Origin of the sequence: Corynebacterium pelargi (assembly GCF_014635485.1) — a bacterium.
Taxonomy (GTDB): Bacteria; Actinomycetota; Actinomycetes; order Mycobacteriales; family Mycobacteriaceae; genus Corynebacterium; species Corynebacterium pelargi.
In genome coordinates this window covers 759,306-811,215 of sequence record NZ_BMCX01000001.1, presented here as the reverse complement: position 1 = coordinate 811,215, position 51,910 = coordinate 759,306, and the positions used below count along the sequence as shown (strand labels likewise).

The 51,910-nt window shown below is 58.3% G+C and carries 46 protein-coding genes, 2 tRNA genes and 1 rRNA gene (1 of these 49 running past the window's edge); 36 read left to right on the top strand and 13 right to left on the bottom strand.

The window, feature by feature from the left end; all coding sequences use genetic code 11:
- Positions 1-150 precede the first annotated feature (150 nt).
- The 3 genes from rrf to IEU99_RS03650 all read left to right on the top strand — a co-directional run bounded on the left by rrf (position 151) and on the right by IEU99_RS03650 (position 3,692).
- Positions 151-267, top strand: a 5S ribosomal RNA gene (gene rrf, locus IEU99_RS03660).
- Positions 268-389: 122 nt separating this feature from the next.
- Positions 390-1,130 carry an ABC transporter ATP-binding protein gene (locus IEU99_RS03655; protein ID WP_128889291.1) on the top strand — a complete coding sequence of 247 codons (741 nt, stop codon included), beginning with the start codon at positions 390-392 and terminating at the stop codon, positions 1,128-1,130.
- Positions 1,131-3,692, top strand: a complete 2,562-nt coding sequence (locus IEU99_RS03650; protein ID WP_229718362.1) for an ABC transporter permease — start codon at positions 1,131-1,133, stop codon at positions 3,690-3,692. It begins immediately after the preceding gene.
- On the opposite strand, the gene IEU99_RS03645 is transcribed toward IEU99_RS03650, so the two are convergent.
- Both IEU99_RS03645 and IEU99_RS03640 read right to left on the bottom strand, forming a co-directional pair.
- On the bottom strand, positions 3,689-4,036 hold the full coding sequence (locus IEU99_RS03645; protein WP_164931133.1) for a fluoride efflux transporter FluC: 348 nt from the start codon (positions 4,034-4,036) through the stop codon (positions 3,689-3,691). The two genes, IEU99_RS03650 and IEU99_RS03645, sit on opposite strands and share 4 nt — an antisense overlap.
- A complete protein-coding gene (locus IEU99_RS03640; RefSeq protein WP_128889293.1) occupies positions 4,033-4,356 on the bottom strand; it encodes a CrcB family protein in 324 nt (107 codons plus the stop codon). Before IEU99_RS03640 ends, IEU99_RS03645 begins: the two co-directional genes overlap by 4 nt.
- A gap of 165 nt (positions 4,357-4,521) precedes the next feature.
- Between IEU99_RS03640 and pgm the strand changes: the two genes are divergently transcribed.
- From pgm to IEU99_RS03600, 8 genes are all read left to right on the top strand, one after another.
- Entirely contained in the window at positions 4,522-6,183 is a 1,662-nt protein-coding gene (gene pgm / locus IEU99_RS03635; protein WP_128889294.1) for a phosphoglucomutase (alpha-D-glucose-1,6-bisphosphate-dependent), read from the top strand.
- A 192-nt stretch (positions 6,184-6,375) separates the two neighbouring features.
- Entirely contained in the window at positions 6,376-6,804 is a 429-nt protein-coding gene (locus IEU99_RS03630; protein ID WP_229718380.1) for a MauE/DoxX family redox-associated membrane protein, read from the top strand.
- Between the two features lie 73 nt (positions 6,805-6,877).
- A complete protein-coding gene (locus IEU99_RS03625) occupies positions 6,878-7,618 on the top strand; it encodes a DsbA family protein (RefSeq protein ID WP_229718361.1) in 741 nt (246 codons plus the stop codon).
- 75 nt (positions 7,619-7,693) lie between these two features.
- A tRNA-Ala gene (locus tag IEU99_RS03620) sits at positions 7,694-7,766 on the top strand.
- Positions 7,767-8,131: 365 nt separating this feature from the next.
- Positions 8,132-9,979 (top strand): ABC transporter ATP-binding protein, encoded by a 1,848-nt coding sequence (locus IEU99_RS03615; RefSeq protein ID WP_128889296.1) that lies wholly within the window; start codon positions 8,132-8,134, stop codon positions 9,977-9,979.
- Entirely contained in the window at positions 9,976-11,739 is a 1,764-nt protein-coding gene (locus tag IEU99_RS03610; protein WP_128889297.1) for an ABC transporter ATP-binding protein, read from the top strand. Before IEU99_RS03615 ends, IEU99_RS03610 begins: the two co-directional genes overlap by 4 nt.
- Positions 11,736-12,401, top strand: a complete 666-nt coding sequence (locus tag IEU99_RS03605; RefSeq protein ID WP_128889298.1) for a TetR/AcrR family transcriptional regulator — start codon at positions 11,736-11,738, stop codon at positions 12,399-12,401. The genes IEU99_RS03610 and IEU99_RS03605 overlap by 4 nt, the downstream gene beginning before the upstream one ends.
- A 66-nt stretch (positions 12,402-12,467) precedes the next feature.
- Positions 12,468-13,103, top strand: coding sequence for a hypothetical protein (locus IEU99_RS03600; protein WP_128889299.1), 636 nt, complete (start codon positions 12,468-12,470; stop codon positions 13,101-13,103).
- Between the two features lie 33 nt (positions 13,104-13,136).
- Here IEU99_RS03600 and IEU99_RS03595 read toward each other — a convergent pair whose 3' ends face one another.
- Complete coding sequence (locus tag IEU99_RS03595) at positions 13,137-14,399, bottom strand: YkvI family membrane protein (RefSeq protein ID WP_128889300.1); 1,263 nt, start codon at positions 14,397-14,399, stop codon at positions 13,137-13,139.
- Between the two features lie 171 nt (positions 14,400-14,570).
- Here IEU99_RS03595 and IEU99_RS11035 point away from each other — a divergent pair, with 171 nt between their 5' ends.
- The gene (locus tag IEU99_RS11035) at positions 14,571-16,094 is read left to right on the top strand and encodes a family 1 glycosylhydrolase (protein ID WP_268234356.1); all 1,524 of its coding nucleotides are present in this window, start codon (positions 14,571-14,573) and stop codon (positions 16,092-16,094) included.
- Between the two features lie 99 nt (positions 16,095-16,193).
- Here the strand turns inward: IEU99_RS11035 and IEU99_RS03585 are convergent, their stop codons facing one another.
- From IEU99_RS03585 to IEU99_RS03570, 4 genes are all read right to left on the bottom strand, one after another.
- Positions 16,194-17,903 carry an AMP-binding protein gene (locus IEU99_RS03585; protein WP_164931134.1) on the bottom strand — a complete coding sequence of 570 codons (1,710 nt, stop codon included), beginning with the start codon at positions 17,901-17,903 and terminating at the stop codon, positions 16,194-16,196.
- Positions 17,904-18,332: 429 nt separating this feature from the next.
- Positions 18,333-18,482, bottom strand: coding sequence for a hypothetical protein (locus IEU99_RS03580; protein ID WP_164931135.1), 150 nt, complete (start codon positions 18,480-18,482; stop codon positions 18,333-18,335).
- Between the two features lie 29 nt (positions 18,483-18,511).
- Positions 18,512-19,579: a GDSL-type esterase/lipase family protein gene (locus IEU99_RS03575; protein ID WP_128889302.1), complete on the bottom strand. Its 1,068-nt coding sequence runs from the start codon at positions 19,577-19,579 to the stop codon at positions 18,512-18,514.
- Positions 19,580-19,609: 30 nt separating this feature from the next.
- Entirely contained in the window at positions 19,610-21,307 is a 1,698-nt protein-coding gene (locus IEU99_RS03570) for an AMP-binding protein (protein WP_128889303.1), read from the bottom strand.
- Positions 21,308-21,725: 418 nt separating this feature from the next.
- Here IEU99_RS03570 and IEU99_RS03565 point away from each other — a divergent pair, with 418 nt between their 5' ends.
- The 3 genes from IEU99_RS03565 (at position 21,726) to IEU99_RS03555 (ending at position 24,861) form a co-directional block, all read left to right on the top strand.
- A complete protein-coding gene (locus IEU99_RS03565) occupies positions 21,726-23,525 on the top strand; it encodes an oleate hydratase (protein ID WP_128889304.1) in 1,800 nt (599 codons plus the stop codon).
- A gap of 139 nt (positions 23,526-23,664) precedes the next feature.
- Entirely contained in the window at positions 23,665-24,096 is a 432-nt protein-coding gene (locus IEU99_RS03560; RefSeq protein ID WP_128889305.1) for a pyridoxamine 5'-phosphate oxidase family protein, read from the top strand.
- Between the two features lie 12 nt (positions 24,097-24,108).
- A complete protein-coding gene (locus IEU99_RS03555; protein WP_128889306.1) occupies positions 24,109-24,861 on the top strand; it encodes a fructosamine kinase family protein in 753 nt (250 codons plus the stop codon).
- Between the two features lie 29 nt (positions 24,862-24,890).
- Here IEU99_RS03555 and nadE read toward each other — a convergent pair whose 3' ends face one another.
- Positions 24,891-25,721 carry an NAD(+) synthase gene (gene nadE / locus IEU99_RS03550; RefSeq protein WP_128889307.1) on the bottom strand — a complete coding sequence of 277 codons (831 nt, stop codon included), beginning with the start codon at positions 25,719-25,721 and terminating at the stop codon, positions 24,891-24,893.
- A gap of 174 nt (positions 25,722-25,895) precedes the next feature.
- On the opposite strand from nadE, the gene ykgO reads away from it, so the two are divergent.
- From ykgO to nrdE, 4 genes are all read left to right on the top strand, one after another.
- Positions 25,896-26,018: a type B 50S ribosomal protein L36 gene (ykgO, locus tag IEU99_RS03545; RefSeq protein WP_003852698.1), complete on the top strand. Its 123-nt coding sequence runs from the start codon at positions 25,896-25,898 to the stop codon at positions 26,016-26,018.
- A gap of 504 nt (positions 26,019-26,522) precedes the next feature.
- Positions 26,523-26,756, top strand: coding sequence for a glutaredoxin-like protein NrdH (nrdH, locus tag IEU99_RS03540; protein WP_123959620.1), 234 nt, complete (start codon positions 26,523-26,525; stop codon positions 26,754-26,756).
- An 80-nt stretch (positions 26,757-26,836) separates the two neighbouring features.
- Positions 26,837-27,277 (top strand): class Ib ribonucleoside-diphosphate reductase assembly flavoprotein NrdI, encoded by a 441-nt coding sequence (nrdI, locus tag IEU99_RS03535; RefSeq protein ID WP_128889308.1) that lies wholly within the window; start codon positions 26,837-26,839, stop codon positions 27,275-27,277.
- A 100-nt stretch (positions 27,278-27,377) separates the two neighbouring features.
- A complete protein-coding gene (gene nrdE, locus IEU99_RS03530; RefSeq protein WP_128889309.1) occupies positions 27,378-29,534 on the top strand; it encodes a class 1b ribonucleoside-diphosphate reductase subunit alpha in 2,157 nt (718 codons plus the stop codon).
- A gap of 87 nt (positions 29,535-29,621) precedes the next feature.
- Here nrdE and IEU99_RS03525 read toward each other — a convergent pair whose 3' ends face one another.
- Entirely contained in the window at positions 29,622-30,107 is a 486-nt protein-coding gene (locus IEU99_RS03525; protein WP_123959622.1) for a ferritin, read from the bottom strand.
- Between the two features lie 387 nt (positions 30,108-30,494).
- Between IEU99_RS03525 and nrdF the strand changes: the two genes are divergently transcribed.
- From nrdF to IEU99_RS03505, 4 genes are all read left to right on the top strand, one after another.
- Positions 30,495-31,481, top strand: a complete 987-nt coding sequence (gene nrdF, locus IEU99_RS03520; RefSeq protein WP_128889310.1) for a class 1b ribonucleoside-diphosphate reductase subunit beta — start codon at positions 30,495-30,497, stop codon at positions 31,479-31,481.
- A 394-nt stretch (positions 31,482-31,875) separates the two neighbouring features.
- On the top strand, positions 31,876-33,618 hold the full coding sequence (gene ctaD / locus IEU99_RS03515; protein WP_128889311.1) for an aa3-type cytochrome oxidase subunit I: 1,743 nt from the start codon (positions 31,876-31,878) through the stop codon (positions 33,616-33,618).
- A gap of 132 nt (positions 33,619-33,750) precedes the next feature.
- Positions 33,751-35,031 (top strand): phosphoserine phosphatase SerB, encoded by a 1,281-nt coding sequence (serB, locus tag IEU99_RS03510; RefSeq protein ID WP_128889312.1) that lies wholly within the window; start codon positions 33,751-33,753, stop codon positions 35,029-35,031.
- Positions 35,024-35,782: a peptidyl-tRNA hydrolase gene (locus tag IEU99_RS03505; protein ID WP_128889313.1), complete on the top strand. Its 759-nt coding sequence runs from the start codon at positions 35,024-35,026 to the stop codon at positions 35,780-35,782. Before serB ends, IEU99_RS03505 begins: the two co-directional genes overlap by 8 nt.
- 6 nt (positions 35,783-35,788) lie before the next feature.
- On the opposite strand, the gene IEU99_RS03500 is transcribed toward IEU99_RS03505, so the two are convergent.
- Both IEU99_RS03500 and IEU99_RS03495 read right to left on the bottom strand, forming a co-directional pair.
- Positions 35,789-37,735, bottom strand: coding sequence for an ATP-dependent DNA helicase (locus IEU99_RS03500; RefSeq protein ID WP_371869463.1), 1,947 nt, complete (start codon positions 37,733-37,735; stop codon positions 35,789-35,791).
- 9 nt (positions 37,736-37,744) lie between these two features.
- Positions 37,745-39,055: a nicotinate phosphoribosyltransferase gene (locus tag IEU99_RS03495; RefSeq protein WP_268234355.1), complete on the bottom strand. Its 1,311-nt coding sequence runs from the start codon at positions 39,053-39,055 to the stop codon at positions 37,745-37,747.
- A 52-nt stretch (positions 39,056-39,107) separates the two neighbouring features.
- Between IEU99_RS03495 and clpS the strand changes: the two genes are divergently transcribed.
- From clpS to rdgB, 8 genes are all read left to right on the top strand, one after another.
- On the top strand, positions 39,108-39,461 hold the full coding sequence (gene clpS / locus IEU99_RS03490; RefSeq protein WP_371869462.1) for an ATP-dependent Clp protease adapter ClpS: 354 nt from the start codon (positions 39,108-39,110) through the stop codon (positions 39,459-39,461).
- 3 nt (positions 39,462-39,464) lie between these two features.
- Complete coding sequence (locus IEU99_RS03485) at positions 39,465-40,010, top strand: DUF2017 domain-containing protein (RefSeq protein ID WP_128889316.1); 546 nt, start codon at positions 39,465-39,467, stop codon at positions 40,008-40,010.
- 3 nt (positions 40,011-40,013) lie between these two features.
- Positions 40,014-41,066 carry a P1 family peptidase gene (locus IEU99_RS03480; RefSeq protein ID WP_206731212.1) on the top strand — a complete coding sequence of 351 codons (1,053 nt, stop codon included), beginning with the start codon at positions 40,014-40,016 and terminating at the stop codon, positions 41,064-41,066.
- Positions 41,063-41,722 (top strand): rhomboid family intramembrane serine protease, encoded by a 660-nt coding sequence (locus IEU99_RS03475; RefSeq protein WP_128889317.1) that lies wholly within the window; start codon positions 41,063-41,065, stop codon positions 41,720-41,722. Before IEU99_RS03480 ends, IEU99_RS03475 begins: the two co-directional genes overlap by 4 nt.
- Before the next feature lie 69 nt (positions 41,723-41,791).
- On the top strand, positions 41,792-42,595 hold the full coding sequence (murI, locus tag IEU99_RS03470) for a glutamate racemase (protein WP_128889318.1): 804 nt from the start codon (positions 41,792-41,794) through the stop codon (positions 42,593-42,595).
- 64 nt (positions 42,596-42,659) lie between these two features.
- Entirely contained in the window at positions 42,660-43,427 is a 768-nt protein-coding gene (locus tag IEU99_RS03465) for an MBL fold metallo-hydrolase (protein ID WP_128889319.1), read from the top strand.
- Positions 43,428-43,483: 56 nt separating this feature from the next.
- Positions 43,484-44,224: a ribonuclease PH gene (gene rph / locus IEU99_RS03460; protein WP_128889320.1), complete on the top strand. Its 741-nt coding sequence runs from the start codon at positions 43,484-43,486 to the stop codon at positions 44,222-44,224.
- Positions 44,225-44,839 carry an RdgB/HAM1 family non-canonical purine NTP pyrophosphatase gene (gene rdgB / locus IEU99_RS03455; RefSeq protein ID WP_128889321.1) on the top strand — a complete coding sequence of 205 codons (615 nt, stop codon included), beginning with the start codon at positions 44,225-44,227 and terminating at the stop codon, positions 44,837-44,839.
- 53 nt (positions 44,840-44,892) lie between these two features.
- Here rdgB and IEU99_RS03450 read toward each other — a convergent pair whose 3' ends face one another.
- Complete coding sequence (locus IEU99_RS03450; RefSeq protein WP_128889322.1) at positions 44,893-45,246, bottom strand: DUF3817 domain-containing protein; 354 nt, start codon at positions 45,244-45,246, stop codon at positions 44,893-44,895.
- A 24-nt stretch (positions 45,247-45,270) separates the two neighbouring features.
- Positions 45,271-45,690 carry a hypothetical protein gene (locus IEU99_RS03445; protein ID WP_128889323.1) on the bottom strand — a complete coding sequence of 140 codons (420 nt, stop codon included), beginning with the start codon at positions 45,688-45,690 and terminating at the stop codon, positions 45,271-45,273.
- Between the two features lie 120 nt (positions 45,691-45,810).
- Between IEU99_RS03445 and IEU99_RS03440 the strand changes: the two genes are divergently transcribed.
- The 5 genes from IEU99_RS03440 to IEU99_RS03420 form a co-directional block, all read left to right on the top strand.
- Positions 45,811-45,895, top strand: a tRNA-Leu gene (locus tag IEU99_RS03440).
- 75 nt (positions 45,896-45,970) lie between these two features.
- On the top strand, positions 45,971-46,858 hold the full coding sequence (locus IEU99_RS03435; protein WP_128889324.1) for a hypothetical protein: 888 nt from the start codon (positions 45,971-45,973) through the stop codon (positions 46,856-46,858).
- A gap of 194 nt (positions 46,859-47,052) precedes the next feature.
- On the top strand, positions 47,053-48,252 hold the full coding sequence (locus IEU99_RS03430) for an aromatic amino acid transport family protein (protein WP_128889325.1): 1,200 nt from the start codon (positions 47,053-47,055) through the stop codon (positions 48,250-48,252).
- A 145-nt stretch (positions 48,253-48,397) separates the two neighbouring features.
- On the top strand, positions 48,398-48,667 hold the full coding sequence (locus IEU99_RS03425) for a hypothetical protein (protein ID WP_128889326.1): 270 nt from the start codon (positions 48,398-48,400) through the stop codon (positions 48,665-48,667).
- A gap of 134 nt (positions 48,668-48,801) precedes the next feature.
- Positions 48,802-51,910: the start of a type I polyketide synthase gene (locus IEU99_RS03420; RefSeq protein WP_128889327.1), read on the top strand. The gene runs 5,927 nt beyond the window's last position; only the first 3,109 of its 9,036 coding nucleotides appear in the window; its start codon is at positions 48,802-48,804; the stop codon falls past the right edge of the window.

Genomic DNA, 51,910 nt, shown 5'->3' with positions numbered 1-51,910 from the left:
ATGCAGGTGACTGGTACTAATCCACCGAACAACACACCAAAACACACCCACACAACACACACCAGTGTGCTACACATTTTCGCGTCCACTATGCAGTCCTGACACAACACCCCCAACAGGCAAACCAACACAACAACAAATAAAAATCGTGTCGGTGGTTATAGCATCGGGGTCACGCCCGGACCCATTCCGAACCCGGAAGCTAAGCCCGATAGCGCTGATGGTACTGCACCCGGGAGGGTGTGGGAGAGTAAGACACCGCCGACCAACAACTTCACAACACCAAAAACGCACCCCCACCAGGGTGCGTTTTTGCTATATCTAGGGTGCCTTTGAGCATCCAAACCCCGCCTCAGACAAAAGGATTCAGGTAGGGAATAATAACGGGTATGACCCACAACGTACCCGCCGCCCGCGCAGAAGGGCTCTACAAAGTCTATGGCTATGGAGACACCGCCGTCGCAGCCCTCAAAGGCATCGACGTAGCATTCAACCAAGGTGAATTCACCGCCATCATGGGCCCTTCCGGCTCAGGCAAATCCACCCTGATGCACTGCATGGCTGGGCTAGACGCCGCTACGGGCGGCAAAGTCTATCTCGGTGATACTGAGCTCTCCTCGCTCAAAGACCGAGACATGACCAACCTGCGGCGTGATCGACTCGGGTTCATCTTCCAGTCCTTTAACCTCGTTCCCACGCTCAATGCTAAGGAGAACATCACCCTGCCGCTCGATATTGCGGGCAAGAAGGTAGATCGGGAATGGTTCGAGCACATCACCCAGCGCCTAGGTCTGGATCAGCGTCTCAAGCACAACCCCTCCGAACTTTCGGGTGGCCAGCAACAGCGCGTCGCCTGTGCCAGGGCGCTCGTGGCACGTCCGGAAATTATCTTCGGTGATGAGCCAACCGGCAATCTCGATTCCAATTCCTCTTCCCAGGTGCTCTCCATTTTGCGCGCGGCGGTAGATGAATTCGATCAAACCGTGGTGATCGTGACCCACGACCCCAAGGCCGCCTCCTTTGCTGATCGCGTGATCTTCTTGGCCGATGGTCAAATCGTGCACGAGCTCCAGTCGCCTTCCACCGAGCAGGTCTATAGCACCATGGCTCGTTTAGAGGAGCTGATCTAAGTGGCCTCCCAATCAGCCATGTGGCGCGTTGGGTGGCGCTCAGTGATGGCCCACAAAGTGCGCTTCGGGCTCACCGTCATCGCGGTGGTGCTCGGTACCGCCTTCGTGGCCGGATCCCTGATGTTTACCAGTGCGCTCAGTGCCACCTTTGACCAGGCCCTGAACAAGGCTTTTTATAATATCGACGCCGTGGTCAAGGGCAATCAACAGCCCATTAGCCAAGAAGACCTCGACCGCACGCGAGCCCTGCCTGAGGTATCCACCGTCTTTGTGCACGACACCACCTCGGTGGTGATCGCCAAAGCCGGGGAAGATAGCCCACTTCCAACCGGAGGCATGCAAACCTCCGTGGGGGTGTGGTACGAAGCAGCCCCCGATAGTGATGAGGCTGTCGTGGATACGGTCACGCTCCAAAGTGGCGCGGCACCGGAAGGCGAAAACCAGGTCGCCATCCCCGAGTCCCAAAAAGCAATGCTCGGCTTAGACGTAGGCGATGAGCTCATCGCCGTTAGCGCGAATGGGCAATTTACCTACACCATCAGCGGCACCTATACCGACGAGGGCGTGGGCGAACCCGGCATTAAATTGCTCATGGCAGAACCGGCCTTCCTCGGCCGCTACGACGCAGGCGGTATCTCGACGTTGCTGGTACGAAGCGATGAGCTTTCCGATACTGCCACCGTGGATCTGTTGAAGCAGAATTTCCCTGCCCTTGAAGTGCGCACCGGTACGCAATTTGCAGACGACGTCACCGGCAGCTTCAAAGAATCCATGGCCTTTGTCACCTACTTCTTGGTGGCCTTCGGCCTTATCGCCCTGGTGGTTGGCACCTTCATCATCGCCAACACCTTCTCTATGCTCGTAGCGCAGCGCACTAAGGAGTTTGCGCTGCTGCGTGCCCTAGGAATCTCGCGTGGCCAGCTCCGTCGCTCCGTCACCTTTGAGGCGATCATCGTCGGCATTAGTGGCTCGCTACTGGGTGTGCTCGGCGGTATCGGGCTCGTTGCGGCCATCCGTGCGCTCATGAGCGCGATGGGCGTGGAACTTTCCGGCATGGGCTTCGGTGTGACTCCGCGCTCGGTGATTGTGCCCCTCGTCCTCGGCGTTCTCGTTACCGTGATCTCCGCATGGGCACCGGCTAGGCGCGCCTCTGCGGTGCACCCGGTAGAAGCAATGCGCCAGGGCAGTGGTGCAAATGAGCGCTTGAAGATGCGCACCATCGGCGGTGCTGTGTTGCTGCTGGCCGGCATCGCCTTTGCTCTGGCAGGCGTACTCCTGGATCAAGAGCCCACCAAAACCAGGGCAATCCTTGTTGGCGTCGGTGCTTTCGCCGCGATCCTGGGCGTGTTCTTTGCCTCTGCTGCGGCATCCATCCCGATCGTTGGCGGCATTGGCAAGGTCGTTGGCGCCCCCTTCGGTTCCGTGGGGCGTTTGGCGCAAACGAATGCTCGTCGAACCCCGAAGCGCACCGCCACCACCGCCTTCGCCTTGACCCTGGGCGTGGCACTGGTGACCCTGATTTCAATGTTCTCGGCCACGTTGGATAACAGCATCCGGGATCTCTCGGAAAACGAGATCAAGGTTGATTACATCTTGATGGGCCCAGGCACCGGTGAATTGCCGCTGCCCGAAGACGCCATTGAGAAGGTCAAAGAGGTACCAGGGGTAGCCAATGTAAGCGAATTGTCCTACGCTCTGGCAACGCTAGAAGAGCCGCCGGCGCAACCAATGATGCAAAGCCCCACCGGCTTCCTATCCACTATGGACGGCAACATTGCCGATGTGTTCGTTATGGAAGGCGTTCAAGGCGACACGGACCTTAGCCAGCCAGATCGAATGGTGGTAAGCGAGGAAGTGGCCAAGCAACGCAACTGGCAGATCGGCCAGCGCGTGCCGCTGTTTAATGGCAATGGCGTGCCCATCGGCGATATAGAGCTCAGCGGCACCTTTGCTGCATCAAAGGTGGCCAGCCCGATCACTGCTTCGCAGTCCACGTTCAATGACAAATTCGCTACTACAGCGGTGGTGGCAATGTTTGTCAACGGTGATGGAAGCCGCAGCAAAGAGGAATTACGCAACGACCTTGAACAAGCGGTGGCCGGATCGCTGTATGTGCGCGTGCAAACCCCGGAGGAATTCGCCGATCAGCAGGCAGGGATGGTGAAGAACATCATGAATATCCTCTACGGCCTGCTGGGTCTTGCGGTGATCATCGCCGTCATCGGCATTATCAACACGCTGGCGCTGAATGTGATTGAGCGTCGTCAAGAAATCGGTATGCTGCGCGCCGTCGGTATCCACAAGCGTCAGCTTCGGGGCATGATCACCCTCGAGTCGGTACAAATTGCCCTCTATGGCGCACTGCTTGGTGTCGCACTGGGTGTGGGAATCGGAACTGCGTTTTTGAAGGTGCTGGCAAGCCAGGGCCTTGATGCGCTCACCGTCCCAACAACCCAAATCCTTTGGGTACTGCTTGGTGCCGCGATCGTTGGTGTGATCGCCGCGTTGTGGCCAGCGCAAAGAGCAGCCAGCACACCACCGCTGGAGGCGATGGTGGACTAAAGCAACCACGCCCCGAAGGCGCCGCCTGCCCAAAATGCCAAGGCTCCCAGAAAGAGATTGAGCATGATGGTCACGGCGGCGCTGGTGGTTTGAGCGGCTTGAATCAATCCACCGAGTTCTTTGGCCAAGGTTGACCAGGTGGAAAAAGCGCCCGCAACCCCGGTGATAAGGAATACGCCCCAGAACCCCTCGATGCCGATGGCCATGCATAGTCCGAGCAGCCCGCAGGCGAGGGTGTTGGCGGCCAGGGTGCCGCGAATTGGGCCGAGGAAACTTAATGCCCAGCGTGCAAGGCCTCCGAGCGCACCACCGAGGGCAATAGCGAGCAAGTCGATTGCAGTCATGCTTGTTGCCTCATACGGGATCCCAGCAACCATGCCCCAACACAGCCGATCACGGTGCTGAAAAGGAATAGGGCAGATGCAAGCAATGAGTTCGTGGTGCTCAGGAGTGCGGTGAACGTCGAAAAGCTAGTAAAGCCGCCGAGAACTCCCGTGCCAAGCCATGCCGGCGGGGCAAGCCTGCCCATGAGGAAGCTTCCTAGGACGTTGATCAAGACCAATATCCACAATCCGGGCAGCAGGACGAGTAATTCTGCGCGCAAGAGTGATCCGCAGGCGGCGCCAAGGGCGATGCCGAGGGCCGGGGACTTGAGAATGCGCATGGTTAGTCATTCTAGAACTGATGTGGCCAAACTTAATGATGTGTTCTTCGGCCAAAGCCATGCAAGAAACGCCAAAAGGGGGAAAGATGGGGAAGTGATCGCAAATGTTGGTGCGTCCGGTTGCTCACCGAAAGGATCAACCGGTGCCACATATAAGGAGCAGATATGGCACATCCCCGCGCAGGTCAAGTGGCCCAGCCCGAAGATTTGATTGACATTGCCGAGCTGGTAACCGCCTACTACACCCGAATTCCCGATCCGGAAAACCCTGATCAGCAGGTGGCGTTCGGCACATCCGGGCACCGAGGTTCCTCTTTGGACACTGCCTTTAATGAGCAGCACATTTTGGCCACCACCCAGGCCATCGTGGATTATCGCCGCAAGCACGACATCGGCGGCCCGATCTTTATCGGCCGCGACCCCCACGCCTTGAGCGAACCAGCGATGATCTCGGCACTTGAGGTGCTGCTGGCCAATGACATCGAGGTGCTTGTCGACGACCGCGGCCGCTACACCCCGACCCCTGCGGTATCGCACGCAATTTTGCAGCACAACGCCGCACTTTCGGGCGGGGTGACAGGAAGCGATCCGAAGCGCGCCGACGGCATCGTGATCACCCCTTCACACAATCCGCCACGCGATGGTGGCTTCAAATACAACCCGCCCAATGGCGGGCCGGCAGATACCGATGCCACTGACTGGATTGCGCAGCGCGCCAATGAGCTGCTGCGTGGCGGGCTGCAGGAAGTCAAGCGCAGCAGTGTGAGCGGCGTGCTGGATCCACGCACGCGCAAGTACAACTACCTGGATAACTACATTGCGGATCTGCCCAATGTGGTTGATCTTGAGGCCATCAAGCACGCCGGGCTTTCGATCGGTGCTGACCCGATGGGTGGCGCATCGGTGGATTATTGGGGTGCCATCGGCGAGAAATATGGTCTTGACTTGGCGGTAGTGAATCCGCTGGTGGATGCCACCTGGCGGTTTATGACCTTGGATACCGACGGCAAGATCCGCATGGACTGCTCCTCGGCGCATTCCATGGCCTCGCTGGTGCATAATCGCGATCGCTATGACATTGCCACCGGCAATGACGCCGACGCCGATCGCCACGGCATCGTCACTCCCGACGCTGGGCTGATGAACCCCAATCACTATCTCGCCGTGGCAATCGAGTACCTGTTTGCCCATCGTCCGGGCTGGGGTGAGCACACGGCAGTGGGTAAGACCTTGGTGTCTTCTTCCATGATCGATCGTGTGGTGGACAATCTTGGGCGAAAGCTCGTCGAGGTTCCCGTGGGATTCAAGTGGTTCGTTCCTGGGCTTATCGACGGTTCCGTTGGCTTCGGTGGCGAAGAATCCGCAGGTGCTTCCTTCCTTCGCCACAATGGCCAGGTGTGGTCCACCGATAAAGACGGCATCATCTTGGATCTGCTTGCCTCTGAAATCACCGCCGTGACCGGCAAGACGCCTTCGCAGCGCTATGCGGAATTGGCTGAACAATACGGAGCTCCCGCCTATGCGCGCACCGATGCAGAGGCCAACCGTGAGCAGAAGGCAATCTTGAAGGCCCTTTCACCGGATCAGGTCAGTGCCACTGAATTGGCAGGCGAAAAGATCACCGCCAAGCTGACTGAGGCGCCGGGCAATGGTGCAGCGATTGGTGGTTTGAAGGTCACCACCGAGAGCGCATGGTTTGCTGCTCGCCCCTCGGGCACGGAGGATAAGTACAAGATTTATGCTGAGTCTTTCCGCGGTGAGGATCACCTCAAGCAGGTACAAGAAGCAGCACAGAATCTCGTATCCGAGGTGCTTGGCCAAAGCTAAGCCTCACGTGTGAGGAATCTGCCCGCTTGAGTCGCGCATTCTACTTGCGGCTGAAGCGGGTATGTTTTGGTGCGAGCACATGTTGTGGTTAGATCAACAAGTTAAGGAAAGGAGGGTCGCGTGGCAGCAACACTGAGTAATGCCGATACCAGCAATGCAGATACCGGCAATCGCGCGCCTGCTGCTCAGTGGATCCTTGAGGCACTGAGTTTTATCTCGCGTTTTGGCCTGGCGTTTATTTGGATCTTTGCAGGTTTTGAAAAATCCACTGACCCGGTGGGCACGCAACAGTCTGTAGAAGGCTATGACATTTTCAGTCCCACCTGGGCGCAGTGGATTGCCCAAGTAATCGGGCCGCTTGAAATCGCCGGCGGTGTGGTGTTGCTTCTCGGCATCTTCCTGCGTCAAGCAGGGAAAGTATCGGCAGTAGTGCTGCTGCTTTTTATCGTCGGCATTGCCCAGGCATGGGCGAGGGGCCTAAGCATCGACTGCGGTTGTTTTGGTGCTTCGGCGACCGGCCACATGGATTATTTGTGGACGATTCTGCGAGACATCCTCTTTATTGCCATGTCGCTGATATGCGTTCTTAGGCCGTATCGACGTTTCGCGTTGTATTCATAGTAGGCGTTTCGCCCAGCATTTCATACGGGTTAAAATGGGCGAAACATTTTCGAGGAGAGAAGAGCAATACGCAGTGAGTAGCAAAAACAAGATTCAAAATCCGAACGAAAAGTCCAAGAGCTTCGTCTGGGCTTTGGTGGCGCTAGTTGTTGTGGTCGTAGCTGTGGTTGGTTATATCGTGATGCAGGGTCGCGAAAATGCCAAGAACCAATTCGCCGATCACCCGGTTGAAGACGTTGCATTCAACGTCGCAGTCGACGGCAATGCCATCACCTTGAAGTCCGATAAGGCAGCCAAGGACGCCAAGGTTGTCGATATCTACGAAGACTACTCTTGCCCTCACTGCGGTGACCTCGCCATCGAAACCGATGAGCAAACCCGCAAGCTTCTCGACGAAGGCAAGGTCATTTTGAACATCCGCGACCTGAACTTCCTCGACGATAAGGACGGCTCCGATGGCGAGCCTGCCACCGATGGCAACTCCACCCTCGCTGGTGCATCTGCCCTTGCTATCGCGCAAGATGGCGACGCCAAGACCTACTGGGCATACCGCGACCTGCTGTACAAGGAGCAGGGCAGCATCTACAACAAGTGGAACGCTGATGACTTCGCTGATGCCGCAGAGCAAATCGGTGCCTCCGAGGATGCCGTAGCAAAGATTCGCGACTACGCCCTGCGTGAAGAGCTCGTTGAGCACGCCGAGGCAAATGCCAAGGAACTCGAAAGCAAGCTCGGCAAGGTTTCCTCCCCGCAGGTGTTCGTCGATGGCAAGCACATCGAGGGCAATCCTGCAGAATGGGTGAATAACGTTTAAGCAATTTCCATGCCCTCACCAGTGGTTTTGTACATTGGTGAGGGCATGCGTATGATGTTGCAAGTGCACAAGCACGGGGCTATGGCGCAGCTGGTAGCGCACCACACTGGCAGTGTGGGGGTCACGGGTTCGAATCCCGTTAGCTCCACAGAATAAAACCCCTGTTCCTTAAAAAGGAGCAGGGGTTTTTCTTTGTTTTCATCCTTTAGTCAGTGGGCGTGGCTTGTGGGCGAGGACAAGGGAGGGGGCAGGGGAGAAGGTAGGGGCTTGGGGCTCGGGGCGGGGAGTCTTAAGGGTCTCAGCGGTTGAAGGTGCGTGGGAGCCAGCGCCTCCTTGAGGTGATGCCGGGCTTAGCTCTCGGTGGCCACATTGGGGGTAGTGGATAACAGCGAATAGCCTTAAGAGTTAGGCAGGGCTAAGCTAATAGTGAACGCCATTCAGTTTAGGAGAAGGCGATGCCCCCTTCGCTATGGCGGCACCGGATTGGCAAGCTTCGGATGAGAGTGAAGACGCATGAACAGCGACACCATACAAAGCACCACGAGTACCGGCAGCATCAGTCCCGACACCACCTACGACGAGCCCGACGTGGTGAGTAGCCGGGAAAAAGATAAGGCGGGAAGAAAAGCCTTTCAAAGGCTCATACGTCCAATCTCCTTAGAACTGGCCATCGCAAGGATCCTGGCCTTTATCTCGGCTGTGCTCAGCGTCGGACCCTATATCGCCTTGGTGTGGTTGGCTAAGGCCTTGCTCGGCCAAGGAGGAGCTCAGGGCAGTAATGAAGGCGAAGTGAAATCGGCGCTCACGCTGCTGATTGGGCTCTTCGTTGCCCGGCTGGTGGTGTATTTGGTGGCCTTAACGGTCTCGCATTTCGCAGACGTGAAATTGCGGCACCTGTTGCAACGCCAGATCGCCCAGCGCCTCTCACAAGCCCCGCTGTCGTGGTTTTCGCGCACCAATTCCGGTCAGGTGCGAAAAGCGGTCCAAGATGACACCGCAGAAATCCACGCGGTGGTTGCACATGCTCCGGTCGATAGCACCGTGGCCATCGTGAGCCCTTTGGCGCTGTTGGCCTATGTGTTTTATCTCAACTGGATGTTGGGGATACTCGCCATCATCACGCTTCCGGTCTACCTCGGCCTCATGGCCTTCACCATGAGGGGCATGGGGGAGAAAACCGCTGAGATGGATACTCGTCTCGGCCACGTTTCCGCCACCATGGTGGAGTTTGTCACGGGCATTTCGGTGGTCAAAGCCTTTGGTCAAACCGGTAAGGCGCACGCCAGATACGATCGTGCCACCAAAGACTTTCACAAGTTTTATCTTGCTTGGTGTGGCCCGATGCTGCGGATCTCTGCGATGTCCTATGTCGCCATTTCCACCTCGGTGCTCGTGTTGGTCAATCTCGGACTAGGCTCACTGCTGATCCGCAGCGGCCATGCCCAAGCCACAGACCTCATCCCCACCACCATCGTCGCCTTAGCCATCCCGCAGGCTTTCGAAACCTTGGCCAACATGGCGTGGTCGCTGCAAATTGCTGGCAGCGCGGCACTTCGTGTTCAAAACATTTTGAATATCCCCCAAATCTCCCAGGACGCCGCCAGTGCTGCTGCACTCCCCGAAGGCATCAAGGGACAATCCGTGGACTTCGTGGATGTCAGTTATAGCTACGGCGCCCATAAGGCCGTCGATCACGTCTCTTTGCACCTAGAAGCCGGTACCACCACAGCCCTGATCGGGCCTTCCGGTTCAGGCAAGACAACACTGGCAACGCTCTTAGCCCGCTTTAGCGACCCGGATGAAGGATGCATCCGCATCGGGGGAGTCGATTTGCGTCATTGGCCGGCGGAAACGCTGTATCGGCACGTGGGGTTCGTGCTGCAAGATCCACAGATCCTGAGTCTTTCTATTCGCGACAATGTTGCGCTTGGCAAAGAGGACGCCAGCGATGAAGAAATTTGGCAGGCACTCGAAAGCGCCCAGGTAGCCGACGAGATTCGGGCCTTGGCGCACGGGCTCGACACGATCTATGGCGTCGATACGCACCTATCGGGTGGCCAATGTCAACGACTCGCCATCGCCAGGGCTCTGCTGTTGAACACCCCGGTGCTGATCTTGGATGAGGCAACTGCCTTTGCCGATCCCGAATCCGAAGCACAGATTCAGCAGGCCTTAAGCGCCCTAGTCCATAACCCCCAGCACCCCAAGACAGTGCTGGTGATCGCGCACCGTCCGGCCTCAGTTCGGCACGTCGATCAAGTGGTGATCATGGAAAACGGCAAGATCAGCGCCAAGGGCACACCACAAGAAGTGAGTGAAGAACCGCTCTACATGGCTCTCTGGGAAGGAAGCACACGATGATTGCTACCCAACATTTTTCGCCCAGTTTTCTCCGCCGCGTTGCCCAATTGCTTTCCGTCGAGGGCAAGCAGCACCTCCGCCGAATGTTCGTGCTATCGCTGATCTGCGGTGTCATTCGCGGCCTCGCGTTGGTGGCCTTTTTGCCGGGAGCCGCAAGCTTGGTCAGCGGGGATCCAGTATGGGGGCTTCGTTTTAGCCAGTGGCTGCTCGTATTGGCGCTTGTGGCCTGTATCTCGGCGGTATTGGAATACTTCCTGGCAATTGCCAACTACAGCGTTGCCATTGACGTGGTGGCAAGCATTCACTTAAAGATCGGCCAGCGCGTCTCCCGCCTGCCGTTGGGCTATTTCAAGCCGCAGAGCGCAGGTGAATTCTCCCGCTTGGTATCGCGCCAAATGCTCATCTTGGGCGAATCTTTTGCCCACATGTATTCCCCGATGATCATGCACGCCTGCACCATGTTGGTGCTGCTGATAGGCACGTGGGTGTGGGCGCCAACGATGGGCTTGATTCTCAGTGCAACGGTGCCGGTGGTGGTGCTCGCGGCGTATCTGGCCAATCGTTGCGAACGTCGTTCTTCTGCACTAACCGATCCGCCAAATAGGGAAGTGGCCAGCCGGTTGGTTGAGTTTGCCCAAAATCAAGCGATCTTAAGAGCCTGCGGTAAGGCCCAGGCTTTCCAGCCCCTTGAGGCTGCGATCAACACAAGCGAACGGCGAAGCTCGAAGGCGCTGTGGTGGGGTCTGCTGGGTCAATTGATTAATGGCACCGCCGCCCAGAACGTCGCTGTGCTCGCCATGGTGCTTGCCGTAGGCGTTGGCACCGGGCTGCAAGATCCTGTGGCCACCATCGTGTTCATCGGCATCATGTTGCGCTTTACCACCATCTTGAATGAGATTGGCCAATTGGGCATGGGCGTGCAGGCTTCGCAACCGCTGCTTGAGCAGGTATTTGAGCTTCTCGACGAGCCGATCATCGAAGATCCCGAGCGCACCCGAAGGATCACTGAGCCGGGTGCCATCGCGATGCGCAATGTGAGCTTTTCATACACCAAGGACTGCCCCGTGCTTCGGGATGTCTCCTTTGCATTTCCTCCCCATTCCTTCAACGCCATCGTCGGCCCGTCCGGCAGCGGAAAAACAACGATCGCCCGGCTGATCGCGCGCTTTTATCCCGTTGATCACGGCGAGGTGCTCGTGGGTGGGGTGCGTGTAGAAGAACAGGCACTGGCCCAGCTTATGAGCCAATTGGCGTGGGTATTCCAAGATGTGTATCTCTACGATGACACCCTTCGGGCCAATATTTTGGTGGGCAACCCCCATGCCAGTGAAGAGCAATTACGGCACGCGGCCCGTCTTGCAGGCGTGGAGGAGATTATCCAGCGTTTGCCCCAAGGCTGGGATACCCCGGTAGGCGAGGGGGGCCGCGCGCTTTCCGGTGGGGAACGCCAGCGCGTTTCTATTGCCAGGGCAATTCTCAAAGACGCCCCCATCGTCCTGTTCGACGAAGCCACCAGCGCCCTCGACCCGGCCAATGAGCAGCGAGTGGTCCAGGCTCTTGAGTACCTTCGTCAACGCTCTACACTGGTGGTGATTGCCCACAAGCTCTCCACGATCGAATCCGCTGACAATATTGTGGTGCTCAATGATCAAGGCCGCATCAGTCAGCAGGGAACTCACGAGGAGCTGCTGCACCAAGACGGCACCTATCAACAGTTCTGGCAACGCAGACACGCAGCTCAAGGATGGTCACTGACATGACACCAGCAGGCCCGGGGCGAAAAACCGGGCCTAAGCCCAAATTTTCCACCCACGACGTGGTTGATGCCGCGCTTTCGATCGGCATCGACCGATTCACCATGAACGCCGTGGCAGAGCGGGTGGGCGTCGGTGCTCCGAGCCTGTATCGCCTCTTTGCAAGCCGCGACGACCTCGTTGGGGCTTGCCTCAAAGAGATTCTTGCCAGAAACCCCTGGCAGCAAACGGATCTTGCTTGGCCAGACAAGCTCAAGCGTTGGTCGCGCTACTGCTGGGATCTGTGCGAGGCGTACCCAGGGTTGGCACTGACGCTCTACACCTATCCCTTCCCTCAAGTGCATGGCATGAGGCTGCTGGGGCAGGTGCTGGAGGATTTCGAGGATTCCGGGCTTGACCGCGATACCGTGCTGTATGCCCTGGATTTCATCGGCGATACCGCCATCACCCTCAGCCTTGGATTGCAAAGCTACAGAATCGAGCCACGCAATGAGCAGCGAAACAAGCTGCTTGCCCAAAACCGTGAGCTGCTAGAGCAATACCTCCCCCAAGAGGTCACTCAGATCGAGCAGTCCCAAGACCTGTATCAGCACAGGGTCGCGCCCAAAACCGAATTCATCATTGCTGCTCTTCAAGCAGGTATCCGCCCAGATGTTCCAAAGCCTTGAGTCGCTTGCTGGAGTGAGGATTAGGCTAGGAGCTACATCATTGATGTGGCTAAAAGAAGGAGAATAATGGTGAAAAGAACAGTCGGTTTGAGCGCACTGGTGGCAGCCCTGGCACTGGTTGCTTGCGGGGGAGAACAGGAGGCGGAATCGCCTTCGAGCACAGCGGTGCTGAAATCCGCGGAAAGCACCGCACCTTCCGAGGCTTCAACTGAGCCTTCTTCCCAAGCACCTGCCGAGGAGCCTGAAAGCGAAGAGCCTCAAGAGGCTGCCGAGGAGCCTGCGCCCCCGGCTGAGATCGTTGATGTAGATCCCGAGGCCTATGTGCAAGGCCAGGCGCACATGTTCCGCTATACCGTCGGCGGTGAAAGCGGGGAGTGCTATATCAGCGATAAGGGTGTGTCTTGCACCGGCCAAGCCCCTGAGGATGCCCCGGAAGTAGAGATGGCGCCGCTGCCTCGTCAAAAACCCGGTGCCATCGCTGCCGGTGAAAATGGCCTCTACTACACCATCTTTGAAGGGGTGCCGCCTGCCCAAAAGGACTTAGAGCCAGGCCAGCGCATCACCGCGGGCGCCGGAGTATGTACCGCTGAAAGCGCTGATGTGTTGCGTTGCGAATCCAACGGCAAGAGCTTTTCCATCCAGGCACCGGGTAAGAAGATCGTGCCTGAAGGCGAACTTGCTCCTGTGTTTGACGCCCAATAAGGGCTTCACAGGAGCAAGGGGGCCTGGCAGTGCTTAGGACTGTCCGGGCTCTTTATACTCTTCGGCGTCGAGCTCGAGGTTCGGTCGTTCCTCTTCGGCCACAGTGGCCAGGAGCTTATCGTTATCGGCCTGGGAGCCTTCGAGCTCGTGGTTGAGCTCTAGGGAATTATCCACATAAATCTCGGGGTGGATATGCACGCGGGTGAGTTGGCGAATACGGTTGCGTCGCGCTTTCTCGCCTGCGATGAGCTTGGACCAACGGATGCGCCATGCCACAAAGACCACGCCGATGACCATGCCGATATAACCCAAGATGGGGAAGATGATCTGAATCAGCGAGCCGAAGCCCACAAGGCTGATCAGCCAGCTAATAAAGAGGATCACAAAGAGGTTGATCTTGGGATGGCGAGGGGCGAGCACATTGACTCGCCGGGAGAAGGCGTAGACATCGCCAAGGGCGGTGTTAAAGATCATCACAAGAATCAGCGCGGAAATTGATACACCGACGATGGGGTGAATCTCGCTGCCGATGGCTGCCATGGGGATGTCCTTGCCCGCTGCTGCATCCACGTTGAGGAAGAGCACCAAGGTTTCAAAGGTCAGCATCACCGTCAAGATGATGCCGCCGAGCATGCCGCCGATCGCGACGTCGCGAAGCTTGGTATAGGAACCACCAATCACCAGGGACATGCCCACCGCGCAGATCAAGCTCATGCCGGAGTAATTCACTGCCGACCACCACCAGGGCTGCACGGGGGAGGGCTCCTGCTGGGCAACGGCGTTGGTTGCGGCTAGGGAGAAGTCATCGGGGATGTGCAGCAGGGAGTAGATGAAGACCGCGATGATGGCCACGATCATCAAGGGGGTGACGGCGCCGATGACCTTGGCTACCTTGTCGGGGTTCAGGAAGCAGACGAAGTACACCACCACTGCCATGAGCAGGGAACCCAGCCAGGCCGGTACGTGGAAGGCCTGCTGGAATGTCGAGCCGGCGCCAGCGAGCATCATCATGCCCATGGCTGCCATGGTGATGGATACTGCGGCGTCGAGAAGCCAAGAAAGGCGAGGGTGTGCGACGTTTTTGAGTACGGCTCCGTGTTCATCGGCGAGGAAGTAACTACCGATCTGCAGCACGACCGCGCCGAAGATCACCATGATCACGCCGGTAACTACCAGGCCCCAGATGCCGGTTGAGCCAAAGGAGACAAAGTACTGCATCATTTCCTTGCCAGTGGCGAAGCCTGCGCCGATGAGCAGACCGACGAATGCCATGGCGATGGACATGCTCTGTTTCATGGGATCCCTTCATTAGTTTGAGCGCTGATTTTATCAGTGCTTTGTTATAGAAAAAATCGAGCCGACATCGTTCTTTGCCCCGGCAGTGTTACAAGGTTTTGGAAAAATAATAATGTTACAGGTGGGGGTAAAACGTTAAAAGCCACTGCTTAAACGGTTAAATTCTTGGGTATGGGAATGATTCCAACCCTCCCCATAAAGAAGGTAGTTGGGGTGCTAGCGGGCGCGTGTCTCGCCTGTTCCGGCACCGTAGCGCCAGCAGTGGCCGCTCCCGAATCGCTCCTGCCTGCGCAGGTGCAACAATTCCTTCCAAGCGCCGAGCAAAGCAGCCAGGTAGCAGAACAACTCGGCAGCACCGGCCTCGCAGAGGCGCTAGGCCAAGGCGAACTACCAGCCCTCACACCCGCTGCCGCTGAGCCAAACAGCGATGCAGCCGGGCCTGTCCAAGAAGAGCCCGTCCAAGAAGTGCCATTCCACTGGGGCGTGGCCACGGCGGGTTTCCAAATCGAGGGGTCCAACCGCGACTCCAACTGGAGCCGCTATGCCTCGGAGGATCGCCAAGATGGCGATAAGCACATCGACGGTGTGCGCAATGCCGTCGATTTCCGCCACCGCTACGCAGAAGACATCGCCAACGCCGCGTCCCTTGGCGTGAATACCTTCCGCTTGAGCATCGAATGGTCGCGCATCGAACCCGAACCCGGGCACTTCGACATGGAAGAAGTTGCCTACTACGACGATGTGCTGCGCCTGATCCGCGAACACGGCATGACCCCGATGATCACCATGATCCACTACGTCTACCCCGGATGGATCGTGGATCAAGGTGGCATCCTCAGTCAGCAGGCGCAGGACGCCTTTGCCCGCTACGCTGCGTTTATTACCGATCGATGGGGCGGCGACGGCACCATGTGGGTCACGCTGAACGAGCCCTTTGTGTGGTTCGGCCACGATGTAGAAATTCACCTTGCCGAGCGGACACAATTGCCCGAGTACCTCGACATGATCGTAAACTTCAACCGCATTGGCTACGAGGCGGCCCACGCCAAGGACCCCAATGCGTTGTCAGGCACCAACTTTGCCTTCTTGCCCACGATCGCCCCGGTGCAGCGCGCCCTGCTCTTTGAGCGCCTCAACCCTCACATGGACTACGCGGGCATCGATTACTACTACTCCGTTTCGGCCACCAACCTCTCGGCCATCCACGCCGCCTTTGCCGATTTCGCCGCCGTCACCCCCGAGCCCGAGGGCATCTACTACGCCACCCGGCAGTACGCGCAGCAATTCCCCGGCAAACCGATCTATATCGTGGAAAATGGCCAACCCACGGACAATGCCCAGCCGCGCGCCGATGGCTACCCACGCGAGCAGTTCCTCCACGACACGATCTACTGGATCCAACGAGCCATCGCCGATGGCGTGCCGATCATTGGCTATAACCACTGGTCCTTGGTGGATAACTATGAGTGGGGCGACTACAGCGCACGCTTTGGTTTGTGGACGGTGGACGTGAAAAACGATCCAACGCTCACTCGCCACGCCACCCCCGCGGTGGAGGAGTATCGCCGCATCATTGCCAATGGTGGAGCCGAAGGCCCGCTGTATCGCCAACCGGCGGTGTGCAGTTTTGCCGCCTTGCCCGAAAGCTGCTTAAGTCCCGCCGCTGTTGATGGGCCAACAGTGAAGTTGCGCTAAACCCGATCCCCCGCATCCATGCTTGGTTATGCGCCAGGCTTATCGACGAATCCCCCACGCCACTGGTACGTGACGTGGGGGATAGGGCTTTGTGGGTTTTTAGCGCTGGGCGTTGGCCTCTTCGCGCTGGTTGTGCTCGTCAGGTTCGGGGAGGAAGCGAGCAAGCACCTTGCCTGTGGGGCCGCGCTTGAAGTCTTCTACGTACACCACGTCGCGGGGAACGTGGGCGTCTGAGAGGTGGGCGCGAACATGCTCACGAATGGTGTCGGGGGCGATGTCATCCTTGGCAATCACGTAGGCGCGCAGTGCCTGGCCGGTGTGCTCATCCGGGACGCCGTGCACGAAGCAATCGCGGATCTCGTCCAGGCGCATGACCTCATCCATGATCTCCACGGGGTAGATCTTCTCGGCGAATTGGGTGATCACAAGGTCGTCATCGCGGCCGAGGATATACAGGCGGTTGCCCTTCTTATAACCACGATCGCCCATGTAGTACATGCCGTCGATCATGCGAGGCTCGATGGCCGGATCGGTATAACCAGCGAAAAGGTCGTAGCTGGAGATGGCAACCACGCCCTCTTGGCCGTCGGGAAGCTCATTGCCGTTATCGTCGAAGATCTTGACAATGCAACCGGGGTAGATGAAGCCGGAAAGGTGCGGATCCCGAATCAGGTCATGGGGGCCTGCGGTGGAGATCGCGGTGGTTTCAGAGGAGCCGTACATCGAGCACAGGACCGGGCCGAACTTCTCGTAGGTCTTCTGAATCTCGATGGGCAGCAAAATCGAGCCGGAGTTCGTGATGGCCTTCAGGCCTTCGTAGTGGTCGATGTTGTTGTCGTCCATGTACGCCACCACACCACGGATACGGGTTGCCGCAGCCACCCACAAGGTGATGTCGTGCTCCTTGAAATCGTCGAGCACCTTCGTCGCATCGAAGTGACGGTGGGTGACGATGGTGGACTGAGTAATCAGGGCCATGCCCAAATATGCCCAGCCATAGGCGTGGAAGAGCACGGCAGACAGCAGCACCCGCATATTGCGCTCAAAAGGCACCACGGCGGCAATATTGGCCGAAGACTGCGGCGATTTCAGGTGGCGGCGAATCACTGCCTTGGGCATGCCGGTGGTGCCGGAGGTCATGAGCACGTGGTGGCTGCGAGCGGGCTTTTCAGGAAGATCAACGCTCATATCCGCTGTATCCATGGCGTGCTGCATGGTCTCATAGGGGCGACCATCAACATCGCCGGTTTCCACCGGCTCATCTTCGAGGTGCGCAATCAACACGGTGCGCTGACGTGCGGCATCGGTCATGCGCTCAAGGAATTCCTCGTCCACGATCATGGCCTTGATGTCGTGGAAGTCGAGGTACTCCTCGATCTGCACGGCAGAGGAGTTGCCGTTAATCAAGAAGATATTAAAGCCGGCCATCTGGCGAGCGATCAGTGGCAAAATCACTCCGCGACCATTCAAAGCCATCACGGCAACGTTGGCGCCGGAGTGGCAACCGCGCTGGTGAAGCGCGCGGGCAAGCTTTTCGGCTTCGTCGATCAGTTGCTTGTAGGTGAGCTGGCCGTCGTCGTCGATCAGCGCTACGCGATCGGGAACCTGACGTGCCGCGCGGCTGACGATGGTGGCTTCAAGTCCACCCCAGCGGCGGATGTTTTGAACGTCGGCAAGAATTTCTTTAGGGCCGCCAAAGGAGATGATTTTGCGTTGGCGCATCCTTTGCAAGAAGTGCAAGAACTGGTGAGCCACGTGCCGGCGTGCGATATTCGTTTTCACACGTGCACTCAGTGTGTACCTGGACATTGAATCTCCTTTGTGATCTTCCTTGTGGCGCCGGGTTGCCCCGGCATCCCGAGCGATCCTGCGCGGGAGTGCAGCGTCTTCCATTGCTGTGGTGTTGCGCGACGTGTCGTGCCGCGCAGTTTTGCCGGATAAAACCCCGGCAGCACCCTGGTAGTTTAGCGTAGAAAACTAAAACTGGAAGGGGGTTGCCTGAGCGTTTGCCTGATCATCCTATCGTTTGGCAAATGTCAAGGGTTACTTTGAGGTTGTTATCTACCCGTAATCAACCTCGGAAAAAACGTTTTAACAACCGTATCAATTAACGCACCCTGCACATTTATTCACTCCTGTAACAGTTTTCCTGCTGCTTTGATACACCCTTACTTGGGGGTGAAATGAAAAAGCTGCCACCTGAAGAAGAAGCTTCAGGTGGCAGCGAGAGGCGGGCAATTAGTGGGGCAGCATCCCCAGAAGCTGAGCCCACTGCTCGGGCAGGCCGGCAGAAAGCTGATCAATGCGGCCCATCAACTCGAAGGTAATCGCGTTCCACTGCTCGGCGAAGGCGGCGATGGGGGCGGGGATGTGATCGAAAAACAGCATGAAAGTCCTTCTTTAGAAGTGATGGAGGATTAACGGATCTTATTGGCCACGTCGGAGCCGATAGCCTCGACGCCTTCGTCGGTCAGGTGCAGCGCGAGGTTGTGCTCGCCAGTGGTGGTGTCGATCAAGATGCCAGCCACCCAGCGATCAGCGGGAGCGGCGCATTCGCCATGCCCGGCAGAGAAAGCGCGCTCATCGGCAAAGAGCACACCGTGGCGCTGTGCTGCCTCGGCTAGCCACTTTTGCACGTTCATCTCGCCTTGGGTGTCGAAGAAGATCGGCACTGCGTAGCTTGCGCCCCAGACGTTATCGCGGCCGTAGCCATCACCAATGTGGTAGAGGCACTGCCAGCCGGCGGGGGTGTTCTCGGTGATCTCGTGGTAGCCCACCAGTGCAACCTTGGCGTTCGGGGCGGCCTGCTTGATCTTGGCAATGGCGCCGTCAATGGCAGCGGCGAACATATCGCGCTGGGTCGGCTGATTGATCCGAGCTGCGATCTCGGCGTCGTTGGCGCCTTCACCGGTGAGGGTGAAGTAGTTGTTGTAGACGTCGTTATAGCCACCCTGAAGCGTGACATAACGGGTCTGCGGGTTGAGGGCACCATCGGCGATAGCAGCATCGACCTGCTGCGGGATGGTCAGTGCGGCCGCGCTCGGGGTGTACATGGTGGCACCGGGGCAGGAGTAATCATTCAGCGGCACGCCAAGATCAGCGGCGATCTTCTTAGGAAGGCTTGGGGTGCCCTGGGCGCAACCGTGAAGGTTGATATTCGGATCCAGGGTAGAAATCGTTGCTGCCGCATTGGGGTTTGCTTTGCGCGCACCCTTGGTGGCCATGGAGAAGGCTGCATCGCCTGCGGTCATGTTGGCCATGATGGAATCGCCAAAGGTGACGAGGTTGCCCGGTTCAACAGTCTGCGGCACCGAGGGATCGGTCCACGTGGCCTGATCAAAGGCTGCTTCCATATTGATATGGGGCAGCTCGCGGCCCTGGCTGGCAAAGGGGTTATTGGGGCTAATGCCCTGGGCTGCGGCAGGCATAGCTAATGCTGCCGAGCAAGCAACGGCGCAGAGGGCGCTAAGGTAGCGAAGCTTCATGGGAGTCTCAATTCTGCTTTTGGGGCGGGGTTAGGATTCGCGCTGATTGTGTTGATCGGGCTCGGGAAGATCTCGCGCGATCACCTTGCCGGTGGGGCCGCGAGGGAAATCCTCCACGTAGACGATGTCGCGGGGGACGTGAGCCTCGGAAAGCTGCTGGCGCACACGCTCGCGGATCTCATCTGGGGTGACCTCCTCATTGGCCACCACATAGGCGCGCAGCGCCTGACCGGTGTGCTCATCGGGCACGCCGTGAACGAACGCGTCTTCTACGCGCTCATCGCGCAAAATCTCGTCTTCGATCTCGATGGGGTAGATCTTCTCGGCAAATTGGGTGATCACCAGGTCATCGGCTCGGCCGAGCACGTAGAGGCGATCGCCCTTGAGGTAGCCACGATCGCCCATGTAGTACATGCCATTGACCATGGGGGCGTCGATGGAGGGATCGGTATAGCCCGCGAAAAGGTCGAAGCAGGAAATGCCCACGACGCCTTCTTCGCCCTCTGGTACTTCTTTGCCGTCTTCATCGAAAATCTTGACCATGCAGCCCGGATACACCCGGCCGGTGAGGTGGGGATCGTCCACCAGGTCTTGTGCGCCTGCAACGGCCACGGCTGAGGTTTCAGAAGATCCGTACATCGAGCACAGCACCGGGCCAAATTTTTCATTGGCGCGCTGAATCTCCACCGGCAACAGCGGGCTGCCGGAGTTGGTGATCACCTTCAAGCCCTCGTGCTTTTCAATGCCGTTTTCGTCCATGTAGCTAATGACGGTGCGGATACGGGTAGCAGCGGAAATCCACGTGGTGATGTCGTAGTCGCGGAAATCGGCCAGTACTTGCTCGGCGCTGAAGTGGCGGCGGGTAACCACGCGGGATTGAGCCAGGAAGGAAAAGCCCATATAGGCCCAGCCATAGGCGTGGAAGAGCACGGCGGTGAGTAGCACATTCATATTGCGCTCAAGCGGAATGGCGGCGGCTACCGATGCGAAACCTTGCGGTGAGTTCAATTGTCGGCGCACCACGCCCTTGGGCATGCCGGTGGTGCCGGAAGTCATCACCACGTGCATGCTCTTTTCCGGCTTCTTCGGAAGCGGGTGATGCACGTTGGCGGTGTAAATGACGTGATCGAGAGATTCGAAGGCGCGGCCTGCGTGTTCGCCGGCTTCTACCGGTTCGGCTTCGAGGTGGCCAAGAATGACTTCGCGTTGGCGTGCACGCTCGGTGATGCGGGGGAGGAATTCCTCGTCCACGATCAGTGCCTGAACGTTGTGGAAGTCGAGATACTCTTCGATCTGGGCGGCAGAAGCGTTGCCGTTGATCATGAAGATGTTGTAACCGGCCATCGAACGGGCGGTCAGCGGCAAAATGGCGGCGCGGCCGTTGAGTGCCATGACGGCAACATTGGCGCCTGAGTGAAGCCCGCGCGCATGCAGTGCTCGGGCGAGGCGATCAGCCTGTTGGAAAAATTCGAAATAGGTTAGTTCCCCGTCGTCGTCGACAAGGGCTACTTTATCGGGTACTTGGCGTGCACCTCGAGCCATGATGGTGGCTTCGAGCCCACCCCAACGTCGGATATTTTTTAGATCCTTAGCGAGCTCTTGCCCCCCCCCTGAAGCAATCATGTTGCGTTCGCGCATCTTCTTTAAAAAGAAGCGAAGCTGGCGAAACACTTCGCGCTGGGGCACGCTTCGATCCACTCGGGTTTCGAGTGTGTAGCGATGAGTCATCCTGCTCCTCAAAGTTTTGACCTGCAGATAGTTCACCAAACAAACCTATTCTTACACAATGCAGAAAAGTGTTAAGCTGGTGATTGTTAATAAATCACTGTAGATATCGCAGTGATGCCCTGTCACGTTGCGCTTACCTTCGAAAGTGGGGCGTTCGTCACAATGTTTGGTGATACATCAGCGGCAAAATGCCGTTGGAACAGCCAGAACAAACCCATGCCGCACAGTCACAGCCCCTAGTGGTGTTGTCGTTCTCCACCCGCGGGCGGGGGTGGTTTCCCCAGCCAAGGTAGCCCGCCGCCACACAACCTCCGGTGCCACCTTGCAAGGCGCAGACACAGCCTGAGTCCGCGCACTAAGCAACACCGGCCTGGCGTATCCAGGCCAACACCACGATTGAAACGAGGTTTCAGCCATCATGCAGACCTATCAAAAGAGCTTCCCCACGGATCAATTTGGTAATCGATTCGTCCAAAACGACCTGGGACGCTACCTAGAAATCCGCCCCGAAGCTCCAAAGAATATTGAGCAACGCAAGGCCTATTTTGTTGGCGGAGGTATTGGCAACCTCATCGCCGCTGGCTATCTACTTCGCGATGGCCACATGCCGGGAGAAAACATCACCGTGCTCGAGCAAATGGCCGTACCTGGCGGTTCCTTCGACGGTGCCGGCAACAACGAAGACGGCTTCATTGCCCGCGGCGGCCGCGAGATGGGGCAGCACTTCGAATGCTTCTGGGACATCATGAAAGACGTCCCCGCGGTTGATCTGCCAGCCCCGCACACCGTCTTGGATGAATTCCGTATGTATAACGAGACGGATCCAAATATCTCCAATTGCCGTTTGATCAACGATCAAGCGCGCAACCGCCTGCGCGTGCCCGAGATGGGGCTATCCAAGCGCTCGCAGTTGAAGATGATCAAGCTGCTTGCCGTCAAAGAGGAAAAGACCTACTACAAGACCATCGAGGATTGGTTCGATCAAGACTTCTTCGAATCAAACTTCTACACCCTGTGGCGATCGATGTTCGCCTTCCAGGACTATCAATCGCTGACGGAAATGAAGCGCTACATGCACCGCTTCTTGCAGTACCTGCCTGGCTTCCCCGATTTTTCCTGCCTGCGCTTTTCTCGATACAACCAGTACACGAGCTTCATCGAGCCGCTGGTGAACTACCTCAAGGCTCAAGGCGTGCGTTTCCAATACGACACGGTGGTCCAAGACCTCGATATCGAGGTCGCCGGCAATGCCTTCGAAGTCACCGGAATCCGTTGTACCCACGAGGGCAAAGAAAAGCTTATCGACGTCCGCGCCCAAGACATCGTGATCGTGACCAATGGCTCGCTCACGGAATCCACCGGCTACGGCGATAACCTCACACCCGCACCCTTTAAAAAGGAGCCGGGTCCTGCTTGGGATTTGTGGAAGAACATCGCAGCCAAAGCCCCCAACTGCGGCCGGCCTGAGGTCTTTTGTAGTGATCCAGAAAAGACCGTGTGGCAATCGGTGAGCTTCAACTTCTATGGCGGGTACGACAATCCCTTCAATGCCAAGTTGCGCGAGCTTTCTCGCAATGACTTGTTCAGCGGCAAAACCGTCACGGCAGGCATCATCACCGCCGATGATTCCCCCTGGTTGTGCTCTTTGACGGTGCACCGCCAGCCGCAATTCATCGGCCAAGAAGATGGGCTTTGTGTGGCCTGGGCCTATGGCCTGCACTGGTGGAACAAGGGCACCGTGACGGCCAAGCCCATGCTCGAGTGCACAGGCGAAGAGGTCTTGCGCGAATTCTGCCACCACTTCGGCGTGGAGGACGTAGAAAAGACCATCGCCATGACCAAAGTTCGCTTGGCCACGATGCCTTGGATCACCGCAGAATTCATGCCACGCGGCGAAGGCGATCGCCCATGGCCTGTGCCTCAAGGTTCCAAGAACCTCGGCTTTACGGGGCAATTTGTAGAAACTCCGGACGATTGCGTCTTCACCACCGAAGGCTCGGCACGCACTGGTCAAATGGCGGTGTATGGGCTTTTGGGCATTGAACGCGATATCCAGCCGATTTGGCCCACCCAATACGACATCCGCTCGATGCTGCACTCCGCTTCGGCCATGAACGATGGCAAACTGCCCGGCGGCAAACTGCTTCGACGTGTACTCAAGGGCACGTACTACGAAGACATCCTGCCGAAGGGGCGCGAATCCGGTTCCGTGCGCTAAGCATGAATGAGCCCCACACCTCAGCCCGGCTCACGTGTGGGGCTTTTGCCGTGTTCGGACATTGTCATGTGCTCGATACCACCCCCATATTTAGGTGTGCATGCTGCCCGCTTCGGCGTTCCAAGGGGAGAATGGACGCATGAGTAACGACGCAATCAAAGTCCTCGACGAACAGGCCTGCTTAGAAAAGCTGCGCGGTGAAAAGCTGGGGCGTCTGGTCGTGCGACGCAAAGACGATATGGATATCTTCCCGGTGAACTTCGTGCTCGATGAATCAGACGAAGCTCCCTGCCTGTACTTCCGTTCCGCAGAAGGCTCCAAGCTTTTTAGCGTAAACCTCAACCACGATGTGCTCTTCGAAATCGACCACCTCGAAGGCGAAGAACACGCCTGGTCTGTGGTGGTAAAGGGAACGGCCGCTGTGGTTGAAACCTTCGCGGAGATTCGCCACGCCGACACCCTCGACCTCAAACCCTGGGTGCCGACGCTGAAGTACAACTATGTGCGCATTAATATCGACTCCCTTTCGGGGCGCGCATTTGATCTCGGCGAAGAACCAGAACGCTACTAAAGGCCGCGACATTTGTCTGTATTTGAAAAGCAGCCAGCCGAACCCCAATCAGCCCTGGCAGAGGCTGCAGGCCTGCGTTGGCTAGGAGAAGCCAGCAAGGCGGTGGTGCGGGTCGAGCATGCAGATGCAACGCGCATCTGCACCGAAGGCGTGCAGATCGTGTCTGCGGATCCCCAGGCTGCACGCCAGGCAGGCGTCGAATTGGCGCGCATCCATGCCGCGGGCGCTGATGCCTATGGCTGCCCGCCGCCGGGTTGGGATGGGCCAAACTACATCGGAACCCAGCAGCAGTCTTGTATCCCCACCTCGGACTGGAACAGCTTTTATATCGAGCAGCGCGTGCTGCCTTTTGTAAAGGCGGCGAAAGATCGCGGCAATCTTCGATCCACCGCACGCATTGAACGCGCCTGCGCACTGATTCAGCAAAGCCCCGAGCTTGCTCCGCAACAACCGGCGCGCATCCACGGTGATCTCTGGGCGGGCAACCTCCTATTTGGCGCTCAAGGGCCAAAGTTCATCGACCCGGCTGCTCATGGCGGGCACCCGCTGACCGACCTGGCCATGCTTGAGCTATTCGGTGCGCCGTATCTCAAAGAAATCTGGGTTGGTTACCGAGAACACAATGATCTCGACGCACTCGATGCTTCATTGATCCCCATCCACCAGCTTCACCCAGTGGCAGTGCATGCCGTTACTCATGGCCCTGCCTATGGTGACCACCTTGAGCAGCTTGCCCAAGCCACCATCGCACTGCTTGGTGGCTAGCCAAAAAGGGAAGAGCGGATCGCTAGCCGCTATCTGCGCCACCAATCATCCTGCGGGCCTACGGGGAGGTGGCGCTTGTGCTGGCCTACCTGCCAGAGGTGCTCGATGCGCTCCTGAGCGGAAGTGTCTACTTCCTTGCCTTCGAGATAATCGTCGATCTGCGAATAGCTCACGCCGAGCGCAACCTCATCGGGCAGCATTGGCTTGTCGTCTTCAAGGTCCGCGGTGGGGATCTTCTCCCACGTGGATGCGGGGGCGCCGAGGTGGCGTAGAAGAGCAGCGCCCTGGCGCTTGGATAGTCCAAACAGGGGCAGGACATCGGCGGCGCCATCGCCAAACTTGGTAAAGAAGCCGGTGACATTTTCGGCGGCATGGTCGGTGCCGATCACTAATAGCCCTAACTCGCCGGCAAGGGCGTATTGCGCCACCATGCGTTGGCGGGCTTTGACATTGCCTCGGTTGAAGTCGCCTAAGTCCTCTTTATCCAGCGTTGCTGCCACCGCATCGTCCATGGCATCGGTGGCTGCTTTGATATTGACGCTCACGCTGTGATCGGGGGCAATAAAGCTCAGGGCGGTTTGGGCATCGGCCTCGTCGGCTTGTACCCCATAGGGCAGGCGCATGGCCCAAAACTCGGCTTCTACTCCTTCGGAGCGGAGTTGCTCGCAGGCCATCTGGGCAAGCTTGCCGGCTAGGGTGGAATCCTGGCCTCCGGAGATGCCCAGGACAAAGCCGCGCGTGTGGGAGGCGCGCAGGTACTGGCAAAGGAAATCGACGCGAGCTTGTACCTCTTTGGCTGGATCGATGCTGGGCTTGGTGTGCAGTGAGTTCAGAATTGCTTGGCGTTGAGAAGTGCTCATGGCAGCCATCGTAGTTTGGTGTTTGAATTGCCGTTGCGATAACATAACTCCTCGTGTCATGGCTGCTTCACGCTTTGCACTGGAAGTTTCGCTTCTCAAGTGCTGCTGAGTAGTCGTTATTAGCAAAGTAAAGTCTGAAACTTCGACTTTCGTAGAAAAGAAAGGAGCGCCCGAATGAAGGTCCGTAAGTCCCTTCGGTCGCTGAAGAACAAGCCGGGCGCCCAGGTTGTGCGTCGCCGCGGCAAGGTGTACGTGATCAACAAGAAGGATCCCCGCTTCAAGGCTCGCCAGGGCTAATCCCCTCCGAGCATTCAGCGCGCAGGAGTGATCCTGCATCCTGGAAAACCCATCGCCAGTAATGGTGATGGGTTTCTTTTTGTCAGGTGGGGGTGGCGCTGACCCCCGTTTGGGAAGAATTTTTAGCAGGAATATTTTCACGCATATTTTCGCCTCTTTCGGCACATTCCTGCGGGTAGGGGTGGGTAGAGGCGAGTATGCATAAAGCCCACTGTGACTTACATCAGTGTGAGTACTTGGGTGCCGAAATCGCGCCTCAGGGGCTACATCTTGTGCGCGTGTCTGCTTCCATGCTGGGAATTCCCTCGGTGTAACTACTACATATAGTGCAGTTGCGCCGTGTTTGCCCTAGGTATAGTGTTTCTTCATGTCGCCGGGGTCGGCAGCACGGGCATTGCCGTTGCTGAGGATTCCTGCCCCGAGCCGGCCTAGATACACGTCAGATTGCAATACGAAAGCCATGCCGGGCCACCGGCTATGACCACGCCGCAGGAGAACACGCCAATGTCGATCACTGTTTACACCAAGCCCGCTTGCATGCAGTGCAACGCCACCAAGAAGGCACTTGACCGCGCTGGTCTTGAATACGAGCTGGTAGATATCAGCCTCGACGAGGAAGCCCGCGACTACGTCATGGCACTTGGTTACCTCCAGGCTCCTGTTGTGGAGGCCGGCGGCGATCACTGGTCTGGCTTCCGCCCCGAGCGCATTCGCTCGCTTGCTGCCCAGGTTGCCTAAGGGCCTAGCCCAACACTCCGGTACAGGAACGACCAAGGTTTCAGTGCCGGTTTTTCTTTTTATCAAGAGGAACGATCCCCGTGCTCATCGTCTACTTTTCCTCCGCGACGGAAAACACCAAGCGCTTTGTAGAAAAACTCGGCTTTCCCTCCGCGCGCATCCCGCTTAGAAAAAACGATGCGCCCCTTCGAGTCGAAGAGCCCTATGTGCTGGTGTGTCCCACCTACGGCGGGGGAGCGTCGATAAGCGGAGCTAATACCCGCCCGGTGCCAGGCCAAGTCATCCGATTCCTCAATGATGAACACAATCGATCCTTGTTAAGGGCAGTCATCGCCGGGGGCAACTCGAATTTCGGCAGCGATTTTGGCAAAGCTGGCGACGTCATTTCCGCAAAATGCCAGGTGCCCTACGTCTATCGCTATGAGTTGCTGGGCACTGAGGAAGATGTGAGGATCGTCCAAGAAGGCCTCAAGGCTAACGCTGAGCAATTGGGGCTGTATATGGAAAAGGAATGCGCCTAAGCGCAGTAGCCATGCACACCAGCGCGGGGAATACTTAGGACTCCTCGCGCCATTGAACTTCAAGTATTCATACCCACCATTTTCAAAGGACACCAAGACTGTGGCTCCATTAGGTAAGAACGTCGCTGAACCAGTCTCGCGCGAAGAGCAGCTCGATTATCACGCACTCAACGCACTGCTGAATCTCTATGACGATGAAGGCAATATCCAATTTGATAAGGATCGCGAGGCTGCGAATCAGTTCTTCCTGCAGCATGTAAACCAGAACACGGTGTTCTTCCACGATCTGGAAGAAAAGATCGATTATCTGGTGAGCAACAATTACTACGAAGCGGAAGTGATCGAACAATACGACTTCCCATTTATTAAGGCACTGTTTAAGCAGGCCTATGCTCACAAGTTCCGCTTCAAGACCTTCCTCGGGGCCTATAAGTACTACACCTCTTATACGCTCAAAACCTTCGATGGCCGCCGCTACCTCGAACGCTTTGAAGATCGCGTGTGCATGGTGGCACTTACCTTGGCAGCCGGCGATGAGGACCTGGCCAAGCACCTGGTAGATGAGATCATCACCGGCCGCTTCCAGCCAGCGACCCCCACCTTCCTAAACTCCGCCAAGGCCCAGCGCGGCGAGCCCGTGTCCTGCTTCTTGCTGCGTATTGAAGACAATATGGAGTCCATCGGCCGTTCCATTAACTCCGCACTGCAGCTTTCCAAGCGCGGCGGCGGTGTGGCCCTGCTGCTTTCCAATCTGCGTGAGGCCGGCGCGCCCATTAAGAAGATTGAGAATCAATCCTCTGGCGTTATCCCCGTGATGAAGCTGCTCGAGGATTCCTTCTCTTATGCCAATCAGCTCGGAGCCCGTCAGGGCGCCGGCGCGGTGTACCTGAATGCTCACCACCCGGATATTTTGAGCTTCCTTGACACCAAGCGTGAGAATGCCGATGAGAAGGTTCGTATTAAGACCCTCTCGCTTGGTGTTGTGATCCCCGATGTCACCTTTGAGCTGGCGAAGCGCAATGATGACATGTACCTGTTTAGCCCCTATGACGTCGAGCGCGTCTATGGCAAGGCCTTCGCTGATATCTCGATTAGCGAGCACTACGAGGAGATGGTGGAGGATCCGCGGATCCGTAAGACCAAGATCAAGGCGCGTGAGTTCTTCCAGACCATCGCCGAGATTCAATTCGAGTCGGGCTATCCCTACATCATGTTCGAAGACACGGTCAATAAGGCCAACCCCATTGCCGGCCGTGTGAACATGAGTAACCTGTGCTCCGAGATTCTGCAGGTCAATACCCCCTCGGTGCTCAACGACGACCTCACCTACGCAGAGGTTGGCGAGGATATCTCTTGTAACCTTGGCTCGCTGAATATCGCCATGACCATGGATTCCCCCGATTTCGCCGCCACGGTGGAAACCGCCATTCGAGGCCTGACCGCCGTGTCGGAGCAGACCTCCATCGATTCGGTGCCGAGTATCCGCAAGGGCAATAACGCCGCCCACGCCATCGGCTTGGGCCAGATGAACTTGCATGGCTACCTTGGCCGCGAGCGCATCTTCTACGGCAGTGAGGAGGGCTTGGACTTCACCAACGCCTATTTCGCGGCCGTGCTGTACCAGTGCTTGCGCGCCTCCAATAAGATCGCGCGCGAACGGGGCGAGACGTTCGAGGGCTTTGAGAATTCCAAGTATGCAAGCGGCGAGTACTTCGATGGCTTCGACCCAGCCGAATTTGCGCCCAAGACTGAGAAGGTCAAGCAGCTTTTCGACGCCTCCACGATCCACACCCCAACGGCTGAAGATTGGCAGGAGCTCAAAGCATCGGTTGCCGAGTACGGACTGTATAACCGCAACCTTCAGGCCGTGCCGCCGACGGGTTCGATCTCCTATATCAATAACTCCACCTCCTCGATCCACCCCATTGCCTCCAAGATTGAGATTCGCAAGGAAGGCAAGATCGGCCGCGTGTACTACCCGGCTCCTCATATGGATAACTCCAACCTGGAGTACTACCAGGATGCCTATGAGGTGGGCTATGAAAAGGTCATCGATACCTACGCTGTGGCAACCAAGTACGTGGATCAGGGCTTGTCGCTGACCTTGTTCTTCAAGGATTCCGTGACCACCCGTGACATCAACCGCGCACAGATCTATGCATGGCGCAAGGGCATTAAGACCCTCTACTACATCCGCCTGCGCCAGGTAGCCCTGATGGGTACTGAGGTAGAAGGTTGCGTGAGCTGCATGCTCTAAACGCCGTTTGTGCGCTTAGCTAGCGGCAGCGCACAACAAAAGGCCCATGGCTAAAGCCATGGGCCTTGATGTTTGAGTAGCTAGTTTTTAGCGCTCACCCAGTTCGGCGTCGATAACCAAAACGCCGGTGCCGGTATCAGCAAGCTTCAAACGATCGATGATGTCCTTCACAGAGGACTCCTCTTCGATCTGCTCGTCCAGGAAACGATCCAGCAGCGGACGGGAATCGAAGTCCTTCACGGACTGGGAAAGCTCAGCCAGTTCGCGGATCATGCCGGATACCTTTTGCTCGTGAGCAAGGGAAGCCTCGAAAGCGTCAAGCGGGGTGGCAACGTCTACCTTCGGGGGAGCGATGTCGCCAATCTGAGGGGTGTAGTCGCGGTCGAGGAGGTGGTCGGCGAAGCGCTGAGCGTGCTCGAGCTCTTCGGCGTGCTGTGCACGCATCCAGTGAGCCATGCCGGACAGGCCGAGTTCTTCCAACTTGTAGGAAAGCTGGAGGTAAATCATGGCTGCCTCAAGCTCAGCAGTGACTTGGTTGTTCAGTGCGGTTGCGAGTTTCTCGTTGATCTCCATGACTCACACTGTAAGTAGAGCTAATCAATTTGGCATCTAAATGAAGCCGAACCTAACGTTGCCGTTCAGGGGGCTAAAACATAGCGAGATAGTGATCTAAATGATAAGGCTGCTGCCATTTTTCTGTGGGGTCATCGGGGGTCTGGGCCCCTCAAACGCTGTTTGCGTAGTTCCCGTAAATGTGAGCAAGAACACGTTTTAGGGGCGTCGAAAAGCGAAAAAAGCGGGTCGGAATTGCTATTGAAAGACCGTGGGGGAGGGGTGTGTACCTGCCGTCATAGTCTCCGAGATGGTGCTCGGGTAAGCTCTGCACAGAAATTGATGCGATGGTGGCGTAGCCAAGCGCGCACCACAATCCAAAGAAAGATCACCGGAGGCGAGACGTTCGTGAGCAGCTACGAGTCCTATATCGACCAACATCCAAAACCGGTCGAGGCCATCAACTGGAACACCATTCCGGATGAAAAAGACCAAGAAGTTTGGGATCGTCTCACCGGCAACTTCTGGCTGCCTGAAAAGGTGCCGGTGTCGAACGACATCAAGAGCTGGAAAACGCTGAACAGCCTTGAGCAACAAACCACCATGCGTGTGTTTACCGGTTTGACCATGCTGGATACGATCCAGGGCACCGTGGGCGCAGTCTCGATGATCCCCGATGCGCTCACGCCTCACGAAGAGGCTGTCTATACCAACATCGCCTTCATGGAGAGCGTGCACGCGAAAAGCTACTCCAATATCTTTATGACGCTTGCTTCGACCAAGGAAATTAACGAGGCGTTCCGCTGGTCTGAAGAAAACGAAAACCTTCAGAAGAAGGCAAAGATCATCCTTTCCTATTACGAAGGCGATGATCCGCTCAAGCGCAAGGTGGCTTCAACGCTGCTCGAGTCTTTCCTTTTCTATTCGGGCTTCTATCTTCCGATGTACTGGTCGAGCCACGCAAAGCTCACCAACACCGCCGACATTATCCGCCTGATCATTCGCGATGAGGCGGTGCACGGCTACTACATCGGCTACAAGTATCAGCAGGGCCTGGTCAAGGAAACCCAGGAGCGTCGCGATGAGCTCAAGGAATACACCTTCGACCTGCTTTATGATCTCTACGACAACGAGACGCAGTACACCGAAGATCTCTACGATGATCTCGGCTGGACTGAAGACGTAAAGCGCTTCCTGCGTTATAACGCCAATAAGGCGCTGAATAACCTCGGCTACGAGGGCCTCTTCCCGGCTGATGAAACGAAGGTGTCGCCGGCAATCCTCTCCGCCCTTTCCCCGAACGCTGATGAGAACCACGACTTCTTCTCGGGTTCCGGTTCCTCCTATGTCATTGGCAAGGCCGAGAACACCACCGACGAGGACTGGGACTTCTAAGCCAAGCGCCCACAATGTCATCTGCCGCCCTTCGGGGCGGCGTTGGTTTTTCTCCCCCTTGGGGGTGCATCAACCTTAAGAATGACACCCGGCGGGGGTGGGTTTGAGGCTGCCTTCTGCGTTCCGGTGGCGGCGCGCCGTATCAAAAACTGTGGTGGTAGTCACTAATGAGGGCGATTTTTTAGGCAAGTCTCCAGCGCCGCTCGAACAGGCCGGGAAAATGGCAGCTCACGCGCTTACATTTCTATTCACGCCCCATTAAGGTCGAAAGTGACCCCAACCAGACTTGGTTGGAAGAAGACTTACGCTCTCTTAAGATAGAGCAGTGTAATTTCGGTGGCTTTTCTGCACGCGCACGCGGGCTGGGAAGCAACCTACAAGTCAGGAGGAACGTATGACCGCTGTGGAGCCACGGCTGGAGAATTACTCCGAGCCAACCAGGCCCGCACCAACCGGCGGGGCCCGCAAGGGTTCGCTGGCTTGGAAGATGCTGACCACCACTGACCACAAGCTCCTGGGCATCATGTACATCATCATGTCCTTCGTGTGGTTCTTCGTTGGTGGCCTAATGGCACTTTTGATCCGCGCTGAGCTCTTCTCGCCGGGTCTGCAATTCTTGTCCAACGAACAGTTCAACCAACTGTTCACCATGCACGGCACGATCATGCTGCTCGCCTTCGGTACTCCGATCGTGTGGGGCTTTGCTAACTACGTGCTGCCGCTGCAGATCGGCGCTCCCGACGTGGCCTTCCCCCGTCTGAACGCCTTCGGTTTCTGGATCACCCAGATCGGTATCGTCTGCATGCTCGCAGGCTTCCTCACCCCAGGTGGTGCCGCAGACTTCGGCTGGACCATGTACCTGCCGCTGGCAGACCACGTGCACTCGCCCGGCGTTGGTAGCGACTTCTGGATCGTCGGCGTTGGCGCCACCGGTGTGGGCACCATTGCCTCCGCCATCAACATGATCACCACCCTGATCTGCCTCCGCGCACCGGGTATGACCATGTTCCGTATGCCGATCTTCTGCTGGAACATCTTCGTTGCTTCCGTGATCGTGCTGATGATCTTCCCGCTGCTGACCTCCGCAGCACTCGGCGTGCTCTACGACCGCAAGCTCGGCGGCCACATCTACGACTCCGGCAACGGTGGCGCAATCCTGTGGCAGCACCTGTTCTGGTTCTTCGGCCACCCCGAGGTGTACGTCCTGGCGCTGCCATTCTTCGGCATCGTCTCCGAGATTCTCCCGGTATTCGCCCGTAAGCCAATGTTCGGCTACATCGGCCTGGTATTCGCAACCCTGTCCATCGGTACCCTTTCCATGGCAGTGTGGGCACACCACATGTTCGTTACCGGCGCCATCCTGCTGCCGTTCTTCTCCTTCATGACCTTCCTCATCTCGGTTCCTACCGGTGTGAAGTTCTTCAACTGGCTCGGCACCCTGTGGCGCGGTCACATCTCCTGGGAGACCCCAATGCTGTGGAGCATGGGCTTCCTGGTCACCTTCCTCTTCGGTGGTCTGACCGGTATTATGTTGGCCTCCCCGCCGCTGGACTTCCAGTTGGCTGAGTCCTACTTCCTGATCGCCCACTTCCACTACACCCTCTTCGGTACCTTGGTGTTCTCCTCCTGCGCAGGCGTGTACTTCTGGTTCCCGAAGATGACCGGTCGCATGCTCGACGAGACCCTGGGCAAGCTGCACTTCTGGCTGACCTTCGTTGGCTTCCACGGCACCTTCCTGGTCCAGCACTGGGTGGGCAACATGGGTATGTCCCGCCGCTACGCCGACTACCTGGAGTCCGACGGATTCACCATCTACAACCAGGTGTCCACCGTCTTCTCCTTCCTGCTCGGCATGTCGGTACTGCCCTTCATCTGGAACGTGGTCAAGTCCTGGCGCTACGGCGAGATCGTCACCGTGGACGATCCCTGGGGCTACGGCAACTCCCTGGAGTGGGCAACCTCCTGCCCGCCTCCTCGCCACAACTTCACCTCCATGCCTCGTATCCGCTCCGAGCGCCCCGCGTTCGAGCTGCACTACCCGCACATGGTGGAGCGCATGCGTGCAGAGGCCCACGTTGGCCACGACAAGCACAAGCAGCACCCGCTGGAAGAAAACAAGTCCCGCGTAAAGGCCTAATGCCTACGTAGGAACACACATCCTGGCTTGAAGCCGCGGTCGTCACAGACGGCCGCGGCTTTCTGCATATCCTGAGCACCCCACACCCGAACACCCCACAAATGAGGGCATCGAGCACTCGCACATGAGACAATGCAACGCGTGCAAACAGAACCCTCAGCAGTGCCAACCGTAGGACTGACCCCCGGCTTTTCACCAGCCGTCATCACCGTCTCCGGTGTCGACCGTCCCGGACTAAGCGCCTCATTCTTCCGCGTACTCGCCGCCCAAGACGTCCAAGTGCTCGACGTTGAACAATCCCAATTCCGCGGCTACTTAAACCTCGCCGCCTTCGTCGGCATCAAGGCCGAGGAGCGCGACGTCATCCTCACCGGGCTACGAGATTCCCTCAACACCGCGCACCTGAAGGTGACCCTCGAAATCCCCGATGAGCCCGAATTCTCACGCCCGCGCTCAACACACGTCATGGTGGTCCTGGGCAACCCAGTACCAGCAGCAGCCATCTCCAGGATCGGCCAAACCCTGGCCGACTACGGCGCCAATATCGACACCATCCGCGGCATTGCCGATTATCCCGTCACCGGCTTAGAAATGAAGCTCACGGTGCCAAACCCCAAACCAGGCGGAGGCATCCCCTTGCGCAAAGCGCTTGCGGCCCTGACCCAAGAGCTCGGAGTAGACATCGCCATCGAGCGCAATGGCCTCCAGCGCCGCTCCAAGCGCCTGATCTGCTTCGACTGCGACTCCACGCTGATCACCGGAGAAGTCATCGAGATGCTCGCAGCCCACGCCGGCCGCGAGGCAGAGGTAGCGGAAGTAACCGAACGCGCGATGCGCGGTGAGCTCGACTTCGAAGAATCCCTGCGCGAGCGCGTCAAAGCCCTCGCCGGCTTAGATGCCTCGGTGATCGATGAAGTCGCCCGCGATATCGTGCTCACCCCCGGTGCCCGCACCACCATCCGCACCCTCCAGCAAGTCGGCTACACCACCGCCGTGGTATCCGGTGGCTTTATTCAGGTGCTTGAGGGGCTATCAGAAGAACTCAACCTGGATTATGTTCGCGCCAACACCTTGGAGATCAAAGACGGCAAACTCACCGGCAACGTCATCGGCAAGGTCGTGGATCGAGCCGCCAAGGAAGAATTCCTGCGCGAATTCGCCGCAGACTCTGGCCTGGAGATGTCTCAAACCGTAGCGGTTGGCGACGGCGCCAACGATATCGACATGATCTCCGCCGCCGGCCTGGGTATTGCCTTCAACGCCAAACCAGCGCTTCGCAGCGTGGCAGACACCTCCGTGAACTCGCCATTTTTGGATGAAGTGGTGCACATGCTCGGCATCCCGCGCTCCGAAATCGACGCAGTGCAAGCAGAGCTGGAAGGCGAGCCACGCAGAAAGCCCCTTGATGGCTAATCAGGAGGCACTTGCCCGCGCCCACCAACGACTCGCCCAAGCAGTCGATGGCAGATCCTGGGAGCGCGACCCGGAGGATCAAGCAGATCCTTCCACCGTGCAGGCGATGCAGATCGTGCTGCACCTGCCCAAGCAAGACCCGCCGCTGAGGTATATGGCGCTGCAGGCCGCAGCCAGGGCCGTGGTGGCTGTATGCCTCGATCCTCGTGCCGGGGCAGATTTCGAGGATCCGGAGCAGGGCTACTTCGCCCGCGCCTTGGACACCTGGTATCGGCACCGGATTCGTAAGGTCACCAGACGCGCTCGTAACGCCGGCTGGCGCAACGTCCAAGACCTTGCCGGGCTTAGCATCGACAACACCGCTCGCGCCTTCATTCCCAGTGCTGTGAGCGAAGTCCCGGCATTGATCGGCAAATTGCAGATCGCCGGCACCGATCTTCCCTATAGCGAAGAACCTGCGCCTCAACCTGGGCAGCCGGTGTTATATGTGGATGCCTCCTTAGGCATGAGCGCTGGGAAAACAGCGGCCCAAGTGGGGCATGCATCCATGCTCCTAGCCGGCCACCAGTCCCTCGAATGGGCTCAAGATTGGGCGGCGCAGGATTTCGGCCTGAGCGTGTGCGAGGTATCGCATGAGCAATTTCAGGCCGTGTGCTCTCGCCCCGATGCCATCACCGTGGTGGATGCCGGCTTTACCGAGATCGCCCCAAACACCGCCACCGTGTGCGCTCTGCCAAATCCTGACTTCTAAGGAAAGTTAGGAGGAGGCCACCAGCCGTTTCAGCGCGGCCTCCACGGTCGCGGCATCCGAGGTACGCCAAAACTGCGGCAGCGAAGATAACAGGAAGCTGCCGTAGCGTTTTTCTACGATGCGCTTATCAAGGATCGCCACAACTCCGCGATCTTCCACGCTCCTTAGCAACCTGCCGGCGCCTTGGGCCATGAGCAAGGCGGCGTGGGTGGCAGCGACTTCCATAAAGCCATTTCTTCCATCGGCATCGGCGGCGATTTTCCTTGCCTGCAATAAAGGATCATCGGGGCGGGGGAAGGGGATGCGGTCGATAATCACCAAGGAACAGGATGGGCCTGGCACATCCACGCCCTGCCAGAGGGTGAGGGTGCCAAAAAGGCAGGCGTTGTGGTTTTTGGCAAAGGCCTGGATCAGGGTGCTGGTTGAGTCATCGCCTTGGCAATAAATCTCAAAGGGCAGCCGTTTCCGCATCGCCTCGGCTGCCTGCACGGCGGCGCGTTTGGAGGAAAAGAGCCCCAGCGTTCTTCCGCCGGCTGCCAGAATCAGGGTGGCGATATGGTCAAGCCAGCTTTCATCCAAACCGTCTCTGCCGGGTTCGGGCAGGTGGGTGGGGGTATAAAGAATGCCTTTGGTTGCTGGATCAAAAGGCGAGCCCACATCGATGGCCTCGAAGCTGCCGCGGGGCAGACCCCAGGCTGCGGCCATGGCCTGGAAATTGCCGCCAATTGCCAGGGTTGCCGAGGTGAGCACGCAGGTGTTTTCGCCGAAAAGACGTGTGTGAAGCAAGCCGGCTACCGAAAGGGGAGCCACCTTAATGTGGGTGCCGCGGCGTTCGTCGTGAAGCACCCACACCACGTCCTCGTGTTTGGCGGGATCGGGCTCTTCAAACACTTCGAGGATGCGCACGACTGAATCATGTTGATCCAGCAGGTGATTATTCAGCGCAAGGCGTTCGGCAAAACGTTCCGGGGCGTTTGTTTGCTCGCCTTCTGGGCTTTTGGCGATGGCGTCTTTCAGCCGCCATAAGGCATTGCGTACCGCCTCTAGCTGGGATTGCAGCGTTTGGGCTAAGGCCGTGATCCTTCCTGCCTCTACGGCTAGAAGTTCCTGCTCCCATTCTTGGGCGACCTCTTTGAGCTCCTTGGCGCGTTCTTCCGCCCCGAGCTTTTGGGCGCGATTGGCCGAGAGCGAAAGTGTGGTGGCGCCGATTTCATTGGTGGCCACGGCGGTGATCCTGCCGTCGAGTTCATGCGCCTCGTCCACGATCACCACATCGTGTTCGGGCAGGATTTGAGCATCCGAGAGTGCGTCAATAGCTAGGAGGGCGTGGTTGGTGACGATCACATCCGCATCCTGGGCCTGTTTGCGGGCGGCCTCGGCAAAGCAGGTATCGCCATGGGGGCAACGCGATGCACCCACGCATTCACGAGCGCTCACGCTGACTGCCCGCCAGGCCAGATCGGGAACGCCCGGTTCGAGATCATCCCGGTCGCCGGTTTCGGTGTCATTGGCCCACTCGTGCAGCCTTGCTACATGGCGGCCAACCCAGGTCAGGGAGTCCTCGTCAAGCAGCGCATCATCGGGTTCTTCCACGCCAATTTTGTTCTGGCATAGGTAGTTCGAGCGGCCCTTCATAATGGCGAAGGTGGGGCGGCGCTCAAGTAAGGGCTCAAGGGCATCGGCGAGCCGGGGTAGATCTCGGCCTACGAGCTGACGCTGCAACGCGATGGTGGCGGTGGAGACCACCACGGTGGTGTCGGTGGCTTGTGCATGGCGGATGGCGGGAACCAAATACGCCAGCGACTTACCGGTGCCGGTGCCAGCCTGTACGGCTAGGTGACGTTCGCGTTGCATCGCCTCGGTCACGGCCTGAGCCATGCGCACTTGGTTCTCGCGCTTTGTACCCCCAAGGGCTGCTACAGCGGCTTCAAGCAGCTCGGTGGTTGCTGGCACCGCCTCCATCTACTCGAAGCCCATGAAGCGGGTAGAAAGTACCGGCTCATCCTTTGATAGTGCCAAGCCTTCCCACGGCAGCGTGACCAATTGCTTTGCCAGGTACTCGCGGGACTGCTCCAAGGTGGGAAGCCCTTCGACCACTTCGCCCGAGCGCATCAGCGGCACGGTGAGCTCATAGGAGGTGAGCTGGCCAATCTTCGGGGCTTCGTGCTCGTAGGGGAACACGATTTCTTCTACTGCGGTGCCGGTGGCGCGGTGGGTGCGCACGGCACGCTTGGTGCCGCCGGTCATGTTCTTGCCGCGTGAGCGTTTTGCCACGGGGTTGCCTTCGACCTCTACCAGCTTGTACACCATGCCGGCGGTAGGAGCGCCAGAGCCTGTTACAACCGAGGTGCCCACACCAAAGGCGTCGACTGGATTGCCGCGCAAACCGGCGATGGCGTATTCATCAAGATCGGAGCTGACCACAATGCGGGTGTTGTGGGCGCCGAGATCATCGAGTTCCTGGCGCACCTTGGACGTCATCACGCCGAGGTCGCCGGAATCAATGCGCACTGCACCAAGTTCGGGGCCTGCCACCTCAATGGCGTTGCGCACGCCTTGAGAGATGTCGTAGGTATCCACCAACAAGGTGGTGCCGATGCCGAGGGTGTCGATCTGGCTGGCAAAGGCGGCCTTCTCATTCGGGCTGCCATCGTCTTCTACGTGCAGCAGGGTCCAGGCGTGTGCGGCGGTGCCGGTGCCAGGAATGCCATAGCGATAGACCGCTTCGAGGTTGGAGGTGGAAACAAAGCCGGCCAGATAGGCCGCGCGGGCGGCGGTCACGGCGGCTTGTTCATTGGTGCGACGCGAACCCATCTCGAAGATCGGGCGGCCATCGGCGGCGGTGACCATGCGGGCTGCGGCCGAGGCAACCGCCGAGTCGGCGTTCATGATGGACAGGATGACCGTTTCTAAGATCACGCACTCTGCGAAGGTGCCGCGAACCGTCAGCAGGGGGGAGTGGGGGAAGTACAGCTCGCCTTCGCGGTAGCCGTCAATATCGCCCTTGAACTCATAATTGCGAAGGAAATCGAGCGTGCGCTCGTCAAGGAAGCTCAAGGATTCAAGCTGAGCTTCATGGAAGCGAAAGGCTTTGACCGCTTCTAAAACGCGCGCGGTACCTGCTACAACACCGTAGCGGCGCTCGTTTGGAAGTCGCCTGGAAAATACCTCGAAGGTGCACTGCTTGGACGCGGTGCCGTCGGCAAGCGCCGACTGCAGCATCGTCAGTTCGTACATATCGGTGAGCAGTGCAGTGGAGTCTAGAGAAGTCACGAGTTCCAAGTGTAGCCCCAAGCCCAGGGCCAAGGTGGGTAGGCTATTTGGCATGATGCTTGACCCTCACGTATCCGATGCCAGCGCGGCCTCGCCCGTGCGAGCGATGAGTTCGCCCATGGCCACCCCAGAACTGGATGAAGCACTCGCCGTCGATGTAGCAGCCAAGGAGAACCTGCCCTGGATGTGCATCGTCTGGGACGACCCGGTGAACCTGATGAGCTATGTGGTGTACGTCTTCCAAACCATCCTTGGTTTTTCCAAAAAGCGTGCCACCGAATTGATGCAGCAGGTGCATACCGAGGGCAAGGCCGTGGTGTCTTCCGGTGAGAAAGACAAGGTAGAAGCCGATGTGAAGAAGCTGCATACCGCGGGGCTGTGGGCCACGATGCAGCAAGGGGGTTAGAACGTGCAGCCGTGGAAGAAGAAAAAGGGCCTGCTTCGTGGTGCCAGGTATGAAACGGTGCTGGAGCCGCTTGAGCGCGAGGTGCTTGGCGATCTCGCCGCCAATATCAGCGAAGCACTGATTGCCAGGGCTCAGTCTGCCCCCAAGGATGAATTAGCCGAGCTCACCGGCATGGCCCAGGGGCACACTGAAGCCCCGGAGGATCCGTCTTTGGCTCGCCTGCTGCCGGATTTCGAACGTGCCGAGGATCAAGAATACGAAGGCGATAACTCTCTGCTTCGCTCCTTGCATGAACAAGACATCACCAAGGCGAAGTTGGAAAACCTCAGAGCAATCGGCGATGCGATCGGCCCCGATGGCTCGGTGATGGTGAGCATTACAGAAGAAGACGCCCACAAGTGGCTGGCAGCGCTCAATGATCTTCGCCTGTATCTTTTTGCCGCTGAATCGGAAAACCCCGATGCCGATCACGACCGCCTGAACCTGGTGGAGTGGCTTGCCTATAACCAAGAATCGCTGCTGACTGCGATGATGGGGCCGCTGGAGTAAGCAGTGGGAACCACACCACTTCCTGGGCTGTATCTTGGGCACGCCAGCTTGGAATCTTCCGGTTGCACGGTGATTGTGTGCCCCGAAGGTGCCATCGCAGCCGTGGATGTACGCGGGGGAGGCCCAGGTACTCGCGAAACTGACCTGCTTGAAGCCCACAACACCGTCGAGCGCGTCCATGCGATTGCCCTGTGTGGCGGTTCCGCTTTCGGTCTAGCAGCCGCCGGGGGAGTGATGAGGGAGCTTGAAGCAGCAGGCATCGGCTTTCCGGTGCTAGGGCCCGGCCGCCCAGGGCCACTGGTGCCGATTGTTCCCGCGGCGGTCATCTTCGATCTCTTGGTGGGCGATCCTGATTGCCGCCCAGGCGAAGACACAGGCGCTCGTGCTTGCCGTGAGGCTCTGGCACATTCGCTTGTCGACGCCCCCGCCAGCACCACCGACGTGGCCGAACATCATGCTGGCGCGGCCGATGATCCTGCCAACCCGCACACCACGGCGCAAGGCTCAAGCAATACCGGCAGCACTATCAGCAGCAATATCGGCGCCGGGGTAGGGGCAAGCGCCGGGAAGCTTCGCGGCGGCTTTGGCAGCGCCACTGTGCAGGCAGGCCAGTGGCAGGTCCAGGCCTTCGTGGTGGCCAACCCGGTAGGCCATGTGGTGGACCCTGCTAGCGGCAGGCTTTGGGGAGCACCGGAGATGGACCCGGTTGATCCGGTGGCCTACGGGCAACTCCAGGGGCTGGAATCCAAACTCAACACCACCATCGGTGTGGTGGCCACCGACGCGCCAGTGAGCAAGGCCCAGGCCAAACGCCTTGCGATGGTAGGCCACGATGGTTTGGCTCGGGCCATCCGCCCGGCGCACTCGCCGCTCGATGGCGATACGCTTTTCGCCCTTTCCACCGGCGATGGCTCAGGGGTCAGTACTCAAGCGTTGCTCACCCTTTCCATGGCAGCCGCCGATGCGGTGGAAGCAGCGATCGTGCAAGCGGTCGTGCATGCAGATCCCGGCTTTGGGCTTAGCAGCTATCGCTCGCTACGCTGCAAGACATCATGAACATGTATCAGGGATATACCCCGCAGCCAGTAGTGGTCCGTCGAGGTGGCTTCGGCACAGGTATCGGACTGGCAATTGGCTACCTCTTCACCATCTGGGCGGTGCACATCATCAACGTCCTCTTCTTTGGAGGCACCTTGGTGTATTTCGGCGTGCAGCCTTTGGACGTGTCCTCGCTATGGCACATCTTCACCTCCCCGCTGGTGCATGGTTCCCTTGCGCACCTGATAGCCAATTCGGTGCCCGGGGCTATCTTCTGCTTCCTGATCGGCTTCAGCGGTGCCAGGGCGTTTTGGGAAGTCACCGGCATTACCTGCATTGTGAGCGGCCTCGGTACGTGGTTTTTCGGTGGCATAGGCACCTCCCATATCGGCGCCTCGGGGCTGATTTATGGTTGGCTTGCGTATCTGGTGGTTCGGGGCATCTTTAATCGCAGCTTTGCGCAGGTCGCCCTCGGCGTGGCCTTGGCCTTCATTTATGGCGGCTTGATTTGGGGCGTGCTGCCAACTGATGCCGGTGTGTCCTGGCAGGCGCACCTATTTGGGGCCATCGGTGGCGTGATCGCCGGGGCCATTATCACCAGTGATGATCCACCCGCCTTACAGGCAAAGCGCGCCAGGGAAGAACAGCGCCGCCTCCAGGGCTGGCGCGGTTAGGCGCTGCGCCCAGCAAGGGCGGCGAAGGTGGGCATCTGCAACGCAGGTATCTTCGATACACTTCCTGGTATGCCAGACCCATCCTCACCCATCGGCATTTTTGATTCCGGCCTTGGCGGCCTCACGGTGGCACGCACCATCATGGAGCAGCTCCCACATGAATCAGTGCACTATATCGGCGATACTGCCTTTGCCCCTTATGGGCCAAAACCCATAGCCGAGGTGCGCCAACGTTCCATTGCCATTGGAGATGAGCTGATGGAACGCGGGGTGAAAATGATCGTGATCGCCTGCAACACCGCCACCTCTGCAGCGCTGCGAGATCTCCGCGAACGCTACGACGTGCCGGTGCTTGGAGTGATCCTGCCGGCGGTGCGCCGAGCGGTTGCCACCACCCGCAATGGCAAAGTGGGCGTAATCGGCACAGAAGGCACCATCAAATCGGGGGCGTACCAGGAACTCTTTGCCGCTAGCCCCTCGGTGGAAGTAACCGCTGCTGCGTGCCCGAGCTTTGTAAGCTTTGTAGAACGCGGCATTACCGCCGGCAGGCAGATTCTGGGTGTGGCACAGGGCTATTTGGAACCCCTGCAGGCCGCGGGGGTAGATACCCTCGTGCTTGGCTGCACCCACTACCCATTGCTTACCGGCGTGATCCAGTTGGCCATGGGCGATCACGTGACCTTGGTGTCTTCTGCCGAAGAGACTGCCAAAGATGTGCTCAGGGTGCTCAACGACGCCGATATGCTGGCCGCTGAGGATCACACACCCGCGCATTATTTCCATTCCACTGGCGATCCGGAAACCTTCGCCCAATTAGCTACGCGCTTTTTAGGGCCGCATGTGAGCAATGTAGAACGCATCGCCACAACGTGATTCCTTCAACTTCGCAGGCGTATTGGTTTTATATTTGCGTGCACCCCGTGGCAAAGTTGCCAGTATGAAGGTGATCGTTCTTGGTAGCTCGGGTAGCGTTGGCGCTCCCGACAATCCAGCCTCTGGCTACCTCATCCTTCCATCAACCGGCGCCGGTGTGCTGATGGATCTTGGCCCTGGGGTGCTTGGCCAACTCCAGCGCCATCATGACCCGAATGATGCCCACGTGGTGTTTTCTCATCTCCACGCCGATCACTGCCTGGATTTCCCCTCGCTCATGGTGTGGCGGCGCTACCACCCACAAGCCCCCGCGGCAGGGCGCAATCTGCTCTTCGGGCCTGAAGCAACCTTTGATCACCTCGGGCGCCTGAGCGCCGATGAGCCAGGCCAGATCGACGATATGTCCGATACGTTTGCCTTTAGTGCCTGGAAGGCGCATCAAACAGAGATCGTCGGCTCGGTCAATATCACCCCCTACCCAATGATTCACCCGGTAGAAACCTATGCCTTGCGCATTGAAGAACACCGCACCGGCACCGTGCTGGCCTACTCGGGCGATACCGCTTGGACGCCTGAGCTGATTGCATGCGCCCGCGGGGCCGATGTGCTCCTCTGCGAGGCTACTTGGGGTAAAAGCAGCGAGGGCAAAGCCCCCGATATGCACCTATCTGGTGCCGAGGCTGGTCGAGTGGCCCGCGAAGCAGGGGTGAAGCGCCTGGTGTTGGTTCATATTCCGCCGTGGGGTGAACCCGAGGCTGCCCTGGCCGCTGCGAAGCAGGAGTTTTCCGGTCCTGTAGAAGTCTCCTATTCCGGCATGGAGATCACCTGCTAAGCAGATCTACTGCCACCTTGGGGTGAGCGACTGCGCGCCGGGTACGCTTGGGAGTTATGACTGAAACCTTCTCTCGTGCCGATGGGCGTGCTGTTGATCAGATGCGCCCTGTCAAGATCACCCGTGGTTTTACCACCAACCCTGCAGGCAGCGTGCTCATCGAATACGGCAATACCCGCGTGATGTGTACCGCTAGCGTGGAGCTGGGCGTTCCGCGTTTTAAGAAGGATTCCGGCGAGGGATGGCTGACCGCCGAGTACTCCATGCTTCCTGCTGCAACCCATGACCGTATGCGTCGTGAGTCGATGGCCGGCAAGGTCAAGGGGCGTACTCACGAGATTTCTCGCCTGGTTGGTCGTTCTTTGAGGGCGGCTGTGGATCTGGGCCAGCTTGGTGAAAACACCATCAATATCGACTGCGATGTGCTTCAAGCCGATGGTGGTACGCGCACCGCCTCCATCACCGGCGCCTATGTGGCACTTGCCGACGCCATCGCGCACCTCAAAGCCGAAGGCGTTGTCCCGGGTGAGCCCTTGTTGCCCCCGGTTGCTGCGGTCTCCGTTGGGCTTATCGACGGCCACGTCTGCCTCGATCTGCCCTATGAGGAAGATTCGCGTGCCGATGTCGATATGAACGTGATTATGACCGAGGCCGGGAAATTCGTGGAAATCCAAGGCACCGGCGAGCACAACACCTTTGACCGCGAAGAGCTCAATGCCTTGCTGGACTATGCCGAGAAGGGCTGCCGCGAGCTCATCGCCGCCCAGAAGGCAGCCTTGGCGGGGGAGTTGCGCTAAATGCAGGTGCTGCTTGCCTCCAATAACGCCAAGAAACTCCGCGAGCTCCAAGCCATCGTGGATCACGCCGGTATTCAAGGCGTAGAGGTTCTAGCCTTAAGCGATGTGCCTGCCTATGAGGAGCCGGTAGAAGACGGACGCACCTTCAGTGATAACGCGCTGATTAAAGCGCGCGCCGGCGCCAAGCACACGGGGCTTGTCACGGTGGCCGACGATTCCGGTATTGCTGTTGAAGAACTCAATGGCATGCCCGGTGTGCTCTCGGCTCGGTGGAGCGGCAGCCACGGCAATGACCAGGCAAATAACGAGCTGCTGCTCGGCCAGATGGCCCATGTGCCAGCAATCCGCCGAGGAGCTGCCTTTATCTCTGTGTGCGCACTTGTCACCCCAGATGGCACAGAGCATGTGGTGGAAGGCCGTTGGCCGGGTCGTCTTTTAACTGCACCCCAGGGTGAGCACGGCTTTGGCTACGATCCGCTATTTGTTCCGGCAGAAGAAGACGCCGCCGGAACAAAGCGCAGCGCCGCAGAGCTCAGCCCCGAGGAGAAAAACGCGATCTCGCACCGTGGGCGTGCCTTGGCCCAGCTTGTGCCGATTATCCAGTCCTTGGTGTAAGTGAGAACCAGCACAAAGCCCGCCGATCAACGGCGGGCTTTGTGCTTGCTGGCTTAAGAAAGCTGGAATTGTGCTTTAACTTCTTGGCGGCGCCAGTGCTCGACGAAAAATGAGAGGAAGGGAATGGTGCCGGCCAGGGCTGTCACGAGCCACTTGGTGGGAGCCCAGCGCGCCTTGGTGCCCAGGTTCAAGGTGGCAACCAAGTAGGCCATGTAGAACAGGCCGTGGAGCTGGCCAATGAGGCGAGTCCAGCTCGGCATATCAATACCGACGAGGTACTCGAGCACCATGCGCCCGCAAAGGATGAGCAGCCACACACCCGTGACCCAGGCGGCGACGGAAAAGAGGTTCAGTGCCTTGCGCACGCGGGCTTGGCGTTGGGGATGGACTTGGGGAGTGTTCGTCATAAAGATGATTCCTCGGCAATGGGTTTAGCGATCCTCGCCGCGGCGGCGTCGCTGTGGTTGCTGGAGCTGATTGAATTCCTCCACGCTGAGTTGTTCACGCTGGGGGAGGAACGATGGATCGATCTCCGTGATCGTCTGTGCGGTGTCGCTGGACGTGGGCTGCGCGGTGGCGTCGAAAAGCTCCTCATCGGAGGCAAGTTTCTGGTTCTCGAACTCGACAAACTTGCGGTAGGCATAGACAAAAAAGGCACCGAAAAAAGGCCATTGCAGTGCATAACCAAGGTTTTGGAAGGTGCCGGAGCCCGATTGGAAGCGCGTCCACTGCCACCACGCCAGCGCGAGCGTGGCAATCACGGCGATGATGAGAAAAAGGATGTGCCACAGCCGCACGCGAAAACGACGCGGCTGCTCGGGGGCGGTATCGCTTAATTTCTCGGTGCTCACGGCTGCAAAGTCTACCCTTTGGGGGATCTTCGATGTGCAACAAAGGTTGGTGTGGGGTTTTGGTGCAAACCGGGTGCAAAGGTGTACCATGCCAACGAGCAACATCAATGCAGTTGCAATGCGCCCGTGGCGGAATTGGCAGACGCGCTGGATTTAGGTTCCAGTGTCTTAGGACGTGAGAGTTCAAGTCTCTCCGGGCGCACCATCTGGCACCGCCGTCAAACGCTTGAAAAGAAACAACAAGCTGAGACGGCGGTTTTTTCCATCTACACTGGTTGCTATGGCAAAAGTGCGCAACCCCTGGTCCGACCTCTTCCAGCTCGACGGCAAAAAAGACGCCGATTGGCACTCCCGTGAAGCATTCTTCACGCAGATGGATGCAGAGGCGCTTGATAGTTTCCACTCCGAGCTGCCCGAAGGCTCCACCGCCCGCGCAGATCTGAGTGTGCCGCCCGAACCTTTTGCCGGCAATATCTACTCAGCGAACGTGATCGTGCTGGCCTCGCACCCCACGGTGGTGGAAAACGCCGAGGCACTTGAGTGCGAAACTTGGAGGAAGGCCTACCGCAAGAACCTCAACACTGGTGGGCTCAAAGGCGGGTTCTACTACGCCAAGGGGCTTGACACGCTCGAGCTGCCGGGTGCACAACCGCTGCTAGGCGTGCGCCGAGTGGAAGGCGACCACACCGAATCCGGCAGGCCGCAGCGGGCACAGGGTGGGATGCTGACGCCACTGCTCAATGACCTCGCGCTTCGCATGGGCGAAGAGGGCTTTAATCACGCAAGCGACGAGGTGCGCGAGGAAATCGCCGCCAAGTTATACAAGAACTTCATGGTGATCAACCTCTTTCCTTATGCGGTGGATTACTCGCGAGAAGCCTTTGGCCACCAAGACGGCCAATGGTTGCCAAGCCAGCGCTATCAACAAGCCTTGGTCAAGCTCGCGCTCAAGCGGGCCAAGCAGGAAAAGCACCCACCCCTGGTGATTGTGAGCAGGCGCCAGCAGGAGTGGTACGACATGGTGCCGAAATTGCAGCACAAGTTTGGCAAGAAGCCGAAATCTCTTTCCCTCATGCAACACCCTGGTTCGGTCTTAAGCCAAAGTGCGTTGGATTCCGTCAATGGCAGGGGTGCCTATAAGCAAGTGCTCAAGCGCCTTCGCGCTTAAACGCAGGCGGTTCACCCGGGCAGGCAGCAGCTAATGCGCTGCGCTGCCCGGTGTTGCGAGCAGCCGCTTCCAGCGAGCGGGGGTAGCGGGTGTTATGTCTGGGTGCAAAGGCTTTCTTAAAGCGCCCGCTGTGCAGTAGTTTTCACCTTGGTTATTTGAATCACAACCTCGGATTGGAAGGGATACGCTGCACAATGACGGCAACCCAACAGCGCCAAACACCTGCTTTAACCATGGGGCAGGGCATTGCGCTTATCTTTGGCACCAATATCGGTGCAGGCATTCTCAGCCTCCCCTATGCAGCAAGAAACGGCGGTTTCCTGGCGCTTATCATCGCGCTACTGGTGGCTGGAACGCTCACCACCATCGCCATGCTGTATATCGCCGAGGTATCGCTGCGTACCTCCAAGCCCTTGCAATTGGCAGGTCTTGCAGAACGCTACCTCGGTGGCCTGGGTCGCTGGCTGGTATTCGCGGCGGTGATGATCAATGCGATCGGCGCGCTGACCGCGTATGCCTCGGGCTCGGGGCTGATCCTGCACAATCTCGCCGGGTTGCCGCCGCTGCTTGGATCGGTCATCTTCTTCGCCATCGGCTCCTTTGTCATGTTCAAAGGGCTCCACGCAACCGGCTGGGTAGAAGCGCTGATCACCGCCGGCATGGCCACGATCATCTTCGTGCTGTGTTTCTGGACCATCCTCGGGCCAGGCATCAACTTTGAAAACCTGCTGGTGCTCCACCCATTTTTCATCATCCCGATCGTGAACCTGGCCATCTTCACCTTCATGGCCCAGTACATCGTTCCCGAGCTTGCCCGCGGCCTCGACCACTCCAACCCGAAGGTGGTGCCAAGAACCATCGTCGCCGGCATGGGCGTGACCGGATTGGTGATCTCCCTTGTGCCCTTCGCGGCGCTGGGATTTTTAGGAAAGAACGTCTCCGAAGTGGTGACCGTTTCCTGGGGTGAAGCGCTCGGGCCTGTGGCCTACTACGCCGCGAATATCTTCGCGCTGCTAGCGATGTTCACCTCCTTTATTGCCATCGGCTACACCGCGATGCGCAACGTCATTGATATCGGACGCTTTGATGAGCACGGTCCGCTGCGTTGGCTCAGCCTTGCTGTGGTGGTCATTCCTCCATTCGTGATCGCCCTGTTCCAGCTCGGTGGTTTTGCCGATGCCCTGGGTTATGCCGGTGGTTTCGCCGGTGCAATCATGACCACGGTGCCGGTGCTGTTGCTGCGCAAAGCCCGTGCCCATGGCGATCAAGAACCGGTATGGAAAGTGACGTGGCAAGGCTCGCGGATAATCCAAGGCCTGCTGCTGTTCGAAGGCCTGATTGCCCTGTGCTACTCACTGGGTTCGTTGCTGCAATTGCTGCCCAAAGGTTGGTAAGAACTCTGCGGCGAGTCCACGCTGGGCGCATGCGCGTGGGCGTGAAGTACTTCTTTTAGGTCGATGATGAAAGGCGGGCTGGGTAGCAGCCCGCCTTTCGGCTGTTAAAACGGTGAATCGGGGGTGGGTCGCTAGAGTATGAGCCATGAGTATTTCTCGGGTATTCGACGCCTATGTGGCAACGCGTGACGTGCCGAATGTGGAAGCAACCTTTGGCGAGCTCGATTTTGTTTATGGCTGCGCCACGCAGGGGGTAGAGGATGAATCCGAGGCGATCCAGCGTGCTTCGGAATTGGTATTTGCCCAGCTTGTGCAGGATGCAAGCGATGAGGCAGCGCCGGAGCGGCAGGGAATTTCTGGGGAGGATCCGCGGTTGCTTCCGGTAGATACAGACCCGACCGGGGGCGAAATATGACAAAACCCTCACCTTTTATGGCATATTTGTATTCCTAAACAAACGTACCTCGGGTGCTTTGTCGAGCTTTGCCAAGCCCTAGCGCTGTGAAGTCCGAAGAAGTCCCCACCCCATCACTACAGGAGTATTTGCTGGTGAACGACCATAAACTCGCAGCCAACACCGCCCACGACGCCCCCCGTTTGGTCTCAACACTAAGCGATACCCCCTTCGCCCTCGTATTCGCAGGCCAGGGCGTGAACTGGTTGGAAACGCTGCGCGAGGCTTTGGCGCAAGGCGCAACGCGCACCATCGAACCCATCGTTTCAGCAGCAGCCGAAAAACTCACCACGGTTGCAGATCACATCATTGGCACACGCCCCTTCGGATTCGAACCCTTGCAGTGGGCAAAGGATGAAGATTCCGCACCCCAAGACCCCAATGTTGCGGCGCTGAGCGTGCCGGGCATCCTCGTTGCTCAGCTCGCCACCCTCGATGTGCTTGAACGCCAAGGACTCGACATCGATGCAGCCCAGGGCGTGATCGGCCACTCTCAAGGCGTGCTGGGCAAGCTCGCACTGAAAGATCTTGCCAACGCCGCTGAGGTGCTTGCCGTAGCCGAGCTCATCGGTGCAGCCATGAGCCGACGTGCCCACATTTGTGGTTTAAGCCGTGAAGGCGAGCTGTATCCGATGATCGCCCTCAATGGCATCACCGAAGAAGTACTCACCCAGGCCATCGAGGCATCATGCGAGCACGTCGAGCAGGAACTGCGCCCTGTCATTGGTTTACGCAATACCCGCGATGGTTATGTGCTGGTCGGCCGCCCACAGGATAACCAGCGAGTGGTGGAGTGGATCCAGGCCAAGGCCAAGCGCTCCCAAGCGGAGGTGGAACAAAAACTTCGCGGTGGCAGTGCCTTTTCCCCGAAGATTCAGCCACTGCCCATCGAGGTGGGATTCCATCACCCCCTCATGGCAGAAGGGGTAGAGCAAGTCGTTGCATGGGCCGAGCAAGCAGGCATCGATACCGACCTGGCGCGTGAGGGTGCGGAGGCCGTGATGCTCGATCCGGTTGATTGGCCCGCACAGGTCCACGCCGAGCTCGAACAAGGAGCGCACTGGTTCCTCGACGTCGGACCTGCCGAAGGCGTGAGTGCCTTAAACGCTCAGATTCTCAAAGGCAGCGGTGCCGCGACCTTGGCCATTGCTACTCAGGCAGGCCAAGCACAGCTTTTCGACGCCGGCCAAGCCCCCGAACTACCGGTGCCCTATAGCGCCTTCGCCCCGAAACTTCGCCGCGCCGTCGATGGCAGCGTTCGCATCGCCACAAAGTTCACCGACACCACCGGGCGTAGCCCGATCCTGCTCGCGGGCATGACACCGACCACCGTGGACCCCGGAATTGTGGCTGCCGCTGCCAACGCCGGGCACTGGGCTGAATTAGCCGGTGGTGGCCAAGTCACCCCAGAGATCCTCGAATCCAATATTGCCAAGCTCAGCTCCTTGCTCGAACCTGGCGTGAATGCCCAATTCAACTCGATGTTCTTAGACCCCTATCTGTGGAAGATGCAGATCGGTGGCAAGCGCCTCGTGCCCAAGGCCAGGAAAAACGGTGCGCCCATCGACGGCATCGTGATCACCGCAGGCCTGCCAGAACACGACGACGCGGTAGCGTTGGTGCGCGAATTGCGAGCCGAGGGCTTCCCCTGGATCGCCTTTAAACCAGGCGCGGTGAAGCATATTCAGAAGGTGCTGGCGATCGCCGCCGATGTGCCCGATGTACCGATCATCATGCACGTCGAAGGTGGTAAAGCAGGAGGCCACCACTCCTGGGAAGACCTCGATGAGCTGCTCATCGCCTCCTATGCCGATATCCGCGCACACGACAATGCCATCTTGTGCGTCGGTGGCGGCATCGGCACCCCAGAGCGCGCCGCCGATTACCTCACCGGTAGCTGGGCCAAGAGCTATGGCCTGCCAGACATGCCCGTCGACGGCATCCTCGTCGGCACCGCAGCCATGGCCACCAAGGAGGCAACCACCTCCGAAGCAGTGAAGCAATTGCTGGTAGAAACCCCTGGCTCTAGCCAATGGGTGCCAGCAGGTGGTGCTGCATCAGGCATGGCATCAGGACGTTCCCAGCTCGGCGCCGATATTCACGAGATTGATAATTCCTTCGCCCGCGCCGGGCGCCTGCTGGACCAAGTGGCCGGCGATGCCGAAGCCGTTGCACGACAACGCGAGGAGATCATTGAGGCCATTGCTAAGACCGCCAAGCCCTACTTCGGCGATGTCGATGCGATGACCTACCAGCAGTGGCTGGAGCGCTACCTTGAGCTTTCCGGTCCCTATCAGGGGCAGTGGACTGATCAGAGCTGGGCTGATCGCTTTGCCCGGATGATCGAGCGCGCCGAAGCACGCCTGAACGCCCAAGACCACGGGGAATTCGATGCTCAGATCAGCATCGACCAGGATGATCCGCACGCCAGCCTGCGCTCTTTGATCGAGCACTACCCGAGTGCAGCTTCGCAGGTACTCCACCCCGCAGACGTGGCCTGGTTTATGCAATTGGCGCGCACTCCCGGCAAGCCGGTGAACTTCGTGCCGGTGATTGATCAAGACGTTCGACGCTGGTGGCGCTCGGACTCGCTGTGGCAGTCCCACGATGAACGCTATAGCGCCGATCAGGTGGCGATCATTCCAGGTATCGAGGCCGTAGCAGGCATCGACCGAGCCAATGAGCCCGTAGCGGAACTCTTTGCACGCTTCGTTCAGGCCACCCAAGAAAGGCTCGAGGGACAACAAGCAGCCCAAGACTCAGTCTTGGAGGCTTTCATCCAAGCCCCAGATATTTCCTGGGCTGGTCGGATCAGCACCAATCCGGTGCAGCGCCTCGGTGCGGTTGAACAATGGCACCTTGACAAGGACGAAGCCACGCACGAGGCCAGCGGTGCGGTGCTGCGCATCACCGGATCGCAGCGAGCCGAACTGCAGGTGCCCCTGAATGCATCCGCATCACTGACCTTGCCGCTTAGGCTGAACCCCGTGCCTGGTGGCGCCCCGCTGCTCAGCCGCGAGGACGCCGAAGCCGCAATGGACGAGCTCTGCCGCATCGCCGCCGGTGGGCAGCTACCAAAGGTGCATGCAAAAGACGGCATCGTCACCACCAACTGGGAGGCAGTACTCAGCGAGGAAGACATCGCCGATTACCGCAACGTCACCGAGTCCCACCTTCCTCAGGGCATCACCGCATCCGGTGTTG

Excerpts from the sequence above, each read along its gene's own strand:
- IEU99_RS03655 (WP_128889291.1), top strand. The coding sequence starts at position 390 with ATGACCCACAACGTACCCGCCGCCCGCGCAGAAGGGCTCTACAAAGTC.
- IEU99_RS03645 (WP_164931133.1), bottom strand. The coding sequence starts at position 4,036 with ATGACTGCAATCGACTTGCTCGCTATTGCCCTCGGTGGTGCGCTCGGA.
- IEU99_RS03640 (WP_128889293.1), bottom strand. The coding sequence starts at position 4,356 with ATGCGCATTCTCAAGTCCCCGGCCCTCGGCATCGCCCTTGGCGCCGCC.
- pgm (WP_128889294.1), top strand. The coding sequence starts at position 4,522 with ATGGCACATCCCCGCGCAGGTCAAGTGGCCCAGCCCGAAGATTTGATT.
- IEU99_RS03615 (WP_128889296.1), top strand. The coding sequence starts at position 8,132 with ATGAACAGCGACACCATACAAAGCACCACGAGTACCGGCAGCATCAGT.
- IEU99_RS03610 (WP_128889297.1), top strand. The coding sequence starts at position 9,976 with ATGATTGCTACCCAACATTTTTCGCCCAGTTTTCTCCGCCGCGTTGCC.
- IEU99_RS03605 (WP_128889298.1), top strand. The coding sequence starts at position 11,736 with ATGACACCAGCAGGCCCGGGGCGAAAAACCGGGCCTAAGCCCAAATTT.
- IEU99_RS03600 (WP_128889299.1), top strand. The coding sequence starts at position 12,468 with ATGGTGAAAAGAACAGTCGGTTTGAGCGCACTGGTGGCAGCCCTGGCA.
- IEU99_RS03595 (WP_128889300.1), bottom strand. The coding sequence starts at position 14,399 with ATGAAACAGAGCATGTCCATCGCCATGGCATTCGTCGGTCTGCTCATC.
- IEU99_RS11035 (WP_268234356.1), top strand. The coding sequence starts at position 14,571 with ATGGGAATGATTCCAACCCTCCCCATAAAGAAGGTAGTTGGGGTGCTA.
- IEU99_RS03585 (WP_164931134.1), bottom strand. The coding sequence starts at position 17,903 with ATGTCCAGGTACACACTGAGTGCACGTGTGAAAACGAATATCGCACGC.
- IEU99_RS03580 (WP_164931135.1), bottom strand. The coding sequence starts at position 18,482 with ATGCTGTTTTTCGATCACATCCCCGCCCCCATCGCCGCCTTCGCCGAG.
- IEU99_RS03575 (WP_128889302.1), bottom strand. The coding sequence starts at position 19,579 with ATGAAGCTTCGCTACCTTAGCGCCCTCTGCGCCGTTGCTTGCTCGGCA.
- IEU99_RS03570 (WP_128889303.1), bottom strand. The coding sequence starts at position 21,307 with ATGACTCATCGCTACACACTCGAAACCCGAGTGGATCGAAGCGTGCCC.
- IEU99_RS03565 (WP_128889304.1), top strand. The coding sequence starts at position 21,726 with ATGCAGACCTATCAAAAGAGCTTCCCCACGGATCAATTTGGTAATCGA.
- IEU99_RS03560 (WP_128889305.1), top strand. The coding sequence starts at position 23,665 with ATGAGTAACGACGCAATCAAAGTCCTCGACGAACAGGCCTGCTTAGAA.
- nadE (WP_128889307.1), bottom strand. The coding sequence starts at position 25,721 with ATGAGCACTTCTCAACGCCAAGCAATTCTGAACTCACTGCACACCAAG.
- ykgO (WP_003852698.1), top strand. The coding sequence starts at position 25,896 with ATGAAGGTCCGTAAGTCCCTTCGGTCGCTGAAGAACAAGCCGGGCGCC.
- nrdH (WP_123959620.1), top strand. The coding sequence starts at position 26,523 with ATGTCGATCACTGTTTACACCAAGCCCGCTTGCATGCAGTGCAACGCC.
- IEU99_RS03525 (WP_123959622.1), bottom strand. The coding sequence starts at position 30,107 with ATGGAGATCAACGAGAAACTCGCAACCGCACTGAACAACCAAGTCACT.
- ctaD (WP_128889311.1), top strand. The coding sequence starts at position 31,876 with ATGACCGCTGTGGAGCCACGGCTGGAGAATTACTCCGAGCCAACCAGG.
- serB (WP_128889312.1), top strand. The coding sequence starts at position 33,751 with ATGCAACGCGTGCAAACAGAACCCTCAGCAGTGCCAACCGTAGGACTG.
- IEU99_RS03505 (WP_128889313.1), top strand. The coding sequence starts at position 35,024 with ATGGCTAATCAGGAGGCACTTGCCCGCGCCCACCAACGACTCGCCCAA.
- clpS (WP_371869462.1), top strand. The coding sequence starts at position 39,108 with ATGATGCTTGACCCTCACGTATCCGATGCCAGCGCGGCCTCGCCCGTG.
- IEU99_RS03475 (WP_128889317.1), top strand. The coding sequence starts at position 41,063 with ATGAACATGTATCAGGGATATACCCCGCAGCCAGTAGTGGTCCGTCGA.
- murI (WP_128889318.1), top strand. The coding sequence starts at position 41,792 with ATGCCAGACCCATCCTCACCCATCGGCATTTTTGATTCCGGCCTTGGC.
- IEU99_RS03465 (WP_128889319.1), top strand. The coding sequence starts at position 42,660 with ATGAAGGTGATCGTTCTTGGTAGCTCGGGTAGCGTTGGCGCTCCCGAC.
- rph (WP_128889320.1), top strand. The coding sequence starts at position 43,484 with ATGACTGAAACCTTCTCTCGTGCCGATGGGCGTGCTGTTGATCAGATG.
- rdgB (WP_128889321.1), top strand. The coding sequence starts at position 44,225 with ATGCAGGTGCTGCTTGCCTCCAATAACGCCAAGAAACTCCGCGAGCTC.
- IEU99_RS03450 (WP_128889322.1), bottom strand. The coding sequence starts at position 45,246 with ATGACGAACACTCCCCAAGTCCATCCCCAACGCCAAGCCCGCGTGCGC.
- IEU99_RS03435 (WP_128889324.1), top strand. The coding sequence starts at position 45,971 with ATGGCAAAAGTGCGCAACCCCTGGTCCGACCTCTTCCAGCTCGACGGC.
- IEU99_RS03430 (WP_128889325.1), top strand. The coding sequence starts at position 47,053 with ATGACGGCAACCCAACAGCGCCAAACACCTGCTTTAACCATGGGGCAG.
- IEU99_RS03425 (WP_128889326.1), top strand. The coding sequence starts at position 48,398 with ATGAGTATTTCTCGGGTATTCGACGCCTATGTGGCAACGCGTGACGTG.